The organism is Paenibacillus sp. FSL k6-2145 (genome assembly GCF_037976585.1).
Lineage (GTDB): Bacteria > Bacillota > Bacilli > Paenibacillales > Paenibacillaceae > Paenibacillus.
The window spans coordinates 403,700-461,370 of the sequence record NZ_CP150267.1 but is presented as its reverse complement, the minus strand read 5'-3'; the positions used below and the strand labels follow the sequence as shown (position 1 = coordinate 461,370).

The following is a 57,671-nucleotide window of genomic DNA, read 5'->3' as shown; positions in this document are numbered from 1 at the left end:
TGCATGGCATTAAGCGAGATATTCAGCTTTTGTGATATACTGTACGAGAACAATTGATTTCGTTACATGTATAAAAGCAGGAGGAAAAAAATGTTACATTCTACGCTGGGGCGCTTCCGGCTAATGTTGTGGTTGCAGGGCATTTCGTACGTGTTGCTACTGTTTGTTGCTTTTCCGTTGAGGGATGCCGGGGTTATGCCGCAGGCTGTCACATGGTTTGGGAATCTGTACGGTTTTTTGTTTTTAATGTACTTGTTATTTATGGTGACTATGTACACCTCACAGAAGTGGCGTCTGCGCCGTCCGATTGCTCTGTTCTTTGTTTCTTTCATTCCACTGGGGAATATGATCTACGATGTTGTCGTATTTCGTAAGCTGTGTCGTCAACGAAATAAAGCTTGACTTTATTTAACGTTATGAAATATGATGAGTACAGGTTAAACAACCCGTTCCAACTAAAACTACATATTCCTGTTAAAGGGGAGTAGCTTTTACAGTAAAGTCGTCAATTCGGGATTATATCCCCGGCTTTATTGGCAGCAATTTTGTTGTTAGCGAGACCTTTACCAAGTTTTCATGCTCGGTAAAGGTCTCTTTTTGTGGATATAAAAGGACCTTACCAGTGATGGTAAAGGTCCTTTTTTTTGTACATCATAAGAATATTAAGGAGGAGTCAATGTTGGATGTTTCATTATTATTAGAATATGGGTGGGTGCTTGCTGTCTTAGTGGTCCTTGAAGGATTACTCGCAGCAGATAATGCATTGGTACTCGCAATCATGGTTAAACACTTGCCTGAAGATAAGCGCAAAAAAGCGTTGTTCTATGGTTTGATGGGTGCATTTGTTTTCCGTTTAGGTTCGTTGTTCCTGATCTCTTTCCTCGTCGATGTATGGCAGGTGCAAGCGATCGGTGCCCTGTATCTCCTGTATATTTCCATTAACCACATCGTTAAAAAGATACTGGGTAGTCGCAATAAGACAGATGAAGCAGCTGATTCAACGCCTAAGAAACCGAAAAAACAATCCGGTTTCTGGATGACCGTTTTCAAGGTCGAAGTAGCGGATATCGCATTTGCAGTTGATTCCATTCTGGCTGCTGTTGCTTTGGCCGTGGCGTTGCCACCAAGTGGATTGCCTGCAATTGGCGGACTCGACGGAGGACAGTTTATCGTTATCTTCCTCGGTGGATTCATCGGGCTTGTGATTATGCGTTTTGCAGCCTCATACTTTGTGAAATTGCTTCATTCCCGTCCAGGACTTGAAGTTGCGGCATTTGTAATCGTAGGTTGGGTAGGGGTTAAGCTGGCAGTTATTACACTCGCACACCCTTCATTGGGTGTTCTGGATGAGCATTTCCCGGAAAATAAAATTTGGAAATTCGGATTCTATATTGTACTGATCACCATTGCGGTATGTGGCTGGTTCCTGTCTTCCAAAGTTCCTGAAAAAGAAGACGAAAATCCGGTTGATGAGTTGGAAAAACAAGCAGGACTGTAATAATCATGTTACGCTAACAACATCATTATTATTTGGAAAACAGGAGATTGTCCTAGGACAATCTCCTGTTTTTGTTTACATATGCAATATGCAACATGGTCCAATTTCCAAGAAAAGGGTTGACACATGAATTCTAGTCCCTTTAATATAAGACTAACATTAACGAAGGGAGGCCGAGAGACATGATGCTTGGTTATGATTTGATTCAAACAGGGCGCAACGTAGACACAATAGCATATCCGGCTCATCGTTTCATTGGCCTTATACGGTCGACATAGGGGATAGGCATATCGTTTAGCGGTTTTTATAATCGATATGCGTTCTTCGCTTATATTATAGCGATGGATGACAGACACACAGCATGTTTATGCTGCTCTGTTCTCCGTTATTGTCATTCAGTAGAAGTCATGGGCGATTAGCCTATGGCTTTTTTGGTTTTATTTTACAGATGAATCAGCAAACCGAATTTGCTGAACGTACAGGAAGGAATAATACACTTTTATGAATACAGAATTTAATTTATTTACTAATCCAAATGAAATCGCAGGTGGCTACCGGCATGAAGTAAAATTGCCTGCAGGCGACCTAACCGTATATGCGGCGCAACAGCTCTTCTCCTCGCTCGATTACAAGGTATTCGAGATGGCAAACAATAATCTGCAGATTCCGGGAATCTCTTATATGAGTTACACGCCAGACGTACACGTCGGTGTAGGTACGTGCATTGGAACGACAGCCGTGTGGGATGCACACAGCGGATACGTTTCTCCCTCCATCGTGGGCAGTGACATCGGCTGTGGCATGCGAGTGCATATGACAAACTTGCACAAGGACGAATTGAAAGACATCAAGCTCCGCCGTAAACTCGTCAAGGCCATTGAGAAAGTATTGCCGATGGAGGCAAACCAGCGAGGTCATTACTCGGATATAAGACTGGAGCATATTGTTCGTAAAGGGCTGCATGGTTTACCAAAAAAGTATATTCCGGACAGCTATACACCGAAAAAATCAACCGCGATGACACATGTGGAAAGCAGCAAGTTTAGTTACGATGAGGATGTGTTAAACCACGTTCCTGATATGACGTGGCATCGTTCGCATCGTCAGCTTGGAACACTGGGTGGGGGAAATCATTTTGCCGAGATCCAGGCGATTGAGATCGCTGAAGAGAATCGTGAAATCGCCGAAGCTTGGGGATTGTATGATGGACAGGTCGTGGTCATGATTCATTCCGGCTCTCGTGCATGGGGTGGTTATGTAAGTCAGACGAGTTCGTCAGCGATTGCCAAAGTCATGCAGCGGCTTAACCTGGGTACATCCGATCCCAGACTGGTATTTGCTCCACTTGAGCATGCGGAAGGTCGCCATTATGTGAACATGATGTATTCTGCATTGAATTACGCTGTTGTCAATCGGCACCTGATTGCGTATGCTATTCGCGAAGCATTCCGGGATGTGTTTGGCTCCAAATGTGAATTTCGTACGTTATACGATCTGATGCACAACTATGCCTGGGAGGAATCTCACGCAGACCAAGGTTCCGTTTTTGTGCATCGCAAAGGGGCAACACGTGCGTTGCCAGCAGGTCACCCGGACAATCCAAAGCCTTATCTGGCAACAGGGCATCCGGCACTTATTCCGGGGTCCATGGGAACTGCTTCATATATCATGGTAGGTCAGCCGCAGGGTGCTGATAATTATTATTCAATATGTCACGGTGCGGGTCGCATCCGTTCACGGACGGCAACGAAACGATTGATTAGCGTGGAAGATTTTGCTACGGCACTGGGTGTGGGTACAGAAGATGAGATCGTGGTAAACCAACGCTCACTTGAATCCATTATTGATGAATCACCTCAGGCTTATAAAAATGTAGATGAAATTATAGACAGTGTTACCGGCGCAGGCCTGGCTCAAGTTGTAGCCAAATGCAAACCGCTTGTAGCGGTAAAGGGAGCGAAATAATGACAATAAACGAAAAACAAACAGATCCAACCCAGGCGATCTATACCTATGACGAACAACATGATACCCGAATTCGAGTGGAAGGGTACGCCATCTATTCAAGGCTGATTCGTGGAATCAGTGAGGCGCTCCTCCAGCGCTATGGAGTTGAGTACAAGCTTTATGCCAGTTCTGACCCGAACAATGAATACTGGGAGTTACTCCGGGAAGACTTGCAAAATGGCAGTGACGAAGTGGAATTGGTAGCCCGCATATTCGAGGATCTGGAGCTTCAGACGTTGCATTACGACGATGATGGAGATGTACCCACTTATGGTGTGCATTACTCCATTCGCAATAACGTATTTGCTTATCCGAAATGGGGCGTAGCACTTGTGCGGGTTCCGTTTTTCCGAGAGAACGGGATCTACAGTGAAGACTTTGTCTTTGCCGTCGGTGATGAGGAGATGAAGCAATTTCTGGGAAGTGTCCGGGAACGGGAACGTCAGCAAAATATGAAAAAAGTAACAGTCTACACCGATGCCCGGAATGGCAGCGATCGTCATGTGGAGTCCATCACTCGCTCCGTGGGAAGAGAGGATGTTGTTCTCTCGGCACAGATCAAGCAGGATATTTTCCGCTCGCTGGATCAGTTCTTCGAAGCAGATCGTTCCTTCTACAGAGATTATGATATTCCGTACAAACGGGGCATTCTATTGTATGGGCATCCGGGAAATGGTAAGACCACGTTGGTGAAATCCATTGCGGGAAGTATCCCGGGCCCGGCTGCGTATTGGCAGATTACAGAGTATACCAACAGTGAATCGGTGCGTGAAGTGTTCGAGGCTGCCAAGCGGTTGGCACCCATGGTGTTGATCATTGAGGACATCGATTCGATGCCGGATGAAGTCCGTTCCTTTTTCTTGAATACACTGGATGGAGCTACGTCAAAAGAAGGCATTTTCCTGATCGGGACAACGAATTATCCGGAGAAAATAGATCCGGGCCTCATGAACCGTGCTGGACGGTTTGACCGGGCTTACGAAATTCCGCTGCCAGATGAAGCGCTGCGCCTGCAATATTTGCGGCAGCGGGGCTTCACCATATTTGCTGGTGAAGAAGGAACAATTGAAGCTGCTCGTCTGACCGACACGTTTTCTCTTGCACAGCTGGGTGAGTTGTATGTGAGCGTTGCGCTCGAATGGCATCAGAATGGACAGACAGACATTGTAAAAGTCATTCAGTCGATGCGTGGCGAGCTGGATAAGAGCCATAAACATACTTGGCTGGCGCAGCCAGGTAAGGGCCGTGCAGGCTTTTATTGATCAGACCTAACCCATCCATCCTATAATATGACGCAATTTTATAAATAATCCTACCTCAATTGGTGATACTAACCTTGTCTGCTCTAACATACAATGACTTTCGGGAGGTACATAACGCAGCCCTGAGCTGGTGAGATGCCGGAAAGTAACGCGATCTGTTCCATACCTGACTAAGGCTTGTTTTGCAGAGGAAGATGCATGGGGACAAAAGGTAATATGCAAAAATTTTTATGCCAATTGTTTAAATGCTTCTGTAGCGGTTAATAGTAGACAGACAACAACAAAAACTTTAATTAGAGGTGAATGATATGGGTTGGTTATGGTCATTAATTATCGGTGGTATCATTGGATGGTTGGCAGGTTTGATCGTTGGTCGTGACATTCCAGGTGGTGTTATTGGTAACATCATTGCTGGTTTCATCGGTGGATGGTTAGGTGGAGTAATCTTGGGCGATATGGGTCCTGAGATGGGTGGATTCCACATTGTACCTGCATTGATTGGTGCGATCGTTCTTGTAGCCATCGTAAGCTTGATCTTCCGTTCGATGGGACGTAGTCGTGGGTAACTTTATCAAGATAATTTCTTGAATTAGTTGTCAGCTAAATGCATTATCAATGAAGAGGTTGATTGAGAGCCATAACGATGGCTTTCAATCAACCTCTTGTTGTTTTAAAATATATAAAGATATGCGTATTAGCTATCTATATAAATTGGACTAAACATTTACACGAGAACGTAGAGGACAGAAATAACCTGAAGAAGTGGAGCTAAAAGCTTTCTGCAAGAAAGCTGCTTCGAAAGCATACACTCGCCTTTATCACCAGATTTTCTCCTTGTAAAGCCAGATATAAAAAATCTGGGGATAACAGAGATCAGAAGGTTGTTCTGTCATCGGAGTGGTAAGTGTAAAAGGTAGTTTAGATAAGAGGGGATGAACGGAATGGAAAAAGCTACATTCGCCGGCGGATGTTTCTGGTGTATGGTTACACCGTTTGAAGAACAACCGGGCATTCATGGCATTATATCAGGTTATGCTGGCGGCCACGTCGACAATCCAACATATGAGCAGGTCAAAACCGGGGAGACCGGTCATGTCGAAGTGGTTGAAATTACATTTGATCCAGATGTATTCCCTTATGAACGACTGCTGGAGCTATACTGGCCGCAGATTGATCCCACGGATGACGGAGGTCAGTTCCAGGATCGAGGGACACAGTACCGTACGGCAATCTTTGTGCATAATGAACGTCAACGTGAGCTTGCTGAACAGTCCAAACAGGAACTGGCAGCCAGCGGACGATTCAGTCAACCGATTGTTACGGAAATTCGCGATGCAGCTGTATTCTATCCGGCTGAAGACTATCATCAGGATTACCACAAGAAAAACGAAAAACATTATAAGGAAGACCGTGCGTTATCCGGACGGGACGAATTTATAGACGAGAATTGGAAATAGGATGATTCTATCCTGCCAATGAATAAGCCGGGAGAGCTCCTTATGGAACTCTCCCGGCTTATTATTAGATCGAGTATTTAGTTCGGTTCATTGGTATACGATAAAGAGCCGGAAAGACTCTTTTGTTATTTTGCAGAATTGGACTTCAGTACATATTTGGACAATGTCTCATTGTTCATGGAATAGATGACATCATCGACATAGGTTGAGACACCTTCTAATGAAGGAACTGAGGCACTGGTCGTGTAGATGTGCACGTCTTCCAGCGTCTGAGGATCAAGAATGTATCCTGTTTTGGAAAAATCAAGCTGATACTGACCATCCTGTGTCTGGTCGACATGCATCAATGCAGGCTGTGCGTCCTTGAATGTACGCTCGGTCACTTTACCTTTCATCGTGTACAATTCCAGCTTCTGCCCTGTAAAGACTGTATAACCGTTTCCAGCCGTCTGAATGTAGGCATCACCAGCAATGGCACGTCCCCAAGCAAGCTTGCCATCGATGCCAAAGCCCATCAGTCGGTTACCTGTGTTCTCAAAATTGGCGCGCATAATGATGGAACCATCGTCCAGAATGGCCAGGGATTCACCGCCGCCATCTCCTAATGTATTTGCATTGGCAGGGAATTGGTAGAAGGACAGACGATTCAACGTACGATCATAGATCTCCACTTTGGGATTCGCAGCTTGCTGCCAGAAGTTGCCTACCTTGGTTTGTTTACTGGCATCCACTACAATTCGACCATGATCAGCCTTAAGCACGTTACCGATGATGGTTTTTTCAGTAATCAGCTTGCCCTTTTTGTCATATAACGAGATGGCGGAGCGAACCGAACCATTCGATTGCACGCCCTGACTTGAAGCAACCATCAGCGTATCGTTATCCAATAGGGATATGTTTGCAGGTGAATTCAACGTTTTGACCCAGTTGGTTTTACCAGATGTATTGAATGAGTACAATTTTTTGGTTTTGTCCGAATATTCCATATACACATAAGCTGTACCGTTGCTGGCATATACCGAATCGGAGTAGGTGGTATAAGGACCACTTTTCTCATGGAATATCGTATTCCACTTCAATTGTCCAGTTGTAGCATCGAATGCTTGGAGAGAGTCCAGTTGCCAGTCCAGTGTTGTTTTGCTGCTTGTTTTCGTTACGGGCTGGGAGGCATGTACATATACAAGATTTTTGGATGGCACGGCATGGATTCCCTTGATCAGGACATCTTTTTCCGTATTGGCCTCAGATAACATCAGGGAAGATGACGTCCACGCCGGTTTGGGCATGGATTCGGTAGAGGCAGCGGCGTAACTCGTTGTATTCATGGTGAAGAGGAGCATGCCGCTAAGAATTAGGGCAGCCCATGTTTTGGACTTGTGTTTGGTCAATGTATGCAAGTGATAAACCACCTTTCTTCTTCGGTTCAAAATAGAACCGATTGTTGAATTTTACCATTAAAGTCAAGTTGAATTCAACCGAACACACTGTAACCTTTTATCATTGTTTTGTCGAAATGACCATGTTTGGTGAAGTGTAACGGTTACAGGGAATTCATCTTCTTTCGATGAAGGTGGAAGTCTGATATATTTAGTGCGGTGACAAGCCATATCTGCGTAAGACGTTGGATAGAACATAGGAAATGAACAAGGAGAACAGCTATGAACTGGAGTGAAAATGTGACCCTATGGGTCATAGGAATTATTGTCATATTACTACTGCTGGCCTGGATTATTCGGCGTGTTATCGGGCGCGGACAACGGATACGAAGTGAAGCCAATCCTCGTAAGATCACAATAAAGGACATCGACAAGATGGAGGATGGTTCGGAATTTGAATTATATCTCTATCATTTATTCGAAGAGCTCGGGTACGATGAGGTGCATAAGACAACGAGCAGCCGGGATTTTGGGGCAGATCTGGTGTTTGTTGATAGACTAGGCAGACGAAGTGTGATACAAGCGAAGCGATATGGTGCGAACCATCCCGTAGGATTGAGTGCAGTGCAGGAGATATATACATCCATGCGTTATTATGAAGCCGACCGTTCCATTGTATTAACGTCATCTCGTTACACCGAAGCCTGTCGGACGCTTGCAGCAGTTAATGGAGTGAAGCTGCTGGACCGGGAAGACCTGATGGAATTAATTCTGTTATTCAAAGCCAGAAGAGTGGAAGAAGCACTGGAACTGATCGAAGAAGATGATCACGAACCAATCGAGACGTGGCAGTCCCGGCGAAAGCGGCAATCCCGCTAGGTTGCTTTGTATTACTGTGCTCTAACGTAGATTTTTTTAAATATAATCGAAAGTAGTAATGTAGTTAGGATTAACGTTTTAAACCGTGGAGGCTTCCACAAAAAAACGGATGACTGCGACAGATGCAGATTTTAAAACAATTATAACCAATCGCTAGGTAAATATAGGCGACTGGTTATTTTTCTGGATAGATATTTAGAGCTCCGTTTGTTCATCTGTTAGTTGTAGCATTTCGAATATTTGATTTACCCCTCCCTGGTATCGACAATGTTCACCTCGAGACCGTGACATTTAAAATTGTGGTTAGGATTTTTCCTAACCTCATCTTTTTGAAGTTCATACATAGCTAATTTATAATTTATTTCTTCCATATGTTTCAAACTTTCTTCAATTTTCTTTTGTAATTCAATTTTATGTTTCTTTAACATCTCCTCTCTTTCTGAATAGGTGGAGTTCCCCATCTCATAAGATTCCTTGTAGTCTTTAATTTTAGAAAGTGGCATTCCTGTTTCTTTAAGACAAAGAATAAAAGAAATCCAATCGATTTGTTGTTCGGTATAAACTCTATTCCCTTTTTCGTCGCGCGAAATATTCGGTAATATCCCTTGCTCTTCATAAAATCGAAGTGTCTTTGCAGTTATATTATAATTCTCCACCACATATTTCATTGAAAAAAACATCTGATCGCCTCCGTAGTTACAGTTACTGTAACTGTTATTTTATCACAATAGAAAATTATTAAAAGTAAATCCTTTTGAATTACGTATCAAATTCCTACTTTACTTCCCCTTAGGTTAACCTGATATTCTTGAGTAGAAATTGTGGTTGGGATGGATGAGATAGGGTTACCTTCATCTGTTCCATACATAAGCACTTAGAAATCAAAATACAAAGGAGAACGTACAATGAGTAAATTTAATAACTTGTTTGAACCCTTTATATTCAATAAAGGGATTACCTTAAAGAATAGAGTGGTTATGTCTCCGATGACGACATGGTCAAGTAATGATGATTACACGATTTCCGATGAGGAAGTTGCATATTATAAAAAAAGAGTGAATGGTGTAGGTTTAGTTATCACGGGCTGTACTCATGTCCTACCCAATGGGATTGGATTTACACATGAATTCGCCGCATATAATGATTCATTTATCCCTAGTCTAAAAAAATTGGCAGATGCTGCTAAGAGTGGAGGAGCTCCAGCAATTCTTCAATTGTTCCATGCTGGAGATAAAGCGATTGCTGAATTAGTTCCTAATGGTGAAGTGGTAAGTCCGAGCGGTGTTGCTCTGACTGAAGCAGTATCCCCTAGAGAACTCAAGCATGAAGAAATTCTGGAAATTATACATGCGTTCGGTGAAGCTACAAGACGTGCAATTGAAGCTGGTTTTGATGGTGTTGAACTCCATGGAGCCCACGGTTTTTTACTTCAAAGCTTTTTATCTCCATTCTTCAACAAACGTCAAGACGAATGGGGGGGATCACTAGAAAAACGTCTGAGTTTTCCACTAGCTGTTATTCGAGAGGTGAAAAAAGCTATTGAGAGATATTCGACAAAACCTTTTATTTTAGGTTACCGCATTTCCCCAGAGGAACATCAACAAGATGCCCTTAGAATGAAAGATACTTACGCACTGATTGATAAACTGATTGAAGAAAATGTTGATTATGTTCATGGTTCCTTGGTACAAGCCCTTACGTCAAAACCAAAATATAACCAAGATAACGAAAAAACGTATCTTGAGCTGATTGTTGAACATGCGAATAATCGAATTTCAGTAATTGCAGCGGGTTCTTTGGAAAGCCCAGAGGATGTCTCTGAAAGCTTGGAGAAAGGACTTTCATTAGCGGTAATTGGACGTGTATTAATCTCCGATCCAGAGTGGATTGAAAAAGTTCAACAAGGAAGAGAATCGGAAATTCAAAACGTGATTAAATCATCTAACGTTAGAGATCTTATGTTGCCAGCGAAACTATGGGGTGTCATACAAAATGCAGGTCCATGGTTTAAAGTTGAACAATAAAGAAGATGAAAGATCAAAAAAGGACGCTAATAATAGCGGCCTTTTTTGACTTCAAGAACTTTTGTATTAATTTATCCGCTTCAACAAAAAATGCTTCACCTTCACTTGCGTAGCTGCACATGATATATTGAGTGTATATCAACCAAAGGAGTGTGTGATCCATTATGGCACGTACACAAACACAAAAAGCATTACGCAAAGCAGAGCGGTCAGGTCAATGGTGCTCGGAACAGAGCCGAAGAGTTAACGGAGATTATGGTGCGTTATCCCAGCATGTACGGCTCATGCCTACGAAGCAGGAAAAATTGCAAAAGGTCAAACACAAGAAGCAGATCATCCAGGATGGTGGTGCTTCTTTTTATTTTGTCTATGAGGCGCCGATTGCTGGATAAGTAAGACGATAAAATTCTTTCTTTGGTTGGAAAGTAATCATGTGGACTGTTAAAATCAATGTATCTTAATAAATTGGACTATAAATCCTTGTATATTTAATGAAGGGAAGAACCTATACATATGACAACAGCGCTGCACATGAATAAAAAAATCGTTCGGCGTTTTTTACTGCAAACGCAAGCTTTACTTGGACGTTGGCCCGCAGTTTCCTTACCTTCAGGACCGGACCAAGTTTTGAGTTTGATTCGCTCCCTTGGTTGCGTGCAGATCGATCCTGTGGCTGCTGTAACTGGAAACCAGCATTTGGTGCTGGGGGCTCGTGATCCTGGTTATACTGCTGACAGCTTAAATACGCTGCTGAGTGATCACAAGGTGTTTGAATATTTTGCAAATGCTGCCTGTGTCATTCCAATCGAGGATTATGCTCTCTTTGAACCTGTGCGTGCCCGATTAAGGGAGCGTCTGGCTTCTTCCCTGCAAGGTCTGGAGAAAACAGTGCAGCATGTGTTACAACGTTTGAAGGAAGAAGGACCTTTACCTTCCAGAGCCTTCCGTGCTGTTGAGCGGGTAAGTGGTTATTGGGACAGTGCAGATGTGCCAAAGACAAAGGATACTACACTTGCTCTGAATTTACTGTTAGACTCCGCTGTGATTCGTGTGGTGGCGAGGCAGGGGAATGAACGTTATTTTCATATTACCGAATCCGGATTGCAACAACAGGGACTTACGATAAAAGAAGACATCGATTTATTTGCCCAGAGACAGGCTCTGCTGGATAAATACATTCATGCGTATCGTGTCGTAGATGCCCGTGATCCCCGACTCGGTTGGCTGAAATCTACAGCGGCTGAACGACGCGCCGATATTGCTGCCCGTGTGTCAGATGGGCGAATGATCCCGCTTAAGGTGGAGGACGTGGTGACGCCTTATTATATACGTGCTGAAGATGAAGATTTGCTGCTGCACATGGAAAGGGAAGAGCCACACTATGATCCATCAGGCCCGGTCCGTTTCTTGCCACCGCTGGACAACCTATTATGGAGAAGAGAACGTATTGTTGATTTATTCGATTTTCATTATAAATGGGAGATTTATACCCCAGAGGTGAAAAGAACCTACGGTTATTATGCCATGCCTATTCTGCACGGTGATCGGTTGATTGGACGTATGGACCCACGACTTGATCGCAAAACCGGAGTACTTACCGTTCGTTTGTTATCGATGGAAGAGACTGCTCCACCTGTGGAGGAATGGATCACGGATTTTCGGGAGGGACTTCAATTTTTTGCGTCCATGCATGGAGCACGTTCCATTACTATCGAGAAGACGGTACCAAAAGAGCTGAAAAAGCTGCTTAAATCGATTTGATTAGGAGATATACGAAAGAATGTATGGATACGGAAAATTGGAATTGTTGAGGGGATTTTAAAAAGGACAAAAAAGGGGGAGCCAATTGGCTCCTCCTTCATTGATTTTATAATCATATGTTTAACATGATATCCGCAAGTTAGCTCTAACGAAAACCTAAGCTCACGTCCACGCAAAAACTTCTTTAGTTCACCAGATGAGGCACTTCAACGTTTGGATCAACATCTGCTTCATAATCCACACCATCGGTTTCAAAACCAAACAGCTGGAAGAATTCGCGACGGTAACCTTCCAGATCAGACAGATCGTAGATGTTCTCTGTGGTTAACTCATTCCAGAGTTTCTCCACTTCTTCCTGAACGTCAGCTCTCATCTCCCAATCGTCAATGCGAATGCGACCTTCTGCATCGGTTGGAACTTCCCCTCCTGCATACAGGCGATCAGCGAACAGACGGTGCAATTGCTCGATGCATCCCTCATGCAAGCCTTTTTCTTTCATGACTTTGTACAATGCTGAGATGTACAGCGGCACCACTGGAATCGCGGAGCTGGATTGAGTCACCAGCGCTTTGGCTACAGTTACGTAAGCACGTCCACCTTTGGCACTCAGACGATCATTCAGCTTATGTGCAGTTGCTTCCAAATGATTCTTGGCTTGACCGATGGAACCATCACGATAAATGGCATGCGTAAGTTCAGGACCGATATAGGAGAAAGCGATCGTTGTTGCATCGTCAGCAAGCACACCGCCTTGTTGCAGGGCATCCATCCACAGTTCCCAATCGTCTCCACCCATAACGGTTACCGTTTGACGAATTTCCTCTTCGGTTGCCGGCTCAAGAGTAACAGAGCTGATTTCGCCTGTGTGGAAGTTTACCGTTTTGTTCGTGTAGGATTGTCCGATTGGCTTCAGCACAGAGTTGAATACTTCCCCTGTGTTCGGATCGGTACGGCGTGCGGAGGCTACGCTGTATACAACCAGATCGACTTGACCGAGTTCACTGCGAATCAGTTCAACGGCTTTGTCTCGTGTTTCGTTTGCAAATGCATCACCTGTAATGCTGTACGATTTCAGGCCTGCTTCCTCAGCGGCTTTTTCGAATGCAGCGGAGTTGTACCAACCTGCTGACGCCGTACGTTTTTCTGTAGAACTGCTCGGACGGTAAATGCCGACTGTATTCGCTCCCGCTCCAAAAGCAGAAACGACGCGTGACGCCAGACCGTATCCGGTGGAAGCACCGATCACGAGTACATTACGCGGTCCTTTCAGCTCAGGCTGGGATTTCACATAATCGATCTGTTCCTGCACTTGGGCAGCGCAACCTACAGGATGGGAAGTGGTACAAATAAAACCACGTGTTCTTGGTTTAATAATCATTTATTTGCATCCTTTCATATTCAGCTCATGATTCAGCATTTCGATAAAATGCTCTTACACATACTTTCTTATTGTAAAACAATTACCTCGGAAACGGAAACCGTTTCGTTTGATTTCGCCGGAAGGGTGGCGTTATATCTCTAATTTTGCGATGATGTGAATAGAATGTACTCGCTTGTTAGGATAGAAAGGACAGGGATACCATGCTTAAGGAACGGATTGAACTGCTAAGCAAAAGAAAACAAATCTCCCGTAAAGACCTTGTGGAAGGTCTGGTCACGCAGGCCCACTTTGCCAATATCCTGGCTGATCGTTATCCGCTACCTGAGGACTTGGCAGAAGCCATCGCCGGGCGTCTTGGGGTATCCCCTTCCTATATTCTAAAAGCTGCGGCTCAGGACGAGGAAACACTCGAACGTGCAGAGGTTATTTTCGAACAAATGTCTGTTCCAGCTTCGGCGATATTCGAAGATACGGTGCATGCACTGGCAGATCGGGATGACACGCTGACCGTAGAGTTGACAACGGCCTTGATGAAGGCGGTCTATTATCAACAATTAAACGATGCAACAGCTCATGAGTATATACATACGTCCTACCTCAATTTTTATCTGGAGAAATACGGTCGTCCAGACGATATCGATTTGCCGCGTCCGTTAGTCAAGGCACTTTTATTCTATAAAATACAATATTATCGCTCCAAAATGGCCTTTGTAGATGTATTAACTCATGCAACCAGGCTCAGTGAGTTGGCGCTTCCTGGCAGTGAATTCTGGCTGTCTGTGCAAAATATCAAGATGGAAGCCTACATTCAGGTCAAACAGTATGAAGAGGCAAAACAGGTATTCGAGCTTACGATGCGTCATGTCTATGATCAGCGGATGTTCCATCGGTTGTCCGGGTTATATGTGGCATATAGTGGCTATTGTTTTGCGATGGGGCTGGTTCAGGAGGCACTCTCGGCATTAACCATGGCGGAGGCGAACCTCGTGTATGCGGGCAATCAGGGAGATCTGGTGACGGCGATTGCCAACAATCGGATTGTCATGCTGACAATGACAGGTGAACTGGATCAGGCTCAGGCTGAGATTGAACGATTTGAATCGCTATTGCAGCAGGAAACGGAAGAAACACAGCTCGCGATGCGGCCGCTCGTCAGTGTATATCGATGCGAAGTGGCTCTGGCGCGGAAGAACTGGGGCGTGCTCGCGCAGAGTGTAGATCAACTCTTGAAATGTGCAATAACACAGGACCAGCAGATGAGCGCAACCTTCTACCAGAGCCATCTGGCTCTTGCGCATGGAGATCGCGAAGTTTTCATGGAGCGGGCGCTTGCCTGTCTGCCTTATTTTGAATCCGCGCAGCACGTCATGCGGCTTGAACCGTTATATGAGGGGATGGCCGTAGTATCCGAGGATCAGCGGAAATACAAGGAAGCAGCCATGTATTATCGGAAACTGGTCTATCTGTTACGCAAAAAATAGAGTGGAAATCGGCTTGGAAGAGCCTGATTATGGCATGATTTGGTGCATTGCCAAAGCACTTGGCACAAAATATAGCTGCCAATCGTGAAATGAAGATCGGATTAGCAGATCTTTTTTTGCGAAATTAGCATTATTCCTTACCAAAGAAACGATTATCCCGTAATTCAATTGCCGGATTTTTCGTTTTTTTTGTATGCCGCCAGAAGGGTATTCAAGGACAAGTCACGGTGTTTATAATTTAACTATAATCATAAATAAAAACAAATAAAACAAATGAGGTGCTTGATATGGGATGGTTCGGTAAAAAGAACAAACAGGAAGATGCAATTGCTAAAGCGGATAAAATGATGAATAAAGGACTCACTGGCATGATGATGAAAGGTTTTGTATCAAAGGAACATCGGGAGGCGATCAACCAAAGTCTGGATTCGGCAAAGCAGGCACAGTTGGCGGCAAGTGGTTCTCTGCCTTTAACTGCTACGGCTACGGTGGTGACGATCACCGATACAGGCAAACTGATTAACTTTGATCCGATTGTTGTGCTTGTATTGGATGTGACAGAGACAAGCGGCAACCAGTATCAGCGAACATTGGAGACATTGGTGTCCAAAATGCAGATTCCACGAGTAGGCGATCGGGTGGGACTGGGTCAGAATCCAGCGAATCCGTCCGAACTGATCTACATGGGTCTAGTGTCCATCTAGAAGGTATTTGGTTATAGACAGAGATACTCTATTTAAATAATGCGTATAACAACGATTAATAGATACATTATTAAAGGTGTTGATAGAGATATTAAGAGAAGGATTAAGAGAGGGTGGGTCATATGGTAGGTTTCCTGAGATTGATTGGCGTATTAACGGTGTTCGGAGTGGGGTTCTCCCCATTTCTGGCACAGCAGCTGTGGAACGATCCATTTATGATTATGCAGGCATGGTGGTATACTCCGGCAATCTTTGCCGGGTTTGCACTGATCTTTGTTCCTGCGATTTTGAGCAATATTTTTGGCGTAGGTCGAGTGAAGACAGGTTTACCAGCAGTTGGGGTCATTAAAACTATACAACAGACAGGTACGTATATTAATGAACAGCCTGAGGTTCGATTGGGTCTGACGGTGTCGCGTAAGGGGCGTGAGAAATACGATACGGAGATGAAAACAGTCATTCCATTGACCTCCCTGGCACAGTTCCAACCGGGCAGTTTCATTCCGTTAGTCGTTTCTGTAAAGGATGAGCGCAAGGTAGGACTTGATCTGAAAGGGCGGTTGTCGCAAGAAGATATGCAGCAATTACTGGATGAGAAGATGGTACAGCAGGGGGTATCACCTGAAATGATGGATATTGCGAGAACAGGTGAAAAAGCGATGGCCAAGATTCTCGATGTCACTCCACTTGGGAGTGGAGGTAGTAATAAGATCAAGCTTCAGCTCAAACTCAGCATAACAAAGACGAACGGTGAAACCTTCAATGTGACAACGCAAAAAGAGATTTTGTCGTCCGCGCTGCCTCAGGTGCAGCAAGGTCATATCATTAACGTCATTTATTCAAGACAAGACCCGACCAAATTGGTGTTGGCATTGAATGTACAGGAGCGACAATTAAGTGACCTATTCTCTTCCTGAGGATGTAGACAAAAGGAGATCCTACAGATCATGTGTATGACGTGTAGGACCTCCTTTTTCATTTTGGTATGTATGAGAGATGCAAGCAACGGACTACTTTCAGACAATACCAAGGCGCATGCGATAAGAAAAGAGTACTTTTCTGGATTCTCCGTCAAATACACGATTAGCCAGCGCTCTGAAGTCGTCGGCCGCTGTTAATAGATCATCCGCTCCGAGCTTCAACGCCGTTTGCAAGCCGCCTTGACTCAGGGCCAGGTTCACGTATCGGTCTGCATCAAAGGTCTCGTGGTGATGAAATACGATTTCCCGGACATATCGGAACAGCCCGGACTCTTGAATCTGCTGCAAATGCCCATCCTTGCTCCATTTATGTGCCTGGCTATCCTGGGGAGCCAGACTGGCTGCTCGTTGATCTGCTTCCTTATTCAGCTGCAGATATGCTTGTTCTAACTGCCAGTCTAACATTGGCGGCCAGTCGCAATCGTAGGCAGCAAATATGCCCCCTGTACGAAGTACACGTGCAAACTCGCGTAGTGTGGATTGCGGCTCCATCCAGTGAAATGATTGGGAGCAGGTTAGCACATCCACACTGCCATCTGGTAGTCCGAGGTCATGAGACAAGCCGGACACAAACCGCAGGTTATCCGGCTTCCCGGCAGATTCCCACTTGGATTCTGCTACAGACCTCATGTCATCGCTGGGTTCAAAGCCGATGATACGTTCAGCCTCATTAAGCCAGATCCACGAGGATAAGCCGGTGCCACAGCCAACATCTGCGACCATACGCGGTGTGCTGCCAAGATATGTCGTTAGAATATCCACCACTTCAGTGGGAGCGGCTGGTCGGTTCTGATCGTATAACGTACCAAAACCTTTGAAACGTTCCACATTGTTGCGTCTAATGTCTTGCATGAATAAACCTCCTTCGGTCAGATGGATGACGGAGAGTCAGCTGTGATCAAAAGTTGTATAGGCCTATATTATATCATTCTTTGTTGGGAAGTTTGTTCATGACGTTCTGCAAATGTTCAACGGCTTTGATATGACGTCTGAGCAATTCCTGTCCAACATGAACAGGCTCGATTACGGTCAACTCGGAACCAAACGACAGCAGGAAGGAGTAGAGCCATTCCCCTACATTCAGTTCGAGAGACACACGGAGCCGGCCATCAGGCTCTTTTTTAATGAGGGAAGGTTCGAAAAAATCATACACTCGGTATGCAATGTTGCTGGAGAACGAGAGTGTAAGAGGAGTCAGAACAGGAGCTGCTTCTGATTCAGGGTCATTTGATCCGGCAGTAACAGAGTGATCGTGTTTTCTCGCCAGAAAAGTCAACTGGGTGATCCGTTTCATCTTGAATGTCTCGAATTCTTTACGATCAGGATCATCATGAATATAGCCTTTGAAGTACCATGTACTATTTTTGAAAATAAGCTTCTGTGGCTCCACAGTCGGCCTACTTTTCTCGCCATCCGAATTAACATAATGAAACGTAATTAGTTGATTCGTTAATATGGCATGTTTCACCTGATTGAACAGTTCTCTCTCTTGCAGAGGGATGCTTCCCCATGGTGAGAAATTGAATTCGATCCAATCCAGTTTGTGATCAAACAGGGCGGTCAGCCGTTGCAGCATATGGGCACTATTCAGGTGTGGGATCGCACTGATGCTGTATAGTCCCATCAAAATTTCGTTCTGGTCTTCTTCCGACAACAGGGATTTGTCCATGACATAGTTGTCCATCAGATGGATACCGCCATGCTTGCCGGTCGTCGTATAGACGGGAATGCCCGCGGCACTCAGCCGGTCGATATCGCGATACACCGTGCGTACAGAAATCTCGAACATACGGGCGAGTTCTGGTGCGGTGGCTTTCTTTTTCTCCAATAACAAAAGCAACATTCGAAATAGTCGGTTATTTTCCATGCTCTGATTATACCATGACAATAGGTGTCAGGGTATGGATGGTACACTGGTATAAAAGTCTTACCAAGACATTTTGACTCAGATTTATAATTTGTTCTTCATTTATTGCAAAGTAGTGAAGGGGACGATATCGATTCTGAAGAAACGAAGTGTTCGCATTTATCATCGGATTTTTCCATCTAAAAATGGGAATAAAAGAAATCCGAGGATAACAGCGATCAGAAGAACGATTCGTGACCGGAACGGCTACTCGCATAATATCAGCACTTTATATCGAAATGAGTTAAATATGAAGGAGGAACTGGTCATGACAATGAAAGAAGGATTTTACTGGGGTGGCGCAACGGCTGCCAATCAATTCGAAGGTGGATGGAATCAAGGTGGCAAGGGGCCAAGCACGTCTGACATGATGACAGGGGGAACCCACACGATTCCACGCCGGATTACGCCTGTACTGGAAGAGGGCACGTATTATCCGAGCCATGAAGCGGTTGATTTTTACGGTCATTACAAAGAAGATATTGCCATGATGGCAGAGATGGGCTTCAAAATGTTCCGCATGTCCATCAACTGGTCCCGAATCTATCCGAATGGTTACGATCTGGAGCCAAACGAAGAGGGATTGCAGTTCTACGATAATGTTTTTGCCGAGTTGAAAAAGTACAATATTGAGCCGCTCGTAACGATCTCCCATTATGAAACACCATTCGGTCTGACACAGAAGTATAATGGCTGGGCTTCCCGTGAAGTCATCGACTGTTATATCCGTTATTGTACAACCCTCTTTAATCGATACAAGGATCAGGTCAAATACTGGCTGACGTTCAACGAAATCAACTGTCTGACGATGCCGATGGGTGCTTATATGGCTGCAGGTATTCTGTTTGAAGGTAAAGAGACACTGGTCGACGGAGTGGATGATCCACAGACTCGTTTCCAGGCATTACATCACCAATTCGTTGCGAGTGCCAAAGCGGTGAAGCTGGGACATGAGATTAACCCTGATTTCCAGATCGGCTGTATGGTCGCTTTCATGACCACCTATCCAAACACATGTAACCCGGACGACATGTTGCTTGCACAGAAGAAAGACCAAATCTCCAATATGATCTGCGGTGATGTACAGGTTCGTGGAGCATATCCTGGATTCGCCAAACGTTTCTTCGCCGAAGAAGGTATCCAGATCGAGATGCAACCGGGAGACGAGCAGACCCTGCGCGAAGGCTGCGTAGACTTCTATTCCTTCAGTTATTATATGTCTTTGGTTGAAAGTGCGGACGAGTCCCTCGAGAGAGCAGAAGGTAATCTGCTGGGCGGTATCAAAAATCCATATCTCGAAGCTTCCGACTGGGGTTGGCAGATCGATCCAAAAGGACTGCGTTACACACTGAATCATCTGTATGATCGTTACCAGATTCCACTGATGGTGGTTGAGAACGGTTTGGGTGCTGTCGATGTGGTAGAGGAAGATGGCTCCATTCAAGATGACTATCGCATTGATTATCTGAAAGGTCACATTGAACAAATGAAAGAAGCGGTAGCTGACGGCGTAGATCTGATTGCCTACACCATGTGGGGATGTATCGACCTGGTTAGTGCATCCACTGGAGAGATGAAGAAGCGTTATGGCTTCATTCATGTCAACAAGGACAACGATGGTAATGGTGACTTAAGTAGAACACCGAAGAAGAGTTTCCACTGGTACAAAAAAGTCATCGAATCCAATGGTGAAGAGTTATAATTTGGTGTAAAAAAACTGATCCGTCTGTTCGCTTAAATGGGACAAGCGGATCCATGTATCCTGAACGAGTTCAGGACTACTATATATGAATATAAAAAAACCCGGCTATCCTTCAGTTAAGGAAAGCCGGGTTTTTCTTGGTTTAGTTCAATAGCGGACCGCCTAGGCCAGCCTTCTGCTTTGCAGTTGGGACATGCGCTCCAAATGCCGCCGATAAAACCATATGCATGTGGAGAGCCAGCAACCACTCAAGAAGTATCCGCCTACGATATCACTTGGATAATGGACCCCCAAGTAGATACGACTTATACCAATGGTCAGTATAAATACGGCGCTGGCCACAATCATCAGCACACGTCCGGTGACGGTGGGTACATGTTTCCAGATTAGAAATGCCAGTCCACCGTACAGGCTAAATGCTGCCATGGAATGCCCACTGGGGAAGCTGTAACCACTCACTTCAATGATCCGGTTAATGGTAGGTCTGGCACGCTGGAATACCAGCTTGAGCAATGCATTTAACAGGGTTGAACCTGCGAGCACACAAGCCAGGAAGAGCAGTTCGCGTTTGTGTCGCAGGTAAACGTATAACACAATCATGGCGATGATGGTAATGAAGACCACTGGCATTTCGCTGCCGATCCAGGTAAAAAGGTGCATGAATTGTGTCATACCAGGGGATTCCAACCCCTGAATCCAGCCGATCAGCGTATCATCAAATCGATGAATCTGGTTGTCGCTGATGGACAGGGCGATGCTTATAAAGGCGATCATGCATAACACTGCAACGAGCAGCGGGAATGAGATATTCTTTTTCCAGTTGTGCATCAAATGTTGAGTTCCTCCGTAATAGTTGATTTCGTATGTTGTGTCCTTGCGTATGTCGGACATAACGATATTTGTATTGTGCTATAATTTTACAATAAATATAGCAGCAATAAAAATATGTAACCTTAACAACGGTTGTTCAAGCAGAGAATGTAGGAGGGGAGCGGTCGGAATGAAACGATGGTTGGTGATGTGCATGTTGGTCTTACTGTTGGTTACGTCTGGGTTAGCTCTATTTCCCGGAGAGAAAGTGTATGCTTGCAGTTGTGTCGAGAGTGATGTTCAAGAGAGATTGAAGACAAACACAACTGTATTTACAGGAGAAGTGGTGAAGAAGGGACGTTCTCAACAGTCGAAGCATGATGGCTTATTAAGAGAGTATACCTTTGATGTAGATACTGCATGGAAGGGGGTTAATGCCAAAAAGATGAAAATCCTTTCGAGTGACGGAGGGTCTGAATCCTGTGGCATTCAATTTGAAAAGAATCAGTCCTACCTGATCTATGCTTATCAATATGAAGTGGATCATAAGCTACATACAAATCTGTGCAGTCGCAATGTTCCAATTGAACAAGCCGGAGACGATCTGAAATTGCTTGGCGCGGGCAAGGTTGTAAGTAAAGAAGATTTTGGAGAAACCAATGATGGGCGAAGTGAATATTTCCAACTCGTCTTATATGGTGGAGTCATTTTATTGGCAGCGTTGACAATCGTATGGGTCTGGAGACGAAAGAAAAGAATCTGATTGCAGGTCTAATGAAATTTGAAAGTTGGATTGTATAACATAAGGTTTGTATGACAAAAAAAGAAACTAATCCCCGTACAGAGTGTTAAGGTACATTAACGTTCTATACGGGGATTTTCAGGATTGGCGTCAAAATTGTATCCAATTGGAGCAGGGACTATCGATCTTATGAAACTAGTTTAGCTGCAACATGTATTCATAAGCTGTGACACCAAATACCCGTTTGAAATGACGATTCAGATGGGTCAGATCCACGAATCCGCAATCGGCAACAGCAGCATAAACGTCCTTCTGCATTTCGATGGATTGACGGGCACGCTCCACCTTGCAGTTTAAGAAAAACTGGTAAGGGGATATGCCGGCTTGTGCCTTGAATTCACGGATAAATTGAAACTTGGACATGCCAAATTCGGAACTGAGGTTGTCCAGCTTGAGTACATCTTCGGTACTGCAAAACATGATTTCCTTGGCTTTGCGGACCAGGTTGTCCTGAGGCAACCAGAGCTTGGTATCCATCTCCTTCTGAGCCAGAAGGTGGACGAGATCGAAGACCCGTTCGCTGCACTCGGCTTCGTCCTGTCTGAGTTGAACGGCATCGTTCAGCATCAGAATGCTACGTGCAAGCTCGGGATCATAGACGATGGGACTTCCAAAACGCAATTCCTTTTTGCCTATAATCTCCTCAACCAAATCCGCCTTCAAATACAGCATCACATAATCAATGCCAGCCTTATCGTAGGAGCTTCCATCATGGGACTGTTCACGGTTGAATAACATGACACCATTTTGGTGAGACGCCTGATATTGTCCGTCCAGGTTGTATTGTTGAATGCCGCGCAGGGTTACGCCAACCGCATACTCTTCGTGGCAATGTTTTTTGTATGCAAAATCAGTAAAGCTGGCGGATAGTGCCAGCACGTCTTGCGACTTTTTATAGTTAAACCGTTCCATGCAGCACACCTCCCAAGCTTTAGATCAATCCGGATACTATAATGGCTGAGTATAACAAAAAAAGTGCCATGAGAATACTCAGTAATTTTTGGTGCCGATTCAGCAGCGTTCTGAAAACCGTGCCAAAAACAACCCAACTGGAATAAGCCAGAAAACCAATGAACGTAATGAGCAGCACAAACAGAAACGATGAGAAGGAACTTTGATAAAAGGGCAATACATAGCTTGGAATGACCGTGAAAGTAAACAAGACCACCTTTGGATTCACAAATTGCATGATGAAACCGTTCCAGAATCCGGTAACTTGTTTCGGTGCATCCTCGGTGGTACCCATCTTGTAGATCTGGTACGCCAGATACACCATGTACAGACCGCCGACGATCTGCATCACTTTCAGAATTCCGGGCAACACGCCAGCAAGAAGTTGATTAAGAAAAGCTGATGCGGTAAGCAACAGACCAAATGCCAGTGTAGCTCCCCAGACATAACGCATTGTTTTTCGTGCGCCAACGATTTGTGTAGAAGAAAGAATTACGATATTGCTGGGGCCGGGGGTGAATGTAACAACGATGCAGTAGATTAAAAAAGATGCAAGATTCATAATGATGATGCTCTCCTCTGGTTGTAGTCTAGTTCCATGATCATACGTCCAGAGGGAGAAACCATATAGTACATTATTGCAGCAGATACACCATTAACAGCATGCGCTTGTTTTTAAAAAATAAGGGGTGGTTTTCTTTTTGAATGATTGCGTTTACAATTTAGACGATGTACAAGGTGATCAGACCACTTGAGGAAGTGAACGGAATGAAAAAAATACTGCTGGTATACATTTTACTAATCTCAGCCTTTGCATTGTATGTGTTGAGATTCGAATACACCAGTCAGGTAAACAGTTCATGGGAGGACCGGGGGCTGCGCGGCGATATCGGAGAGACGTATATCATGATTACATTCCAGTCCGGGCTGGAGTATTGGAAGAGCCCGCTCAAAGGTTTCGAGGATGCCGCGGATGCACTTGGTGTGACCGTAGAATATCGCGGAGCTACCCGGTATGACGCGAAGGAGCAGACCATGGTAATTGAGCAGGCCATCGCTCGTAAACCTGCGGGTATTGCCATATCTGCAATCGATCCGCAATCGCTAGTTCCAGCGATTAACAAGGCAATCGACGCAGATATCCCTGTTGTATTATTTGACGCGGATGCACCTGGCAGTCAGGCCTATACTTTTCTTGGGACAGATAATTACAAGTCGGGTGTAATGGCCGCCGATAAAATGGCTGAACTGCTGGGTCGTGAGGGAAAGGTCGCGGTTGTAACCTCGCCAGGACAACAAAATCATGAAGAGCGCACAAAGGGCTTCCGCGATACGATCAAGGAAAGATACCCTTCCATGCAGGTCGTTGAAGTTGCAGACGGACACGGTGATGCGATGGTATCCAGAGACGAAACACTGAGAATGATGAAGGAACATCCGGAGCTGGCGGGTATTTTTGTGACTGAAGCTACCGGAGGAGCAGGAGCGGGGGAAGCCGTTCAGACTGCCGGGGACAGACATCCATTGCAGATTATTTCGTTTGATACGAATAAGGATACATTGGACATGATCAAGAATGGTACGATCTCAGCTACCATTGCACAGGGAACCTGGAATATGGGATATTGGTCACTCCAATATTTGTTCCATCTGCATCACCAGTTAACGGTTCCGGCCCCATCCTCATCCGGTGAAAATGCACCGCTTCCCGTGATGGTGGACACAGGGATCTCTGTGGTGACACGCTCGGATGTGGATGATTACTATGCCAAATAACAAGGGAGATTTCAAGAGTCCAAGGCCTTGGAGCAGGAGAGCAATTCTCTCCACTTTCAGGAACGGGATTCGGCGTTTACGCTTGCGTAATATGCCCCTTCGCTACCAGCTGATGCTGCTTTTTCTATTATTCGCCATTGTACCTTCCGTAGGACTTGGGTTGCTTGTGAACTGGACGGTGGAGCGGGTAGTTGAGCGACAGGTTGAAGGGCATACCATGCAACTGATTGGCAAAGTGAATGAAGCTCTGAACAGCAAAATGGAAAATTTGCAAAACATGACCTATCTGATTGCATTTGACCCGGATATTGATGCTTTTATGGACGACAAAATGCCACTGAATGATGATGCAGGCATCGAACCGATGAACATGGACAACAATGCCGCAACGGAGCAAAATCGGTTATATGGCATCAAACAAACCTTGCAGGGGTTCACAACGTTGTATCCTGAAATCGCCGGGATTGTTCTTGTTAATGAACGTGGTGACTATATTAGCAACGAGATGTATCCCCGGGCGGAACAGAGCCTGATCCAGGAAAAATGGTATCAAAAAGCTTCGGCCAATCCGGGCATTTTCATGGTATTGGGTCAGCCAAAAGAGCGTAATCTCACGACACATGTACGGTACAAGGACGATGAGATTGTATCGGTTGCACGTTCCATAACGGATGAGGCGTCAGGACGTGTGCGGGGCGTTATTATGATTGATCTTAAACTAAGGTCCGTCTCTCAGGCTGCCCGTAATGTAACCTTGGGGAAATCCGGTTATGTGATGGTGACGGATGCAGAGGGTCAAAGTGTATACAAGCCTGAGCATCCGCTAATAGAACACATTCCCACAGACTGGTTCCCCTCCGGTGAGAGTGGAACGTTTACTGCTGATACAGAAGGTGGAACGTTATTATTCATGTACCAGTCGTCTACCTTTACGGGTTGGAGAACGGTAGGGGTATTTCCCACAAGAGACTCGATATCCGAAGTACGCCAAATCCAGTTTTACGTGGTTAGCTTTGTATTTGTGGTGTGTTTGTTTGGCCTGAGCGCCTCTTTATGGTTCTCCCGTTCCATTGCTCAGCCCATTTTCCGGCTCATGTCCTACATGCGCAGGGCGGAGACCGGAAATCTCAGACCAGGCCGCTGGAGCGATCGTGCTGACGAGATTGGCATGCTTGGCAACAGTTATAACCGAATGCTGGCACAGATTAGACAACTGATATCACTAAATGAATTGCGGGAGCGGCAGAAACGCGACGCTGAAATGCGAAGTTTGCAGGAGCATATCAAACCACACTTTTTGTACAATACCTTGGATACGATTCATTGGATGGCACGCAAAGAGGGTGCAGAAGATGTATCCGGCATGGTTGGTGCGTTATCTCGATTATTTCGCATAGGGCTTAGTAAAGGACAGGATTACATTCCGCTGCACTCCGAGATTGAGCATATGACCAGCTATCTGCAAATTCAGCAGACACGATACCGCGATCGTCTTCAGTATACATTGAATATTCCAGAGGAACTGCGGGACCTTTTTGTGTTAAAGCTACTGCTTCAGCCCCTGATAGAGAATGCAATCTATCATGGAATCAAGGGCAGGCGTGGGCCGGGACACATTCGGGTGGAGGCCAGATTGGAACATAACAGACTGCTGCTGACCGTTCAGGATAATGGAGCAGGCATGTCCAACGAACGACTGGCCGAGATGCAGCATCTGCTCGAAGCTCCTCTAGCAAGTTTGGAAGCGTCTTCGCCTGGGATGACAGGCAAAAGTTATGGAATGTTGAATGTGCAGGCCCGTCTCCGGCTGTCCTTTGGTGATGAATACGGTATTATGCTGGAGAGCCAGGAAGGTGAAGGAACTCGTGTGACCATCATTCATCCGTTGATGCGAGAGCTCCCGGCAACCAAGCAAATCAATAACGAAGAGAGGCAGGAGAGTGAATGGGAAAATTCATGAAGTTGACCGTGACAACTTCCACTGAAACAGATGAGACATCCGCATCGACCACAGTAATGGAGATTACGCCGGATAGCCATGTGGCGAAGAAATACCGCGTGCTCATCGCTGATGATGAACCGATCATTCGTGAGGGGATTCGGGATGCCATTGACTGGACAACTCTCGGGATGGAGGTTGTTGGTGAAGCGGAAGATGGCGAGGAAGCGCTGGAACGGGCGGCTGACTTGGGTGTGGATATTGTCCTCGTTGATATGAATATGCCATTCCTGAACGGAATCGAACTAATCCGTGCCCTTCAGCAGAAGTGCCCGGACTGTCGTTACCTGATCATCTCGGGACATGATGAATTTGCATATGCGCAGGAGGCGGTTCGTCTTGGGGTAGAGGATTACATCTTAAAACCTGTGCAAGCAGAACAATTATATGCTGCACTTGAGCGATTACATCAGCGACTTACTGAAGAACACCAGAGGACGGCATATGTACAACAGGCAGCTCATCAGATTGAACGTAATATCCCGCTGCTTCGCCAGCGATTTATGCTGGAGTGGTTGGAGGGGCAGGCTGAAGGGAGGGATCTGACGGAGCAGCTTGTGTTTTTGCGGCTGCCCCCCGTCCCACCTGTGCAGATTGGGGTCGTACGCTGGCCTGCCGCTGAAGCTCGTCAGACGATACTGAGAGAGAATGATCGTCAGTTGTTTCTGTATGCAGTGGAAAATATAATTAGTGAACTACTGGGGGACGTGCCACATGTCCTGTTTCGGGACGTAAGCGGGTTGATCGGCATATGTCTGTGGCAGGAAGCCCCTGAAGAAATAGAGTCCCTTCTGGAACAGCAGATCAGTTCTTGCCTGAATATTGCCATTCATGCTCATGTGGAGACACATGCAGGGACACTGGAAGAAACGCCGGATACGTACCGTCATTGCCGGGAACGGGTATACGGGGAAGTGCAGTTGTCGCCTCTGGTTCGCCGGGCAAGACAACTTATTCACGAAGAATATGCCGAGCGGGAACTGACCCTGGAATCGCTCGCTTCCCGTCTACAAGTATCTGCCGTATATCTTAGTCGTGTGTTGAAGAAAGAGCTGAATGATTCCTTTGTCACGCTTGTCACCCATGCTCGCATTCGCAAGGCTATACAGCTGTTGGACTCAACAACACTTCCGATCCACACCATAGCTGAGCGTGTAGGTTATGACACCCAGCATTATTTCAGCACCGCGTTTAAGAAAACAATGGGCATTTCGCCAGTGCAGTATCGAAAGAACGGGGGAACGGCTTATCATCCTTCTGCGAATTAAATATAATATGTAGCATATGAGGCCAATCAAAAGACTTACCTCAACAGAAATAACCGCAATACTTGATCATTAAGACGTATGATGAAAGAGCTGGATGTGTTCTACTTCGTGTGAAGCGAAGTGGAGCATGTCTTTTTTTTTGACTCTGTTATGGTATCTCATGGGTCACACTTGAACTTTAAGCGTTTCCATCAAAAGTTAAATTTTTATAAAAAAGGTTCAAAACGTGCAAAGACCTTACGGCTTCTCCAATGCTACCATTGGTCTCAGACAGGAACACAAAGCAACAGAATGTACCACATGCATTGTAAGCGTTATCTTAGAACTCATTCAGAACCGTATGACGTGAGGAAAGGGGAACTTCATATGAAAAAAGGAGCAATGCTCATCTGGCTTCTGGTGATGACCTTGATGCTCTCGGCCTGCAATCTGGCAGAGAGTGGCCCAGGCAGTAAAGAAAAGGGATATGTCGGTATATCGATGCCAACTAAATCATCAGAACGATGGGTGGGGGACGGGGAGAACATGGTCCGTCTGTTTCAGGAGCAGGGGTACAAAACCGATCTTCAGTATGCTGAGGATGTGGTCGAGAATCAGATTTCACAGATTGAAAACATGATCACCAAAGGTGTGGATGTGATGGTCATCGCGTCCGTGGATGGCAACACATTAACGGATGTGATCAAGAAGGCACATGACGAAGGGATACAAGTGATCTCGTACGATCGGCTCATTCGCAATACGCCTTACTTGACCTATTACGCCACGTTCGACAATTTTAAGGTGGGTGTGCTTCAAGCCTCCTACATCGAACAAAAGCTTGGGCTCAAGGATGGAAAAGGACCGTATAACATTGAGCTGTTTGGCGGCTCTCCTGATGATAATAACGCCTATTTCTTCTTCGACGGTGCGATGTCTGTGCTGAAGCCGTACATCGATTCCGGCAAACTGGTGGTACGCAGCAAGCAGATGACGATGGCCCAGATTGCTACCTTGCGCTGGGACGGGGCACTTGCCCAGTCACGGATGGATAACCTGCTGAGTGCGTATTACTCGGGTGATAATCTGGATGCAGTATTATCTCCTTATGATGGAATCAGTATTGGTATCATCTCATCCTTGAAAGGGATTGGTTACGGTACTTCGAACAAACCGTTGCCCGTTATTACAGGACAGGATGCCGAACTTGCCTCGATCAAGTCGATTGTGGCCGGGGAACAGACGCAGACCGTGTTCAAGGATACGCGGAAGCTAGCCGAGAAGACGGTAGAGATGGCCAATAGTATTTTGCAAGGAAAACAGGCGGAAGTTAATGATACAACATCGTATAACAACGGAATTAATGTTGTTCCGGCGTATCTCTTGGATCCCATCTCGGTGGACCGTACAAATGTGGAGCAGGATATCGTTGGTACACAGTATTACACAAAGGAAGAAATCGGACTGAAATAATAGATGAAAGGAGCACATCCCATGGCCGGAATCATTCTGGAAATGAAAAACATCACCAAAACCTTTCCTGGCGTCAAAGCGCTGGAAAATGTCAATCTGAAAGTCCGTGAAGGCGAAATTCATTCCATATGTGGTGAAAATGGCGCAGGTAAATCTACGTTGATGAAGGTGCTGAGTGGTGTATATCCACATGGCACGTATGAAGGCGACATTTTATTTCAGGGCAAAAATTGTGAGTTCAAGGATATCAAGCAGAGCGAGGATCTGGGAATCGTTATTATCCATCAGGAGTTGGCCCTGATTCCCTACCTTTCGATCGCGGAAAATATATATCTGGGCAATGAGCGTGCCAGCAGAGGAATTGTCAACTGGAAGGAAACTTTTGTGGGTACAAGGGAGCTACTCTCGAAGGTGGGACTGAGCGAAAATCCAAACACGCTGGTATCCAGCATCGGGGTAGGCAAGCAGCAACTGGTCGAAATTGCTAAAGCGCTCTCCAAAAAGGTTCGGCTGCTTATTCTGGATGAGCCAACCGCTGCGCTGAACGAGGATGACAGTGAAAATCTGCTGCAATTGATGCTGGAATTCAAGAAACAGGGCATCGCCTGTATCCTGATCTCGCACAAGCTGAATGAGGTATCCAAGGTATCCGATTCCGTGACTATTTTACGGGATGGCAAGACAATTGAGACGTTGGATATGAAGAAGGAAAAAGTGACAGAGGACCGGATTATTAGCGGCATGGTAGGACGTGATCTCACCAGTCGTTATCCGGAGCGTCATGCCACCATTGGTGAAGTTATCCTTGAGGTAAAGGACTGGACGGTATATCACGAACATCATGCCGAGCGAAAAGTGCTGGATCAGATCCATATGAATATCAGACGTGGTGAGATTGTAGGTATTGCCGGGCTGATGGGCGCTGGGCGTACCGAACTTGCCATGAGTATCTTTGGCAAATCCTATGGCCGGAATATTTCGGGGCAACTCATCAAGAATGGTAAACCGATCCACAACAATACCGTCACCGAGGCCATTCAGAATGGGTTTGCTTATGTGACAGAAGACCGCAAGGAATACGGACTCATTCTGATGGATGACATCAAGCGCAATATTTCCTTAACGGGTCTCAGCAAGCTGACGCGAAACGCGGTAGTGAACGAGCACGAAGAAGTGCTGGTGGCGGAAGAGATGAAGAAAAGCATGAACATCAAAGCACCAAGTATTTTGCAGAAGACCGGTAATCTGAGTGGAGGCAACCAGCAAAAAGTGGTGCTCAGCAAATGGATTTTTGCCGGACCAGATATTCTTATCCTGGATGAACCTACCCGCGGTATTGATGTGGGAGCGAAATTCGAAATCTATACGATCATTCATCGGCTTGCTGCTGAAGGCAAGGGCGTGCTGGTAATCTCATCTGAGCTTCCGGAGGTTCTTGGCCTGTGTGACCGGATCTATGTGATGAATGCCGGACGAATCACCGGTGAAGTCAGCCGGGAGCAAGCATCGCAGGAAACGTTGATGAGATATATGACCAAGTCTGGAGGCGGCAAGCATGGAAATGATAACAAAACTGTTCAAAAATAATATCCGTCAATACGGCATGATTATTGCCTTGGTAGTGATTATGCTCTTGTTCGAGGTACTTACAGGCGGGCTGTTGCTCAAGCCGATTAATATTACAAATTTAATTTTGCAGAACAGCTACATTTTGGTGCTGGCGATTGGAATGGTGCTGGTCATCATTACCGGGCATATTGACCTGTCTGTTGGTTCCATTGCAGCCTTTGTTGGTGCCGTTGCCGCGATTATGATGGTTGATTGGCAGCTTCCGGCTTGGCTTGCAGTCATCGCTTCCTTGCTGGTTGGCGCTTTGATCGGTGCATGGCAAGGCTTCTGGATCGCATATGTACGGATTCCGGCATTTATCGTGACGCTGGCAGGTATGCTGCTGTTCCGCGGCTTGACGATGATCGTGCTGGAGGGGCAATCGATCTCTCCTTTCCCGGGTGGTTTCCAGAAAATAAGTTCGGGCTTCCTGGCAGACATTCAATTCTCAGGCTTTGGTCTGGTATCGATCATTGTAGGTCTTGTGCTCACCGTCTGGTACATTGTCAATGAGCTGCGTGAACGCCGTTCCCAGCGAAAATATGGATTCGAGGTTGTGTCACAGGGACTGTTCTTGCTCAAGTTGATTGTGGTGGCTGTTGTGACGAATCTATTTACGTTTGTACTCGCAAGTTATGCAGGTATTCCGAATATTCTGGTCCTGCTCTTTGTCCTGATCGTTGTGTATTCCTTCGTTATGAATCGTACTGTCATGGGACGACATGTGTATGCGCTTGGAGGTAATGAGAAGGCCGCAGGTCTGTCCGGTGTCAAAACAAAAAAGGTAACCTTCTGGGTTTTTGTGAACATGGGTACGCTTGCCGCGGTATCCGGGTTAATCTTCGCCGCACGTCTGAATGCGGCTACGCCAAGAGCGGGCACCAACTTTGAGCTGGATGCCATTGCGGCCTGTTTCATCGGTGGTGCTTCCGCTTCAGGGGGCATAGGTACGGTATTTGGTGCCATCATCGGTGGTTTGGTTATGGGTGTGCTGAATAACGGGATGTCCCTGATTGGTCTCGGTATTGACTGGCAACAGGGGATTAAGGGATTGGTACTACTGCTCGCTGTAGCGTTTGATATCTATAATAAAAATAAAAGATCAGCGTAACACTGGATAAAATGAAAAAACAGACCTTGATCTCAGGATCAGGTCTGTTTTGCTGTATGCCCAACTTAGTTACATCAAGGCATCGAGGAAACGTGTGGCGATTCCAAAATAGATAAACAGGGACAAGATATCATTTAATGTGGTGATTAACGGGCCAGAGGCAACAGCCGGGTCGACTTTGAAACGACTAAGCAGAAGCGGGATGCAGGTACCGGTCAGTGTACCAATGACAAGAGTGAGGAACAGAGACACCCCAATAATGGCGCCTAGCAGCCAGTCCCCTTGCCAGAAATAAGCGATGACAGTAATCAGCAATCCACAGACCAAGCCAATCATTATGCCTACCTTGATCTCCCGACCAATCAGTGCGAGTACAGTGGCTTTGTCGAGTTTGCGTCCGATCAGTCCGCGTACCACAACAGCCAGAGACTGCGTTCCTGTGTTACCGGTCATACCTGCGATCATCGGCATGAAAAATGCCAATGCCACAACCTGATTGAGTGTATCCTCGAAGAAATCCACAATACTTCCCGAGATTAGACCAATTAATAGAAGCAAGATGAGCCAGGGAAGCCTGCGTCTGACGGCCACGAGTGGTTTGGTATCAAAGTCGATATCCTTGCTGCCGCCCCCCATCTTGGCCAAATCTTCACTGGCTTCATCCATAATAATATCGATGACATCATCCATCTGAATGATACCGCATAACCTGTGATTTTCATCTACCACCGGAAGTGCAATGAACTCATAACGCTGTAGAAGCTGTGCTGCTTCTTCCTGGTCCATATCAACCGTTGCATGGATCACCCGCCGGGTCATCAGTTCTTCAACCTGGGTCTTATCGTCAGCCAAGGCAAGGGATCGATAACTCACGACACCGACCAGTTTGCCTTCATTATCGGTTACATAGAGATAACTAGAGGCTGAGATATGCATGGTACCTTGCGATTGTCGTAAGGCTTCCTTGGCTGTCTCATGAGCGAGCAGGGTCCGATATTGATCTGTCATGATGCGTCCTGCCGTTTCCGGCGGATAATTAAGCACGGATCGGATAATGGCAGAGTGGTCCAGATTCATATTGGACAGCAATTCTTCTCTGCGTTTGGCAGGCAAATCGTGCATGAACCGGATCAGGTCACTTTTGTCCATCTGCTGCATGACTTCAAGTGTTCGTTCCGGCCCAAGTCGTTCAAACAGTTGAATCTGTTCGTGCAGCTTCAAGGTCTCGGCGAGATCCGCCAGAGCATCAGGTTTGAACAGGAGCAGAAACCGATTGGTTTCTTCTTCAGGGAACTTTTTATATACAAGTGAGAGGTCGTAGGGATGCAGTTCTTTCACCAATTTATAGAAGTCGGGAAGGTTCCGGGATTGTACATGTTGTACGAGTTGTTCGGTGATCTCCTCCACGGAGAAATCTTTCTTGGTATGAGGTCCGTTCATATCGACACTCCTTTCTATTCGGTCAGCTTCATATTTTTAAACGAAATAGGTTGGCGGTTAAACAAATGGAGAAAAAAAGAGAATATCCAAAATGATATTGTAATCTTGCTCAAACATTCGATATGGGCTTACAAACAGCCGCTGCAAGGATATACTTGTTGTACAGCAACAGACGAGGAGGACATGCGCTAGTGGAAGCAGATATCAGAACACAATTGCTCAGCATGGTTGAGCCGGAGTATCAGAAATTCTCGGCTGCGCTTATTCCCAACATCACGAATGTACTTGGTGTAAGGTTGCCGGCCTTACGAAAAATTGCCAAGCAGCTTGCCGCCGGCGACTGGCGCACGTATCTGGAAACGGCAGAGGATGAATATTTTGAAGAAGTGATGTTGCAAGCGATGGTCATTGGACATGTACAGGCTGATCTGGACGAACTGTTAAAGGCTATTGAAACATTTGTACCGAAGATTGACAACTGGTCGGTGTGTGACAGCTTCTGTGCCGGACTGAAATATACGAAGCTCCATTCGGAGCCGATGTGGGCGTTCTTGCAGCCGTATCTGAGATCAGATCAGGAATATGAAATCCGGTTTGGTGTGGTAATGCTGTTGAATTTTTATCTGAATGAGAGATATATCGATCAGGTTCTAACCGCATTGGATCAGATTAGACACGAGGCGTATTATGTGAAAATGGCAGTTGCTTGGGCCATCTCAATGGCTTATGTGAAACAACCTGAGGTGACTCTGCGGTATCTAAAGGATAATACCTTGGACGATTTTACGTATAATAAGGCACTTCAGAAAATCACGGAATCTTATCGCGTTGATCCAGAGAGCAAGCAGATAATCCGCAGTATGAAACGTAAGGTGAAGAAGCAGATTACCTCCTAGTTCTAGCATTAAGCATTCCACCGGGGAGAGGGCGATAAACGGATGAGAAAAAAGTTGATGTACACTACGATGCAGTTGGACGGTCGTCCATGGGTGCTGCTCGCTACGGAACAAGGATTGTGCCGAGTGGTCATGCCCAACGAAACACTGGAGGACTGGAACGGCTGGATACAGAAAGTTGCACCTGGCGTGGAACTGGAAGAGAACGAGGATGCTCTGAAACAAACAGGTATGATGGACTGGTTACAGTCCTATTTTGCAGGGGAACCGATGGCTTATACAGATGCGATCCCACTGGACTTGATCGGAACGAACTTCCAGCAGGAGGTATGGAGAGAGCTAGGGCGTGTGCCTTATGGTGAAATTCGGACCTATGGTGATATAGCTGCTGCGATTGGAAGACCTTCGGCTGTGCGAGCGGTTGGGGCTGCAAATGGAGCCAATCCAATTCCAGTATTGTTACCCTGCCACCGTATTATTGGGGCTAATCGCAAGCTGACAGGGTTCCGCGGAGGTTTGGAGATGAAGCGCAGACTGCTGGATATCGAACAGATTGAAGGTGTGACCGATGGAGGGCATGCGCGGTTTCATTTTTAATGGAAGAGGGAACATAGAAGATTAAGGTGATATGGACAGGGCAGGCACTTCAGTGTGTCTGTTTTTTTGCATGTATTAAGGTAGAGTAATGCAAACGTTCCGCATATGGAACACCAACGTTTTACGTATTTTTGCCCGGTGAAACCGTATGGTACCATGGATCATAGATCAATCTGTATCCGGGGGACGTAATGCCGGGTAAGAAAAGAGGGATGATATGATGAAACAAGCTTATTGGTTAACAAACGTGACTGTGGAGCGGGGTTATGTTCGGGAGGGAGAACAGGTGACGGGGACACGGACAAGCCCAGCTCATCTTCGGATTGAAGATGGAGTGATCGCGGAGATTGTGGAAGGAAACAACCGTCTGTCTAGCGATCTACCACAAGTAGATGGCAAGGGACTTCTGCTGTTGCCTTCGTTCGAGGAGGCGCATATTCATCTGGATAAAACCTATTACGATGGGCCGTGGACAGCCGTTAAACGTATCTCCAGTATTTTCGAACGTATTGAAGAAGAAAAGGTTCTGTTGCCCAAGTTGCTACCAGATGCCAAGCGTCAAGCTGAGAGTATTCTGACCTTGATCCAGGGGTACGGCTCCACTCATGTACGTAGCCATTGCAATATTGAACCCGTCAGTGGCTTGAAAAGACTGGAAGCTACACGGCAGGCTCTGGAATCATTTTTGGGCAAAATCTCTTCGGAGATCGTGGCTTTCCCGCAGCATGGACTGCTTCGCTCCCATTCAGTGGAGCTTATGGGCCAAGCGATGAAGGAAGGTGCAACACATGTGGGCGGACTTGATCCTCATACGGTGGACGAACAGATCGAGAAATCACTGAACGCCATGGTTGAACTTGCTGTTCAGCACCAGGCGGGCATCGATATTCATCTGCATGATGGTGGGCAGGCCGGCAAACAAACGCTGCTGGAACTAGCGAATCTGACCGAAGCAGCAGGGCTCCAGGGCAAAGTTACGGTGAGTCATGCGTTCTGGTTTGCCCGCGCAGAGCAGCAGGAAGCGGAAGATATGGCGCAGCGAATGGCCTCGCTCGGGATGAGCATTGCTTCCACGGTGCCCATTGGCAGAACGATGATGCCTCTTCCCATGCTCCACCGAATGGGCGTGAACGTGAAGCTGGCCACAGACAGCCTGACGGATCATTGGTCTCCTTTTGGCAATGGGGATATGCTTGAGAAAGCGGGGCGATTTGCAGAACTGTACGGATATAGTGACGAACTGTCCTTGTCTCAATCTTTGGCATTCGTTACAGGGGGGATCACACCGCTGGATTCACAAGGGGAACAGGTATGGCCGAAGGTAGGCGACACCGCGAGTTTTGTATTGGTGCATGCGAGTTGTTCGGCGGAAGCCGTTGCGCGGCGATCTGCGCGGCAGGCCGTATGGTGCAAGGGGCAATTGGTCAGCGGATCAACAGCGGATTGAGGAAAATAGAGCGGGTGAAGCCACGGGAAACCGTGGTTTTTTGGCATGGGAGAAAAAGAGGAAAGAACTGTTCGCAACTACCACATTTTGGGTTATGATGGACGTAGTTAATGAAGGGAGTAATTCAAATGAAGATTGAGTATGCAACGGAAGCTGACTATGACTATATCATTGAAAGAGATCGGCATATCCATCAGCCACTTGTGAAAACGAAGATTCGTGAGAAAGAAATATTCATCCTATGGGACGAGGACGAGGGATCCAGAGTTGGATGGATGAGGTACGGATACTTTTGGGACAACCTTCCCTTCATGAATATGATCTGGATTGATGAACCCTATCGAAACGGCGGGTATGGTAAAAAAGTCGTGCATCACTGGGAAAGTTTAATGAAGCAACAAGGCTTTGATACGGTGATGACTTCAACGCAATCAGACGAACATGCCCAACATTTCTATCGAAAGCTGGGGTATGTTGATGCAGGGGCTCTGTTGCTGGATACACAACCCTTGGAGATTATATTGATCAAGAAAATCTAGTGAATAAGCCTGCAAGGAGAGAGGATTGTGGGTATGGAACAAGTGACGTTACGACCTATAACCACAGAAAATGAACTTGAGTGCATCCACCTTAAGCCACGGGAAGATCAGCTAGATTTGGTAGCTAGCAATGCGGATTCATTGATTCATGCAACGAAGGAGATTACGTCCAAACCATACGGCATTTTGGCAGAGGATCAGATGGTCGGTTTTATTTTATTTGATAACGAGATCTACAATGACGGGTATTACTGGATTCTGCGCTTCATGATTGATGAGAAGTACCAGGGGAAGGGTTACGGGAAACTTGCTATTCAAGAAGTGGTTCGTATGTTGCAAGAGAGAAGTGACTGCCAGCAAATCAGGGTATCCCATGTTCCGCATAACATTGCGGCAAATGCGCTGTATAAGCGTATCGGGTTTCAAGAAACGGGAGAGTTTGAAGACAACGGTGATATCATTTTAAGTTATCAAGTGAGGTAACAGGGAGGGGAAGCTTGATGATAAGAGAGGCAGAAGCTAGGGATGCAGCGGTTATCGAAAGGCTGTATACAGAATTATTGCCGAACAACTTAAACACAAAGGTGCTGGCAGAACGGATTGAAGAGGTTCGGAATAACCCAAACAGTTTCTTGTTTGTGTATGAACTGGGTGATCAGGTGATCGGAACGGCTCATTTACATATATGTCTGGATGCTTTGGTGGAAAATAGACCATTCGGCGTAGTTGAGCGGGTTATCATTACGGAACATGTGCAGAGCAAGGGATATGGATCTGAATTGATGAAATATGTAGAGCAAGTGTGTGTGCAGAAAAATTGTGTAAAGGTGTTTCTTACGAGCGGATCTTCCAGAAACGAAGCACATCACTTTTATACGAAATTGGGGTACAACGGAGAATCCAGCAAGGCATTTAAAAAGTATTTATAACGTATAACATTCATCAAGGAAAAGGAAGTAGAAGCAAAGAAATGAAAGATAACAAATATCCGGTCCAAGATCTCCGACTCTTCTTTACCTTGCTCGTGGCTACTCTTTGTTGTCTAGGTGTTGTGATGTATTTACGTGCCCAAACAGATACGAATATGTATCGATTTTTAAGTTGGGATATGTTCCTGGCATGGGTACCATTCATCATCTCATCCTGCATTAGATACATATTCAATAAGAAATTAACCACAACGAGCATGATATGTATGGGGCTGATGTGTGGAGTATGGCTCTTTTTCCTGCCCAATGCGGCCTATCTTTTTACGGAGATTCTGCATTCATTCAGATATTTTGATGCTCAAGGGGAGGTTAGATTTTGGGTTAATATTGATTTTTGGTATGGACTCACTCTGACGTTTGCCGTAGCGATCATCGGATTGCTGCTCTCAACTTGTTCGATCATTCAAATCCACGGCATGTTAAACAAATTAGTAAATAAGTACATTAGTATGATGGTTGTCGGTGTTATTTTGCTATTGAGCAGTATAGGGGTCTACATTGGTAGATTTAATCGGTGGAATTCGTGGGATGTATTATCCCGACCTGGGAAGATCTTCGTGGATCTTGTGAATGATTTTAATGCAGCGAACAGCATCATGGTTGAGTTTGTCGCCATTGTATTTACGGTTCAACTTTTTGGATACGTTATTTTATCTTTGCTAACCGCAAGGTCTGGCAGTTAATCTTCGTTTGAAAGGGCAAAGGATCTGAAATGATGAAGGCGATAACGCAGGAAATTACGGAAGAATTGTTGGCTGTGATGGATATGTACCAAAGAATCGCGCGGCAATTAATAGACCAATTGATATTGGAAACCGACCAGCCTGATCGGACAGCAATTCTCGAAGGTGCGTACCATTTGCTGTCCAATGCGGATGTAATCCATGGAGAAGAAGAATTAACGGGAAACTGGTATTTTGATGTTCACGGTGAGCACTGTATGTTCAAGAATACAAAAACAGGGCAGACATTAGAGGTTTTCCTTGGTAGTCCAGAAGATGTGGGTAACATGGACCCCTACTTTTTTTACAATTTTATAAAAACAACGCCAGAGCTTGCATACCTGACTTCGTATTTCGAGAATCCGTTTAAGGACATGTTGGATTTCTTTGAACATTTGGAAGCAGAGCATGTGTTAATTCATGTTCACGGGGTGGCGTATAGAAAGGTTCTTTAATTGCTGTACATGTAATTAGAATTGAGGAGGAATGACGTATGAGTTTAACGGAATGGTCTACAGATATTCTTCAATATGATCTGTCGGATGAATATTCGATTCGCAAAGCTGATTTTGCCGAATGGGGATTATATTGCACGGTTTATTATGATATGCGTTATGTCGGATTTTTCAGGGAAGAAGAGTTCAGTTCTTCCAAGATCAGTGCGTACTGGATTTACAAGGGGGAAAGCAAAATAGGTGGCGTGAGAATGGAGCCTAACCGGATGTATCATTTGTTTTTTATCCCGCCATTCCAGCAGTGCTTTGAGGTATTGAAACTTCTGAAGGATAAATTAATGCAGTGGTCCGATCGCACCAAACGCATTCTGACCTTTGAGATTCTTCCAGACCAAGTTGATCTATACGCAAGAGCTGGATTCTGGCCAGTGGAGTTCAGATGTCGCTGGATGCAGCGGCCTACAGATCATTTTGAGATCGAGTGGGACAGCAGGGTAACCGTGAAGAGTCCAGAGATTATTGAAAGTGAAACCGGTACCAGAAAATATGTGAATGAAGATGAAATTGCTCAATGTGACCTGGAAAGTTTTGCAGGAAGTCTTGAAGCTACACGAAGAAAACATACCACGCTTGCAGATTTTATTCCAAGTGATGATCCTAATTATACGAATGAGATTCTGACTCAAGCCTCCACGCTTGTGTACGATAAGGAAACGGGACAGCTTATTGCCAACTGTCGTCTTTGTCTGCAGGATAATCAGGCTGCTGTATATAGCATAGGGGTTCGGCCGGCCTATAGAGGAAGAGGGCTTGCTACACTGATGTTACAGAGAGCTTTGAATGCGCTTAAGGGTCAGTATCCTGTGCTACGATTGTATGTGATGCAAGGAAATGATGCCGAGTCCGTATATCTGAATCTGGGATTTATTCCGGGTGTACAGGAGATTCAGACGATGTATATTCCTGAGGAGGAGTCACAATGAAGGTTGCCATCTTAACCGATATTCATGGGAATTTCCCTGCTCTTCAAGCGGTATTAGCTGATATTGATTTCAGAGGGGAGGTTGAGCATACATTTTGCTTGGGGGATATGATCGGTATTGGCCCTTACTCCAATGAAGTGATTGAGATGCTGTACAACCGTGAAAATATGATAGCGATCTCAGGGAATCACGAAGAGGCCGTATTGAGTTTGCTCCAAAATAAGGGGCCATTAGAAGGTCATAAAGGCATAGCTGAGCACCATGAATGGATTGGTCAACATCTAAGTGCAGAATCGATCAAGAAAATACAAGCTCTACCGAAATTCGTTGAAAAAGAGGTAGAAGGACGTCAGTTCCTTTTGACTCACTATCATATGAGCAACGACAAGTTGGATGTCATCGATAAAGAACCATCTGGAACCAAATTAGACGCGAAGTATCAGGGGACGGCCCATGATTTGGTTTGTTTTGGTCATCATCATATTCTTCATTATTATAGGACAGATCAAAGAGTATATCTGAATCCGGGAGCTTTAGGCTGTAACGATCTTGCCATTGCCAGATATGGCATCGTGGATCTCCAAGAGGGCAAACTGGACGTGAAATTCATTGGTGTTCCATATGACAATAGGGAGTATCTGAAATCGTATGAACGGTTGAACATTCCGGATCGGGCTTTTATTTTGAAGGCATTCCATGGGAATCAGTTGGAAAGAGAGCATATAGACGGCAGTAAACGTTCGTAGCAATGTGCTGCTACTTTGGAAAGGAGAGATGTACATGGGAATGATCATTATGTTGGTGGTGTATCTCTTCCTCGGTATTTATGTTGTGAAAGTTGGAATAGATAACTCAAAAAATAGCCAGCACACCAAAGAAATATTATCAGAGTTAAGGGAAATTAAGGACCTGTTGAAAGAGCGAAGGTAAAGAGGAGGGATGTACCTGTGTCTCGAGCACCATTTCAAATATTAGTTTTTCCTTATACCAGGTTGAAAGATTCAAATGACTATGCATACGCTATCTTTCGAAGATCAAGAGAAGGTTACTGGCAGGGCATAGCTGGGGGAGGGGAAAATGAAGAAAAACCATTAGAAGCAGCCATGAGAGAAGCATTTGAAGAAGCGGGAATCCCCTTAAATAGTCGATACAGGAGTCTTAATTCAAGCTCGACTCACTCCGTGGTAGATGTGGTTGGTTATTTTATGTGGGGACCTGATACATTTGTTATTCCTGAGTATTGCTTTGGAGTAGAACTGGATGAAATGGATCTGTCTATATCCAATGAGCACTCAGAATATAAATGGGTGGCTTATGAAGAAGCTCGTAAAATACTTAATTGGGATAGTAATAGAGTAGCAATCTGGGAATTGAATCAAAGACTGATCAGAGAGTCATCGAAATAGATATGTACTCAAGCGAGGAGGGATGACTTTGATTTACGATTTACAATGTGAAGCCAATATGGAGCCTATTGTTGGAATGTTATTTTCCGCAGTAAGAGAGAATAGTGAGCGACTTAAATCGATTACTGAGGGGATGTCGCAAGAAGAGGTAGATTACAAAGGGGAACAGAACCAGTTTAATAGTACAGCTCAATTAATACGACATATTACGTTTGTTGATATGAATTGGGTTTATAGAATAAAGGGGGTTGTTCTTCCGCAGCCATTAATAGAGCAATATGGCCCCATGATTGATGAAAATAATAGACTTCCACTGGTTCAAGGTGTCTCACGTGACACACTTATCTCTCAATATGAGGGTGTATTAACCCTTCTGAAAGAAACATGCACACAAGTAGCAGATGCTGACCTAGACCGAGTAGTTACTTTTGGACATCAGAATGAAAAGCAAGCTACGGTACGTTGGGGATTATGGCACATGGCTGACCATAACCGTTATCATCAAGCTCATATTAATCAGTTAAGAAGATGGTTCCAAACACAAACTGATTGCTAATACAAAAAAAGGGGTTGAGACTAAGCGCTTGGAAAACAAAATGGTGAATGTCGTTAAAGGACTAATCGAGAATGAAGGTAGAGTGTTGCTTGTCAAGCGCTCATTAGTGGATGAGGTGGGCGCAGGAAGTTGGGAAACCGTAGGGGGAAAAGTTCACTTTGGAGAAGAGTTGGAAGTGGCCTTGGTCCGTGAAATTAGAGAGGAAGTTGGCATTAAAGTTCAAATAGATGAATTACTGTTTGCCAATACGTTCTTTACCGATCCGCATAGACAGGTCATTCTTCTAATGTATCTGTGCAGAACCAAAGATCATCAAGTGAATCTTTCAGAAGAACATAGCGAGTACATGTGGGCAACCAGATCTGGATTAAATCATTACCTACCCTTTGCGATCACTTCAGATCTGGAGAAATATAATGTTTTTGACAAAATTGAGTTAACCGATTAGATGAGAAAGTTAACCTAATACACGAATAACAATATCTTGATCATGATTACCAAAACCGGCACCATAGATCGTTAATCCCCCAACGTTGGGGCTTTCCTCGTCAACTGTGAAGCGTAGCGTCCAGAACGGTTCGATAAGCTTAATATCCGCGAGAGTAATGTCTGACATCCGCTCACCATCCATATAGGTACCGGAGGCATCAATGCGAATGGTCTTCAATAATCCATACTGATTCACATTACGATGCCACCATTCTGGTGTATATTTGCCGCGTGCTGCTCTGCCAAAGTCGGCAGGGCTTGTCCACGTTCCGAGAGAAACGCCATTGAAGGTGAAACGAATATCGGAAGGCCAATGATCTCGCAATCCCGGAGCTTCAGATGCCAGTTCCATCGAAATTTCAATAGCATCGGTTGTCTGGTCAGGTAGTAGAAAGTTCGGTGTTTTATACTCTACATAACCTTTCCCAAACCACAGGATAGCGGCGTGTACCCGCTCAGGATCAAGGAAGTAACGTGGATCGTCCCATACGCCGATTTCTTTCTCAAGTGTTCCTAGCCCACAGGTAGGATGGATATCAAAAGCAGTATAGTGTCCGACGGATATCGTCTGCTCTCTGGTTCGTGAAGTTTGGCTTGGGGATGGCAGCTCGATCTCAATCTGATTTTGCTTAAGGTAACATAATTTGTGCGTCCCTCCGTTGATCCGAACTCGTCTGCTCCCAATTAGACCCGCATCCTCCAGTTTGCGAATATGCATCGTGACAATAGAGGGGCTAAGCTCTAATACTGTCGCAATATCCTTCACATTCATTTCGCGATCTGCAATCATATCCATGATTCTCCATCTGACTTCACTTGCAAGTGCCTCATATAAAGGAAGGAACCGGGGCTCCCCATTTGCTTTGATCATCTGCACAACTCCCTACCCTCAATCTTCTAAAATCACATATGTATTAATTCAATAAAATTAGTTCCAAGATACAATCCAGATTCATTGCAAGTTTATAGCCAATGGTGTTTAATTTTTTTTAGTAGCTACAAAGTTGGATTCTTATATTTATGAATTTTAGCATAAGAGGTGGAGTATAGTGAAATACAATAATCCTGTTGTTAAAGGTTTCTATCCAGATCCTAGTGTAATCAAAGTCAACGATACGTACTATATGGTGTGTAGTTCTTTTCAGTACTTTCCGGGCGTACCGCTCTTTGAGAGCAAGGATTTGCTGAATTGGAAGCAGATTGGTCACTGCCTGACTCGTAAAAGCCAGATTCAGCTCGAGACGGTGAACAGCTCCGGGGGTGTATTTGCCCCAACCATCAGGCATAATAACGGGCGTTTTTATATGGTTACAACGAATGATACGACACATCAGAATTTCTATGTCTGGACGGACGATATTTACGGAGAATGGTCTGAGCCTATTTATGTGGATCAAGGCGGGATTGATCCCGATTTGTATTTTGAAGATGGAAAAACCTTGTTTATGAGTAATGGGGTGGATGATGAAGGCGTTGGCGGAATTGTTCAGTGCGAGCTTGAAATTGAAACTGGCCGCAAACTGACCCCGAGTCGTTCGATATGGAATGGGACAGGTGGACGATATCTGGAAAGCCCGCATCTCTATAAAATGAACGGTTACTATTACCTGCTTGCAGCCGAAGGCGGCACCGAGTATGGTCACATGGTAACGTATGCCCGGGGAACTTCATCCTCAGGACCGTTCGAAGCCTATGCGCACAATCCAGTTCTGACCAACCGCAATCTGGGAGGTTATGAGTTGCAGGGAGTAGGGCATGGTGATCTGGTTCAGGATGATCGGGGAAACTGGTGGCTCTTTCACTTGGGATTTCGACAGATCGGCAGATGGGCTACGTACCATCATTTGGGCCGAGAAGTATTTCTTACTCCAATTACGTTTGGTGAAGATGGATGGTTTACAGCCGGGCATGAAGGTACAACGCTGACGAGTTTTGAGACTAATCGTATCCCGGACACGGTGATCCAGCAGGACAAGAAGCATTATACGTTTGAAAATACAGACTGGAACCTCGACTGGTGTTACCTTCGTCATCCAAATACAGAGCACTATCAGCTTGAATCAGACAAGCTTACGCTAACAGGAACCGATGTAACGCTGGACGTTCCGGCATCCCCGACGTTCATTGGGTTACGTCAAAAAGACTTTAATGCCACAATTTCAGTCGATGTCAGTCTGACGACTGGAGAAGCTGGGATCACGATCTACATGGATGAGAATCATCATTATGAAGTGGCTATTCGTGGGCAGCAGGACGGCTATAAGGTGATCGAGCGTCTGAATATCGGTGATGTCAAATCGATAGAACATGAAGTGAATCTGGGAAATAAACAGCATGCAACGCTGGTAATCCGTTCAAGCCAGGAACGCTACAGCTTCCTGTTTCAAGTAGATGGTGAAGAGATTCTGCTGGGCACGGCACAGACGAGATACCTATCCTCGGAGGTGGCAGGAGGTTTTACAGGCGTACTTATTGGGTTATACACGAGCGGGCAAGATGCTTCAGCTGAGTTTACAAATTTCAAGTGTGATTATCATTAAGAAGTTAAGGGGAGGGCCTAAGGGTCCTTCTCTTATTTTTATTTTGTGTCAAAATATAGATCTATTAAATGCTAACAGAAGAGAGGTATTTAAACTTGGGAGTACATTATAAAATGCCAGCATCCTTAGAAGGCATCGTTCGAATAGATAAGGAATTACGTAAACAACATGATGGAACCCTCCAAGATTATATGGGTTTTTATATTAGTTTTAACAATGATGAGGATAGATACTACTGTACGCCAGACGATGCCATCATATTTGGAAGAACAGGAGCAGATGGTGATCATTTTGCTTTTTTCACGTTTAACAGATCCATTAGTGATTTGGAAGAAGCTCCGGTTATCTTTATCCAACCTACGGCGTTTGGTAATCAAGTAACTTTAGTGGCCAGAAACTTTAAGGATTTTGTAGCATTATTTATTAATCTTAAGGAAGTATATGTTTTGGAGAGATTTCGATTTTATAAGAATAAATTAGATTTTATGAATGACTATAACGATAACTATTTGAAAGATATAAGGATGAGAGAGAGTGATTATAATTTAATTATTGAACTGTTAAAAAAGAATATTAAAGGGATAACTGAAATTGATGATGTGTACGAATACATGATTGAATCCCAAAAACAAATAGAACTAGGGATAAACAATGATGATTTTGCATGATATCTATATGGCATCACTAAATAATCTACATGTAACAAAAGGTTAAAAGAACGTGTTATTTAATTATATAGCTTGATTGAATAACCAAGGAGGAGTTGTATGGAGGATCAATGGAGAATTGCAAAGTATGATCCGGCATGGCGTGATTTGTTTCTCGAAACGGGTTCGAAATTAAGAGAAGCCTTAGGAGAAAAGGCTCTGCGGATCGATCATGTTGGGTCCACTTCAATTGTTGGAATAGATGCCAAACCCATAATAGATATACAATTATCTGTTTCTAATCATGAGAATCTGTTGGACTACAAACGTGAGATCGAAACAGTCGGATTTGTATTCAGAGCAGAAAATCCGGATAAGACTAAACGTTACTTTCGTGAAGAACCCGGAAGCAGAAGGATACATATACACGTTAGACAGGTAGGCAGTTTCTCCGAGCAGATGACCTTGCTGTTTAGAGACTATTTAAGGGAGCATCCAGAAGATTGTTTGAAATATGCAGAAGAAAAGCACAGACTCATGTCATTGTATAAAGATGAGCGTCCCAAATATGTTGAAGGAAAAGGACCAATGGTGTGGAGCATTTTACAGAGAGCACATCGTTGGTCTCAAGAAATCGGATGGCAACCGGCAAAATCTGACGCATGAGCACATCCAATGAATAGAGATGTATTGGAGTGATGAGATGAACATGGGAAGAAAGCTGATGACAACCGTTCTAACCATCATTTGTTTTACTTTGGCTGCAAGTCTCATATCGATGAATGAATCCTACAGTTTTGATTTTTACATTCTTATTTATCCGATATACGCGACTCCCTTGATCCTGTTGATCGGGCTACCTTTATCGATATTGCTAGACTATCTGCTCAGCCAAATACAATTCGTTAATCATGTTTTGTATCTAAGTACGAGGATATTGAGTTATGCCTGTGCTGGAGTTTTGGGCATGTATATTTATTATCTGGTCATGGGCGCAGGAGAAGCAATCTTGGATTTCAAAGAGACGTTAGTTCTGACCTTATTTGGTGTTCTTGCTGCTATTCTATTTGTTCTTATTGATATGGGATTGGAAGTTTTGTTAAAGATGCGAAGAAGAAAGAGTTAAATTATATTGATTCGTCAGGAGGAAAGCAAGATGACAACGCATTGTGCACTTCTAATCATTGACGTACAGGTAGCGATGTTTGATGAAGGAGATCCCGTTTATCAAGGGGAACGATTGCTTCAGAAGATCCAGGTGTTAATTGCCAGGGCCCGTGAAGCAGGGCATTCCATCATATATATCCAACACTGCGAAGGGGCAGGCAGTCCACTGGAACGAGGAACTCCGGGGTGGGCCATTCATCCGTCCATTGCACCTATAGCTGGTGACCTCGTTATCGAAAAAGAGACACCGGATTCGTTTCACAAAACCGATCTGCATCTGAAATTGCAAGATAATGGCGTGAAGGAGTTAGTCCTTACGGGAATGCAGACCGAGGTATGTGTAGACACGACTTGCCGCAGAGCGTACAGTCTGGGATACACGGTCAATCTGGTTCAAGATGCACACAGCACATGGAATTCAAAGACGCTTCAAGCAGAGCAGATTATTGCACATCACAATACGGTACTGAGACTGTTTGCCAACGTGGTGGATACGGAGAATGCGCTGTAATGCTAGGAAAACGTAGGCGATTCTGGTTTTTCATAGGTGCGGCAATCATGTTTCTGTATTTTCTAATCACGAGTAACCCTGATCCAAATAAGCCGATTTCGAGAAATCAAGTGATAAGCACAGAGATGAGCATAGTCGTGTACACCAGGACAGGCGACGGTGGAGCACACACTAGGATTGACAATGTTACGTTAAGTAAAGAAGACATTAGCCGTATAGTCGGCTGGCTGAATGCCGCCCCGGAATCAGCCAAAATACCAGTAGATGATGTCACAGGAAGCATTAGTGCAGGAATTGCTTTGAGATTAAAGCATAACGCTGAAATTAAAATTCAATACAATCGGAAACAGATTATTGTATCCACAAAAAGCAGATTTAATAGAGATTCGAAATATATACTTGATCAAAAGGACTTAAGAGACTTTATGGATCAAAAGTTGAAAGGAACGTATTTTGGTAAAGATACCGTTAGTGTTGAATAAGGGGGAGATGTATTGACGATTAACAAAAGAATAATGAATCTATCAGCCTGGCTTGCTGTATTAGCCATCCTATGTATTCCTGGAACTTTACATACTGAAGATGGACCGCTCCGAACAGAGTATGGTTTCCCGCTCCGATTCTTTACGGATTATCATTATGCTAACTCTGAGGGAACAATCTGGTTTATATCTGGCATCTATTTAAATGTACTTCTATATTTGTTCAATGTCCTGTTTATTTATGCAGGTATTCATGTAATCTTATATATAAAAAAGAAATTAACTAAATAAATTTGAACTGAATAGTTGCACGAAACGGAGAGGACAGAAAGGACCTGAAGAAGCGGAGCGTTCGCCTTTATCCCCGGAGTTTCCCATTATAAAATGAATCAAAAAACTCTGGGGATAACAGCGATCGGAAGGTTGTTCTGTCATCGTAGTGGCCAGTGTAAATATTCAATAGTTTAACTTATATAGAATATAAAGATGGAGTGATTACGATGAAACAACTTCCAGTAGAATGGAAGTCAGACAGGCTCATTATTTCGGACGTGAAGGAGTCCGATATTCCTGAACTCGAGTCCATATATGAGACCAGTCGGTACTTGCATCAATGGGATGGACAAGAGCATGATCGGAACTATGTGAAAGAATGTTTTGAAGAAGGCCACCTTCCGCCGGGAGGCAGGCTGGAGAATTATCGAATTCAATCCATTCGCACGAATGAGGGTGACCGCTATATTGGTTTGTTAAGTGTATACCATGGGTATCCCTTGGAAGATTCAATTTATCTTGAATTTCTATATATCCAGAGCGAGATCCAGAAGCAGGGATATGGACAAGAATTAATTCAGGCACTAACTCTGCACTGTTCTGAGCTTGGTTACAAGGAAATTCGAATTAACGTGGCGCTCAAAAATTGGCCTGCATTACGCTTCTGGATTAAATCCGGATTTAATCAGATTAGCGGAATTTATGGTGATCTTGAACATTCGGAGGGTACCTTTGCCAATACAGAATTGATCAAATCTCTCTGAAAAATATAGCCGATAAAGGGGAATATACCAATGGAAACATTCTTTCGTTATAACTGGATGGTGCGTGAGCAATGGTATGTGTGGTGTGAAGATGTACCGCTTGAAGAATTGCTTCGGCCTCGCACGGGCGGAGTAGGCAACATATTACAAACGTTATTTCATATCATTGATGTAGAGTGGAGCTGGCTTCAGTTGCTTCAGGGCAAACCGGATGATGCGGAAGATTTTGCAAACTACCAGAATCTTGAGGCGGTAAGGCAATTGGATCGCAAGTTACGTCCTGATGTGGAGGCATTTGTTACAGCCTGGGATTCGAGTATGGAAAAAAGAGCTTTTATCGATCATCGCTCAGCTGGCAAGGCCAGTACAGATTCATGGGGAGAAGTTATGCGACATGTGATCGCCCATGAAATTCACCATATGGGACAGCTGTCGGTATGGGGCAGAGAATTGGGCAAGCAGCCAGTATCCGCCAATGTGATTGGCAAAGGCCTGATTATACCTGAATAACAGGGGAGGCGGTCATAACATGGAAGGAGGAGAACGATGACGATTCAACTTAGCCAGATGAGTTGGATAGAACTGGATGAGCGTGTTCAGCAGATGATTGAACAGCAGTATCAGATCACTCCCTTGTCACCTGGACTGGAAGCGAGTGTGATGAGAATCGAAATGGGTGATCAGCGGTACGTATTGAAAGTCTGGGACAAGGATTCCAAACCGGATATCGCCAAACAATATCGATTATTGTCCAAGCTTTATCAAAGTGGAATTCGTGTTTCCAAACCCTACGGTTGGGGATTAGACGAGCAAGAGAATCAATTGCTGTTAACGAGCTATGATGGGAAGCCGGTTACCCAATTAACACAAACCAAACTGACACATTTGGCTGAGCGATTAATGGAGGTCCATCGTTATTCGGTGAATGAAGTGGGGACTGGAGAAGATGAAGAATACATATTCAGGTACGATTTTGTTCAATACTTTTTTCCTCAAATTGAATTACATGACGATATAAATGATCTTCTGGAAAACTTGATCCAGCAGGTTCAGATCAGACAGGACCGCTTGATTCATGGCGATTATAATCTGGGAAACATTCTTGAGATGGACAACCATTACACCATCATCGATTGGACTAATGGGCAGTACGGTGATCCAAGGTACGATATGGCATGGTCTGTGTTTCTGATCACCATCTATAATGGGGAAAGTTACGGCGAGATGTATCACGCTCAATTTGCACGTTCTGCAAGTTATACGTACACGCTGGAAGAGGAGCAGGTTTTTGGAGCAATAGCTTGCCTGCGCTGGATTCTGTTAAGGCGCGTTGGGGATGTACCCATGGGGCCAGATGTAATGGAAAGGGTTCACAGCATGGTTTTCCATAATCCATATTTGAATGAACACCTGCTGTAATCATAATACGGGGATATAAAATGACGTCAGTATACGATTAAGTAATAGAAAGACCACTTTTTAAATAAAATAAACAGCCAGTCCTAAACTAGCGATCCTCGCATACCTATGATAGTAGAGGAGCGTGATCGATATGGAGCAGAAAGTGCAAACTTACTTTGACCTGAAGCAGCAGCAAAAAAATATTGAGCAGCAGTTGTCTGTACTACGAGATGAGATTGTTGCGTATTGTGCAGAACAAGGGGTGTATGAGACGCAGGTTGGTGGTTACACCGTGAAAACAGTGCTTCAGAACCGGAAGGAATACGATGATCAGAAGCTGTATGCTTCTCTTCCAGACCCGGACATCTGGCGATTGTTGTCCAAGGTAGACAGCCATAAGCTGAAAAGCCTGATTAAGCTAAACATTCTGTCCGAGGAGCAAATTAACCCGGCATGCACCGTGAAACAGGTGACGTTGTTACAGGTGGACAAGCTGTAACGCTTCATATCCTCTTCGTATATGAGTTGAATTAAACGGAACATCGCGATCACATAACACCTTCCAAGAAATCGTTCTGTTGCGATGAGCAGTGGAACAAACGTGGAGGTGTTTTTGTTTTGCGCACAGGGCCCAGGATCATAATTAGTTAAATATGAGGGGGAAGAAGTATAATTTGTTCATTGTAAGCGCATTCAACAAACGATATGATGAATAAAAATGGGCAGGGAGGAATTGTAAATGCCAATAGAAATTCCATCACTACATGCTGCGTACGCTAATACGTTTAAAATAGGTGCTGCTGTACATACCAGAATGTTGCAGTCCGAAGGGGAATTTATCGCCAAACACTTCAATAGCATCACGGCTGAAAATCAGATGAAATTCGAAGAAATTCACCCGGAAGAGGATCGTTATACATTTGAGGCGGCGGATCAAATTGTTGATTTTGCCGTTGCCCAAGGAATTGCGGTTCGCGGACATACTTTGGTCTGGCATAATCAAACATCGAAATGGGTTTTTGAAGATACCTCAGGTGCTCCTGCTTCCAGAGAGCTGTTATTATCTCGCTTGAAGCAACATATCGATACGGTAGTAGGTCGGTATAAGGGGCAAATATATGCATGGGATGTCGTCAATGAAGCTATTGAAGATAAGACCGACCTGTTCATGCGGGACACGAAGTGGTTAGAACTGGTGGGGGAAGATTATTTGCTGCAAGCGTTCAGTATGGCTCATGAAGCTGATCCAAATGCGCTTCTTTTCTATAATGACTACAATGAGACGGATCCGGTCAAACGGGAGAAGATCTACAATCTGGTTCGGTCTTTGCTGGACAAGGGAGCGCCTGTACACGGGATTGGGTTGCAGGGGCATTGGAATATTCATGGTCCTTCGATTGAGGAGATCCGAATGGCTATTGAGCGTTATGCTTCACTGGATGTACAGTTGCATGTTACCGAGCTGGATATGTCCGTGTTTCGTTATGAGGATCGTCGAACGGACCTCATCGCGCCAACTTCGGAGATGGCTGAGCTACAGGAGCGTCGATATGAAGAAATCTTCAATTTGTTCCGTGAGTATAAATCATCCATTACCTCTGTGACGTTCTGGGGAGTAGCGGACAATTACACCTGGCTGGACCATTTCCCGGTTCGTGGGCGCAAAAATTGGCCCTTTGTTTTTGATCAGCAGTTGCAGCCTAAGGAATCATTTTGGCGTATCATTAACCCTATGTCCTGAACATCAGGGAAGTGGAGAGAATCGGTCACGATGTGGCCGATTTTTTGCTTTACTCAATATAGATTATACAGTACGGCTATCTCGTGCATGATTAGTGACGTTGATTTGTGTGGATCATAAAAATATGGTTTTAAATGGAAGTATGTGATAGGGTAGAATAAATGGTGAACCAAATTCTTTCCTGAAATGAGATGAGAAGATGGATTACATCCGAAACTATTTAATTACTTTTGCCGGAAATTTTACATTTAGTTATTATATTTTTGAAGAAGGTACTTTTGCCAAACCGCTGATGTTTGCTACATTCATGCTGTTGCTGATCATGACAATCGATTACATGAAAAGTAGAAACAAATATACATTGGATTAGGGGATGTCCATGTTTTTAAACGATTCTGGAGCATAGGGTCGTTTTTTTATTGTATATAGAACAGCTTCCATTTACATCAAGACCATTGTTCATTACACTTGATGAGTAGCACCTCATTACCTCAGTTTTTGTTAACTCAATTCAGATCATCAGGAGGATATCATTATGCATCAATCCGCACATATTCAGGAAGCAAGAGATTACATATTAAACCGAATCCATACCAAACCAGCCGTAGGCATGATTCTGGGTTCGGGACTGGGAGCGCTCGCGGACGAGATTGAAAATGCGACCGTTATCCCGTATACAGATATTCCGTATTTCGCGCAATCGGAGGCTATCGGTCATGCCAATGAATTGGTTATTGGTGAACTGATGGGCAAAACGGTTGTAGCGATGAAAGGCCGTCTTCATTATTATGAAGGTTTTACATTGGACGAAGTGACTTTCCCTGTCCGCATCATGAAGGCGCTGGGTGTCGAGCAATTGCTTATCACCAATGCCTGCGGAGCCATAAACACAAGCTTTGAGCCGGGTCAACTGATGCTCATTACAGATCATATTAACCTGGTAGGCAATAATCCGTTGATGGGGCCGAATAACGCCGAACTGGGGGTTCGTTTCCCAGACGTATCACAGGTATACAACCGCGAACTGCGCAGTATTGCCCTTAAGGTTGCAGAAGAGCAGAATGTTGGCTTGCAGCAAGGTGTCTATGCATGGTGGAGTGGCCCGGCATATGAGACACCAGCGGAGATTCGCATGATTCGTACGATGGGTGCGGATGCAGTGGGGATGTCTACAGTACCTGAAGCCATTGTTGCCATCCATGGCGGTATGAAGGTACTAGGCATTTCCTGCTTGACCAACATGGCCTGTGGTATTCTGGATCAGCCGTTAAGTCATGATGAAGTTATTGAAGTGGCTGCGCAAGTGAAAACAACCTTTATTGGTTTGGTAAAAGGCATCTTGAAAGAGATCTAATCGCGAGATGATTTCTATCTAGGCCACGATGGATAGGATAGAGTTTTCATCCAACCAAATCGAAAACACAAAAAAACGTATGCTTCACGAGCTGTTACTCGTGAGACATACGTTTTTTTTATTTTGCAGAACTATGAACCATCTGAGAATGATCGGCCATGATTGCTGGCGTGGACTCCCTGATAATGGGTTTGGTCACAATGTGCGAGACCTGATAAGGTTGTGAGGGGCTATTAATCCGGGATAACAGCATCTCCGCAGCCTTAATGCCCATCTCATTGCTGTAAATATGAACCGTTGTTAATGCTGGCTCAATAATTCGAGATTGGGGTGCATTATCGAATCCGCATATCACAATATCCTGTGGCACAGCGACATTTCTGTCTTTTAACGCCCTGATCAGATCAACTGCTATAAAGTCATTAGCGCATACGTAAGCGGAAGGTAGGGAGGTCAGCTCTGCCACTCGCTGGTTCAACCATCCTGGCTTGGAGAAACACAGGCGATCATTATCTACGATGCAATGGGAGAGGTCGACCTGCAACCCCGCCTCCAGCATAGCACGCTGATATCCAACCCATCGTTCATTAAAGCTCTTGCAGTGATTGTAATCCCCGACGAATCCGATACTTGTGTAGCCGCTCTCAATTAATTTTTTGGTTAACTGGTAGATGCTATGTTCATTCTCCATGAGTAGCAAATCTGCTTGGAATTCGGGATAACATATGTTGGAAGCGCAATCGATAAAGATGGTGGGAATGCCCAGATCGGTAATCAGCTTTGTATATTCCAGATCAAATAATTCAATGCAAATAATGCCGTCTACTTTGGCTATATCAAAATTGTTGGGAAGTGTAAGTGTATCTTGATCGTCTTCACGCACGATATGAATCGAGAGATTGTATCCCTCCGCACTGATTCTTTTCTCCAAACCGCTGATTAACAATGAACCAAAGTGAGATGTATTAGGCAGGTTTTCAGTTAACAGGGCGATATTGCCCGGAGGCTTGGTTAGAACATGCTCATTGTCCATATAGGCAAACTGTTTATATTTAAGTTCAATTGCTTTTTTAATTACACGATTTCGGGTCTCATCCGGGATGTTTCCGCTATCATTTAATGCTTTGGAAGCCGTATTCCTGGAGATCCCCAAAGCATCAGCGATGTCTTGTATCGTGACTTTTTCCTTTGCCATCTAATGCTTCACCTCTAATCATCAATAGTCATCCATATTCTTCTCTAAGTCAAATGTATAATAGAACGGGACAAATAGCAATCTCTGTTTTACAAATGCACAATTGTGTTTACATTTAGATAAGCGAATTCTATTTTCATAATTGTTCCAGAAGTTTCGTTAATTAGTGTAACAATGATGATCTATTACAGTAATGATATAGAAATATCTATGCTGGTATTAACGATTCAGTGCTATATATATGCAAATTTAATCCTCTTTAGTTACATTAATGCAAAGATAAAATGATCAAATGCACAAATATTTTTTTACAAAACGTATTGACTAAATCCGTTGAAACCTGATAAATTGTAAATTATTAAATAGGCAATTGTAAATATTGAAAGCCCTTACTGAAAACAATTGTCAACTTCTAGAATGAACGGGGGTATCGTGATGGATAACATAGCCGACAGCAAAAAGGGCGAAGGAAGGGTACTGAAAGTGAGGACGACAAGCGGTCATAGGTTGCAGCAGCTCAAAAAAAATTACTTTTTATATATGTTGCTTGCACCAGCCTTAATTTTGACTCTTATCTTCAAGTACATTCCGATGTACGGAGCCATCATTGCGTTTAAGGATTTCAGTCCGATCAAAGGCATCATGGGTAGTGATTGGGTAGGACTGAAGCATTTTGAGAAATTTATAGCTTCACCCAATTTCGATATCATTTTAATGAATACGCTTAAACTCAGCTTTTTGGGATTGATATTCAGTTTCCCGGTGCCCATTTTACTGGCACTCATGCTGAATCAGGTACGCAGAGCTGGCATCAAAAAAAATATTCAATTGTTTCTGTACGCACCCAATTTCATCTCGGTTGTTGTGGTTGTGGGTATGCTGTTCATCTTCCTCTCACCGACAGGGCCAATTAATCAATTAGCCACATGGATTACAGGTCAGCCAATCATGTTCATGTCTGAACCGGAATATTTCCGCTGGATCTACATTTTGTCCGATATCTGGACCGGAGCCGGCTGGGCTTCCATCATATACGTTGCGGCTTTGGCCAATGTTGATCCGGAGCTTCATAATGCGGCTAATCTGGATGGAGCCAATCTCCTTCAGCGTATTCGCCACATTGACCTTCCAACGATTCGTCCGATTATGGCCATCGTCTTTATCCTTGCAGCTGGCGGGATTATGTCCATTGGATTTGAAAAGGCCTATCTGATGCAGACGTCCATGAACCTGCCTTCCTCCGAGATTATTGCCACGTATGTCTACAAGGTGGGGTTACAGTCTGGAGATTACGCTTATTCTGCGGCAGTTGGATTGTTCAACTCGGTTATCAATGTGATTTTGCTGGTGACGGTGAATCTGATTGTGAAGAAATTGAATGAAGGCGAAGGCCTCTATTAGGAAAGGAGTATTATCCATGGTTGTTAAACACACGGGAATGGATCGATTGATCCTCACACTCAATGCCATCTTTCTCACCTGTGCTGTACTGGTTGTGGTTGTTCCCCTGATTTATATTGTTATCGCCTCATTCATGGATCCCACGGTGCTACTGAATCGTGGACTGTCCTTTAATGTATCGGACTGGAGTTTGGACGGATATCAGATGATTTTGTCCAATCCAGCCATGATCCGAGGGTTTGCAAATGCGGTATTGTACTCGGTTTCTTTTGCACTGATCACCGTGACCGTATCCATATTTGCAGGTTATGCATTGTCGGATGATAGGCTCGCGGGACGTGGATTTTTCATGATTATCTTTATCATTACCATGTTCTTCGGCGGGGGATTGATCCCTACCTATCTACTCATACGTAATCTCGGCATGCTCGATACGGTGTGGGCAATCATCATCCCTGGAGCCGTTAACGTCTGGAACATCATCCTTTCCAGAACCTTTTTCAAAGGAGTCCCTCGGGAACTGAAAGAAGCTGCAAACGTGGATGGTGCCTCCGAGATGAAGATTTTCTTCCAGATCGTCATTCCTTTATCAAAGCCCATCATTTTTGTACTTGCACTTTATGCGTTCGTTGGGCAATGGAATTCCTATTTTGATGCAATGATCTATCTCGATAATCCGAACCTGCATCCGTTACAGCTCGTTCTGCGTTCCATTCTGATTCAGAATCAGGCTGCACCGGGCATGATCAGTGATCAGCTTGCGATGGCAGAACTGAAACGGCTCTCCGAGATGATTAAATACTCAGCGATTGTCATTTCGAGTCTGCCACTCATCATCATGTACCCGTTCTTCCAGAAGTATTTCGAAAAAGGTGTCATGGTCGGTTCCCTCAAATAGTCAACAGCCTGCGATACAGTAAGTTGATCCAATCCAACTCATGGAGGTCATTATTATGAAAAAAGTGAACAAGTCCAGAAAAGCCGTTACAACGGCATCCATTTCCATGTTATCTGCAATGCTCTTTCTAACCGCCTGTGGCGGGGGTGGAGGCGGCGCGGCTAGTGAGGCGCAATCCCCTGATGGCAAGGTGACATTGAATTTTATAACACAGAGCTCTCCGCTGGCTCCCGCTGATCCAAACGACAAGCTGATTAACAAGCGACTCGAAGAGAAAACCAATGTGCATATCAACTGGAAGAACTATACGAGTGATGTGTTTGCAGAAAAAAGAAATCTGGCGGTGGCCAGCGGTGATTTGCCGGATGCCATTTTTGATGCAGGTTACGGGGACTATGATCTCCTGAAACTGGCGAAGGACGGGGCAATCATTCCACTTGAGGACATGATTGAACAATATATGCCCAATCTGCAAAAGGTGCTGGAGGAAGCTCCCGAATACAAGAGCATGATCACGGCTCCAGACGGACATATCTATTCATTCCCATGGATTGAAGAACTCGGAAGTGGCAAACAACGGATT

The 57,671-nt window shown here is 44.7% G+C and carries 62 protein-coding genes (1 of these 62 cut by a window edge); 51 read left to right on the top strand and 11 right to left on the bottom strand.

Annotated elements, in window-relative coordinates:
- Positions 1–90 precede the first annotated feature (90 nt).
- The 6 genes from NZ043_RS02065 to msrA all read left to right on the top strand — a co-directional run bounded on the left by NZ043_RS02065 (position 91) and on the right by msrA (position 6,224).
- A complete protein-coding gene (locus tag NZ043_RS02065; RefSeq protein WP_339310449.1) occupies positions 91–402 on the top strand; it encodes a DUF3817 domain-containing protein in 312 nt (103 codons plus the stop codon).
- 277 nt (positions 403–679) lie between these two features.
- Entirely contained in the window at positions 680–1,498 is an 819-nt protein-coding gene (locus NZ043_RS02060) for a TerC family protein (RefSeq protein ID WP_133385850.1), read from the top strand.
- Positions 1,499–1,999: 501 nt separating this feature from the next.
- Positions 2,000–3,463 carry an RtcB family protein gene (locus NZ043_RS02055; protein ID WP_339310447.1) on the top strand — a complete coding sequence of 488 codons (1,464 nt, stop codon included), beginning with the start codon at positions 2,000–2,002 and terminating at the stop codon, positions 3,461–3,463.
- Positions 3,463–4,767, top strand: coding sequence for an AAA family ATPase (locus NZ043_RS02050; RefSeq protein WP_339310446.1), 1,305 nt, complete (start codon positions 3,463–3,465; stop codon positions 4,765–4,767). Before NZ043_RS02055 ends, NZ043_RS02050 begins: the two co-directional genes overlap by 1 nt.
- Before the next feature lie 308 nt (positions 4,768–5,075).
- A complete protein-coding gene (locus NZ043_RS02045) occupies positions 5,076–5,333 on the top strand; it encodes a GlsB/YeaQ/YmgE family stress response membrane protein (RefSeq protein ID WP_062835823.1) in 258 nt (85 codons plus the stop codon).
- Between the two features lie 375 nt (positions 5,334–5,708).
- Entirely contained in the window at positions 5,709–6,224 is a 516-nt protein-coding gene (gene msrA / locus NZ043_RS02040; protein WP_133385848.1) for a peptide-methionine (S)-S-oxide reductase MsrA, read from the top strand.
- 125 nt (positions 6,225–6,349) lie between these two features.
- Here the strand turns inward: msrA and NZ043_RS02035 are convergent, their stop codons facing one another.
- Complete coding sequence (locus NZ043_RS02035; protein WP_339310444.1) at positions 6,350–7,621, bottom strand: hypothetical protein; 1,272 nt, start codon at positions 7,619–7,621, stop codon at positions 6,350–6,352.
- A 261-nt stretch (positions 7,622–7,882) separates the two neighbouring features.
- On the opposite strand from NZ043_RS02035, the gene NZ043_RS02030 reads away from it, so the two are divergent.
- Positions 7,883–8,479: a restriction endonuclease gene (locus tag NZ043_RS02030; RefSeq protein ID WP_249911922.1), complete on the top strand. Its 597-nt coding sequence runs from the start codon at positions 7,883–7,885 to the stop codon at positions 8,477–8,479.
- Positions 8,480–8,724: 245 nt separating this feature from the next.
- Here NZ043_RS02030 and NZ043_RS02025 read toward each other — a convergent pair whose 3' ends face one another.
- Positions 8,725–9,159, bottom strand: coding sequence for a MerR family transcriptional regulator (locus tag NZ043_RS02025; protein WP_339310441.1), 435 nt, complete (start codon positions 9,157–9,159; stop codon positions 8,725–8,727).
- Positions 9,160–9,384: 225 nt separating this feature from the next.
- Between NZ043_RS02025 and NZ043_RS02020 the strand changes: the two genes are divergently transcribed.
- The 3 genes from NZ043_RS02020 to NZ043_RS02010 all read left to right on the top strand — a co-directional run bounded on the left by NZ043_RS02020 (position 9,385) and on the right by NZ043_RS02010 (position 12,264).
- On the top strand, positions 9,385–10,503 hold the full coding sequence (locus NZ043_RS02020) for an NADH-dependent flavin oxidoreductase (RefSeq protein ID WP_339310439.1): 1,119 nt from the start codon (positions 9,385–9,387) through the stop codon (positions 10,501–10,503).
- Positions 10,504–10,667: 164 nt separating this feature from the next.
- Positions 10,668–10,895, top strand: a complete 228-nt coding sequence (locus NZ043_RS02015; RefSeq protein WP_091027777.1) for a hypothetical protein — start codon at positions 10,668–10,670, stop codon at positions 10,893–10,895.
- A 121-nt stretch (positions 10,896–11,016) separates the two neighbouring features.
- On the top strand, positions 11,017–12,264 hold the full coding sequence (locus tag NZ043_RS02010; protein ID WP_339310437.1) for a crosslink repair DNA glycosylase YcaQ family protein: 1,248 nt from the start codon (positions 11,017–11,019) through the stop codon (positions 12,262–12,264).
- A 184-nt stretch (positions 12,265–12,448) separates the two neighbouring features.
- On the opposite strand, the gene fabV is transcribed toward NZ043_RS02010, so the two are convergent.
- Positions 12,449–13,642 (bottom strand): enoyl-ACP reductase FabV, encoded by a 1,194-nt coding sequence (gene fabV, locus NZ043_RS02005; protein ID WP_339310435.1) that lies wholly within the window; start codon positions 13,640–13,642, stop codon positions 12,449–12,451.
- 203 nt (positions 13,643–13,845) lie between these two features.
- On the opposite strand from fabV, the gene NZ043_RS02000 reads away from it, so the two are divergent.
- The 3 genes from NZ043_RS02000 (at position 13,846) to NZ043_RS01990 (ending at position 16,747) form a co-directional block, all read left to right on the top strand.
- On the top strand, positions 13,846–15,126 hold the full coding sequence (locus NZ043_RS02000; RefSeq protein ID WP_339310433.1) for an XRE family transcriptional regulator: 1,281 nt from the start codon (positions 13,846–13,848) through the stop codon (positions 15,124–15,126).
- Between the two features lie 287 nt (positions 15,127–15,413).
- Positions 15,414–15,830 (top strand): hypothetical protein, encoded by a 417-nt coding sequence (locus NZ043_RS01995; protein WP_339310431.1) that lies wholly within the window; start codon positions 15,414–15,416, stop codon positions 15,828–15,830.
- A gap of 122 nt (positions 15,831–15,952) precedes the next feature.
- A complete protein-coding gene (locus tag NZ043_RS01990; protein WP_091027784.1) occupies positions 15,953–16,747 on the top strand; it encodes a hypothetical protein in 795 nt (264 codons plus the stop codon).
- A 99-nt stretch (positions 16,748–16,846) separates the two neighbouring features.
- Here the strand turns inward: NZ043_RS01990 and NZ043_RS01985 are convergent, their stop codons facing one another.
- The gene (locus tag NZ043_RS01985; protein WP_339310429.1) at positions 16,847–17,662 is read right to left on the bottom strand and encodes a class I SAM-dependent methyltransferase; all 816 of its coding nucleotides are present in this window, start codon (positions 17,660–17,662) and stop codon (positions 16,847–16,849) included.
- Between the two features lie 73 nt (positions 17,663–17,735).
- The gene (locus NZ043_RS01980) at positions 17,736–18,677 is read right to left on the bottom strand and encodes a YafY family protein (RefSeq protein WP_339310427.1); all 942 of its coding nucleotides are present in this window, start codon (positions 18,675–18,677) and stop codon (positions 17,736–17,738) included.
- Positions 18,678–18,984: 307 nt separating this feature from the next.
- On the opposite strand from NZ043_RS01980, the gene NZ043_RS01975 reads away from it, so the two are divergent.
- Positions 18,985–20,418 carry a glycoside hydrolase family 1 protein gene (locus NZ043_RS01975; RefSeq protein WP_036617092.1) on the top strand — a complete coding sequence of 478 codons (1,434 nt, stop codon included), beginning with the start codon at positions 18,985–18,987 and terminating at the stop codon, positions 20,416–20,418.
- Between the two features lie 162 nt (positions 20,419–20,580).
- Here the strand turns inward: NZ043_RS01975 and NZ043_RS01970 are convergent, their stop codons facing one another.
- Positions 20,581–21,246, bottom strand: a complete 666-nt coding sequence (locus tag NZ043_RS01970) for a phosphatase PAP2 family protein (protein ID WP_339312630.1) — start codon at positions 21,244–21,246, stop codon at positions 20,581–20,583.
- A 172-nt stretch (positions 21,247–21,418) separates the two neighbouring features.
- On the opposite strand from NZ043_RS01970, the gene NZ043_RS01965 reads away from it, so the two are divergent.
- Entirely contained in the window at positions 21,419–21,991 is a 573-nt protein-coding gene (locus NZ043_RS01965) for a hypothetical protein (RefSeq protein WP_339310425.1), read from the top strand.
- A 174-nt stretch (positions 21,992–22,165) separates the two neighbouring features.
- Here NZ043_RS01965 and NZ043_RS01960 read toward each other — a convergent pair whose 3' ends face one another.
- Positions 22,166–22,942 carry an AraC family transcriptional regulator gene (locus tag NZ043_RS01960; protein ID WP_339310423.1) on the bottom strand — a complete coding sequence of 259 codons (777 nt, stop codon included), beginning with the start codon at positions 22,940–22,942 and terminating at the stop codon, positions 22,166–22,168.
- A 19-nt stretch (positions 22,943–22,961) separates the two neighbouring features.
- Positions 22,962–23,543, bottom strand: coding sequence for a LysE family transporter (locus NZ043_RS01955; protein WP_091020334.1), 582 nt, complete (start codon positions 23,541–23,543; stop codon positions 22,962–22,964).
- 206 nt (positions 23,544–23,749) lie between these two features.
- Between NZ043_RS01955 and NZ043_RS01950 the strand changes: the two genes are divergently transcribed.
- The 6 genes from NZ043_RS01950 (at position 23,750) to mmsB (ending at position 32,195) form a co-directional block, all read left to right on the top strand.
- Positions 23,750–24,757 (top strand): substrate-binding domain-containing protein, encoded by a 1,008-nt coding sequence (locus NZ043_RS01950; RefSeq protein ID WP_133385835.1) that lies wholly within the window; start codon positions 23,750–23,752, stop codon positions 24,755–24,757.
- A 91-nt stretch (positions 24,758–24,848) separates the two neighbouring features.
- Positions 24,849–26,717: a sensor histidine kinase gene (locus NZ043_RS01945; RefSeq protein ID WP_339312628.1), complete on the top strand. Its 1,869-nt coding sequence runs from the start codon at positions 24,849–24,851 to the stop codon at positions 26,715–26,717.
- A gap of 56 nt (positions 26,718–26,773) precedes the next feature.
- Positions 26,774–28,024: a response regulator gene (locus tag NZ043_RS01940; protein ID WP_339312626.1), complete on the top strand. Its 1,251-nt coding sequence runs from the start codon at positions 26,774–26,776 to the stop codon at positions 28,022–28,024.
- Positions 28,025–28,390: 366 nt separating this feature from the next.
- Complete coding sequence (chvE, locus tag NZ043_RS01935) at positions 28,391–29,476, top strand: multiple monosaccharide ABC transporter substrate-binding protein (RefSeq protein ID WP_301291288.1); 1,086 nt, start codon at positions 28,391–28,393, stop codon at positions 29,474–29,476.
- A gap of 21 nt (positions 29,477–29,497) precedes the next feature.
- Positions 29,498–31,063: a multiple monosaccharide ABC transporter ATP-binding protein gene (gene mmsA, locus NZ043_RS01930; RefSeq protein WP_253509267.1), complete on the top strand. Its 1,566-nt coding sequence runs from the start codon at positions 29,498–29,500 to the stop codon at positions 31,061–31,063.
- The gene (gene mmsB / locus NZ043_RS01925) at positions 31,032–32,195 is read left to right on the top strand and encodes a multiple monosaccharide ABC transporter permease (protein ID WP_036674453.1); all 1,164 of its coding nucleotides are present in this window, start codon (positions 31,032–31,034) and stop codon (positions 32,193–32,195) included. The genes mmsA and mmsB overlap by 32 nt, the downstream gene beginning before the upstream one ends.
- 69 nt (positions 32,196–32,264) lie before the next feature.
- On the opposite strand, the gene mgtE is transcribed toward mmsB, so the two are convergent.
- Complete coding sequence (gene mgtE / locus NZ043_RS01920) at positions 32,265–33,635, bottom strand: magnesium transporter (RefSeq protein WP_051447459.1); 1,371 nt, start codon at positions 33,633–33,635, stop codon at positions 32,265–32,267.
- Positions 33,636–33,826: 191 nt separating this feature from the next.
- Between mgtE and NZ043_RS01915 the strand changes: the two genes are divergently transcribed.
- From NZ043_RS01915 to NZ043_RS01850, 14 genes are all read left to right on the top strand, one after another.
- Positions 33,827–34,531, top strand: coding sequence for a DNA alkylation repair protein (locus tag NZ043_RS01915; RefSeq protein WP_339310419.1), 705 nt, complete (start codon positions 33,827–33,829; stop codon positions 34,529–34,531).
- A gap of 42 nt (positions 34,532–34,573) precedes the next feature.
- Complete coding sequence (locus NZ043_RS01910; protein WP_036617114.1) at positions 34,574–35,128, top strand: methylated-DNA--[protein]-cysteine S-methyltransferase; 555 nt, start codon at positions 34,574–34,576, stop codon at positions 35,126–35,128.
- A gap of 220 nt (positions 35,129–35,348) precedes the next feature.
- The gene (locus NZ043_RS01905) at positions 35,349–36,575 is read left to right on the top strand and encodes an amidohydrolase (protein WP_339312625.1); all 1,227 of its coding nucleotides are present in this window, start codon (positions 35,349–35,351) and stop codon (positions 36,573–36,575) included.
- A 128-nt stretch (positions 36,576–36,703) separates the two neighbouring features.
- Entirely contained in the window at positions 36,704–37,114 is a 411-nt protein-coding gene (locus NZ043_RS01900; RefSeq protein ID WP_289390143.1) for a GNAT family N-acetyltransferase, read from the top strand.
- A gap of 33 nt (positions 37,115–37,147) precedes the next feature.
- On the top strand, positions 37,148–37,597 hold the full coding sequence (locus tag NZ043_RS01895; RefSeq protein ID WP_289392861.1) for a GNAT family N-acetyltransferase: 450 nt from the start codon (positions 37,148–37,150) through the stop codon (positions 37,595–37,597).
- A 17-nt stretch (positions 37,598–37,614) separates the two neighbouring features.
- Positions 37,615–38,043, top strand: a complete 429-nt coding sequence (locus NZ043_RS01890; RefSeq protein ID WP_249911940.1) for a GNAT family N-acetyltransferase — start codon at positions 37,615–37,617, stop codon at positions 38,041–38,043.
- A gap of 41 nt (positions 38,044–38,084) precedes the next feature.
- Positions 38,085–38,786 (top strand): DUF1361 domain-containing protein, encoded by a 702-nt coding sequence (locus NZ043_RS01885; protein ID WP_339310416.1) that lies wholly within the window; start codon positions 38,085–38,087, stop codon positions 38,784–38,786.
- Positions 38,787–38,815: 29 nt separating this feature from the next.
- Complete coding sequence (locus NZ043_RS01880; protein ID WP_339310414.1) at positions 38,816–39,280, top strand: hypothetical protein; 465 nt, start codon at positions 38,816–38,818, stop codon at positions 39,278–39,280.
- 38 nt (positions 39,281–39,318) lie between these two features.
- A complete protein-coding gene (locus tag NZ043_RS01875; protein ID WP_339310413.1) occupies positions 39,319–40,263 on the top strand; it encodes a GNAT family N-acetyltransferase in 945 nt (314 codons plus the stop codon).
- On the top strand, positions 40,260–41,009 hold the full coding sequence (locus tag NZ043_RS01870; protein WP_339310411.1) for a metallophosphoesterase family protein: 750 nt from the start codon (positions 40,260–40,262) through the stop codon (positions 41,007–41,009). Before NZ043_RS01875 ends, NZ043_RS01870 begins: the two co-directional genes overlap by 4 nt.
- A 34-nt stretch (positions 41,010–41,043) precedes the next feature.
- The gene (locus tag NZ043_RS01865; protein ID WP_167483655.1) at positions 41,044–41,193 is read left to right on the top strand and encodes a hypothetical protein; all 150 of its coding nucleotides are present in this window, start codon (positions 41,044–41,046) and stop codon (positions 41,191–41,193) included.
- A 17-nt stretch (positions 41,194–41,210) separates the two neighbouring features.
- Positions 41,211–41,669, top strand: coding sequence for an NUDIX pyrophosphatase (locus NZ043_RS01860; protein WP_339310408.1), 459 nt, complete (start codon positions 41,211–41,213; stop codon positions 41,667–41,669).
- A 28-nt stretch (positions 41,670–41,697) separates the two neighbouring features.
- The gene (locus NZ043_RS01855) at positions 41,698–42,225 is read left to right on the top strand and encodes a DinB family protein (protein ID WP_339310406.1); all 528 of its coding nucleotides are present in this window, start codon (positions 41,698–41,700) and stop codon (positions 42,223–42,225) included.
- 28 nt (positions 42,226–42,253) lie between these two features.
- Positions 42,254–42,673 carry an NUDIX domain-containing protein gene (locus NZ043_RS01850; RefSeq protein WP_339310404.1) on the top strand — a complete coding sequence of 140 codons (420 nt, stop codon included), beginning with the start codon at positions 42,254–42,256 and terminating at the stop codon, positions 42,671–42,673.
- 9 nt (positions 42,674–42,682) lie between these two features.
- Here the strand turns inward: NZ043_RS01850 and NZ043_RS01845 are convergent, their stop codons facing one another.
- Entirely contained in the window at positions 42,683–43,585 is a 903-nt protein-coding gene (locus tag NZ043_RS01845) for an ArsR family transcriptional regulator (protein WP_339310402.1), read from the bottom strand.
- Between the two features lie 178 nt (positions 43,586–43,763).
- On the opposite strand from NZ043_RS01845, the gene NZ043_RS01840 reads away from it, so the two are divergent.
- From NZ043_RS01840 to NZ043_RS01780, 13 genes are all read left to right on the top strand, one after another.
- A complete protein-coding gene (locus tag NZ043_RS01840) occupies positions 43,764–45,254 on the top strand; it encodes a glycoside hydrolase family 43 protein (RefSeq protein ID WP_339310400.1) in 1,491 nt (496 codons plus the stop codon).
- Between the two features lie 113 nt (positions 45,255–45,367).
- The gene (locus tag NZ043_RS01835; RefSeq protein ID WP_339310398.1) at positions 45,368–45,922 is read left to right on the top strand and encodes a hypothetical protein; all 555 of its coding nucleotides are present in this window, start codon (positions 45,368–45,370) and stop codon (positions 45,920–45,922) included.
- A 99-nt stretch (positions 45,923–46,021) separates the two neighbouring features.
- Positions 46,022–46,567 (top strand): GrpB family protein, encoded by a 546-nt coding sequence (locus NZ043_RS01830; RefSeq protein ID WP_339310396.1) that lies wholly within the window; start codon positions 46,022–46,024, stop codon positions 46,565–46,567.
- Positions 46,568–46,604: 37 nt separating this feature from the next.
- Positions 46,605–47,027 (top strand): hypothetical protein, encoded by a 423-nt coding sequence (locus tag NZ043_RS01825; protein WP_091027847.1) that lies wholly within the window; start codon positions 46,605–46,607, stop codon positions 47,025–47,027.
- Between the two features lie 30 nt (positions 47,028–47,057).
- Positions 47,058–47,579 (top strand): cysteine hydrolase family protein, encoded by a 522-nt coding sequence (locus NZ043_RS01820; protein ID WP_339310394.1) that lies wholly within the window; start codon positions 47,058–47,060, stop codon positions 47,577–47,579.
- On the top strand, positions 47,579–48,061 hold the full coding sequence (locus tag NZ043_RS01815) for a hypothetical protein (RefSeq protein WP_339310393.1): 483 nt from the start codon (positions 47,579–47,581) through the stop codon (positions 48,059–48,061). Before NZ043_RS01820 ends, NZ043_RS01815 begins: the two co-directional genes overlap by 1 nt.
- 500 nt (positions 48,062–48,561) lie before the next feature.
- A complete protein-coding gene (locus NZ043_RS01810) occupies positions 48,562–49,098 on the top strand; it encodes a GNAT family N-acetyltransferase (RefSeq protein WP_339310391.1) in 537 nt (178 codons plus the stop codon).
- Positions 49,099–49,128: 30 nt separating this feature from the next.
- Complete coding sequence (locus tag NZ043_RS01805) at positions 49,129–49,608, top strand: DinB family protein (protein WP_339310389.1); 480 nt, start codon at positions 49,129–49,131, stop codon at positions 49,606–49,608.
- 36 nt (positions 49,609–49,644) lie between these two features.
- Positions 49,645–50,517, top strand: a complete 873-nt coding sequence (locus NZ043_RS01800; protein ID WP_339310388.1) for an aminoglycoside phosphotransferase family protein — start codon at positions 49,645–49,647, stop codon at positions 50,515–50,517.
- A gap of 133 nt (positions 50,518–50,650) precedes the next feature.
- Positions 50,651–50,998: a hypothetical protein gene (locus NZ043_RS01795; RefSeq protein ID WP_339310386.1), complete on the top strand. Its 348-nt coding sequence runs from the start codon at positions 50,651–50,653 to the stop codon at positions 50,996–50,998.
- Between the two features lie 240 nt (positions 50,999–51,238).
- A complete protein-coding gene (locus NZ043_RS01790) occupies positions 51,239–52,240 on the top strand; it encodes an endo-1,4-beta-xylanase (RefSeq protein WP_339310384.1) in 1,002 nt (333 codons plus the stop codon).
- Between the two features lie 199 nt (positions 52,241–52,439).
- Positions 52,440–52,610, top strand: coding sequence for a hypothetical protein (locus NZ043_RS01785; RefSeq protein ID WP_289390115.1), 171 nt, complete (start codon positions 52,440–52,442; stop codon positions 52,608–52,610).
- Positions 52,611–52,775: 165 nt separating this feature from the next.
- Positions 52,776–53,594, top strand: coding sequence for a purine-nucleoside phosphorylase (locus NZ043_RS01780; protein ID WP_036617166.1), 819 nt, complete (start codon positions 52,776–52,778; stop codon positions 53,592–53,594).
- A 118-nt stretch (positions 53,595–53,712) separates the two neighbouring features.
- Here the strand turns inward: NZ043_RS01780 and NZ043_RS01775 are convergent, their stop codons facing one another.
- A complete protein-coding gene (locus NZ043_RS01775) occupies positions 53,713–54,789 on the bottom strand; it encodes a LacI family DNA-binding transcriptional regulator (RefSeq protein ID WP_339310381.1) in 1,077 nt (358 codons plus the stop codon).
- 435 nt (positions 54,790–55,224) lie between these two features.
- Between NZ043_RS01775 and NZ043_RS01770 the strand changes: the two genes are divergently transcribed.
- The 3 genes in view from NZ043_RS01770 to NZ043_RS01760 are tightly spaced (at most 55 nt apart) and all read left to right on the top strand, a layout consistent with a single transcriptional unit that may run on beyond the window.
- Entirely contained in the window at positions 55,225–56,190 is a 966-nt protein-coding gene (locus tag NZ043_RS01770) for an ABC transporter permease subunit (RefSeq protein WP_339310379.1), read from the top strand.
- Positions 56,191–56,206: 16 nt separating this feature from the next.
- Positions 56,207–57,088: a carbohydrate ABC transporter permease gene (locus tag NZ043_RS01765; protein WP_036617174.1), complete on the top strand. Its 882-nt coding sequence runs from the start codon at positions 56,207–56,209 to the stop codon at positions 57,086–57,088.
- A gap of 55 nt (positions 57,089–57,143) precedes the next feature.
- Positions 57,144–57,671: the 5' portion of an ABC transporter substrate-binding protein gene (locus NZ043_RS01760; protein WP_339310377.1), read on the top strand. Its footprint extends 1,080 nt past the window's final position; the window shows 528 of its 1,608 coding nt (coding positions 1–528); its start codon is at positions 57,144–57,146; its stop codon lies beyond the right edge, outside the window.

Coding starts and splice junctions, on each gene's coding strand:
- NZ043_RS01795 (WP_339310386.1), top strand. CDS start 50,651: ATGGAGCAGAAAGTGCAAACTTACTTTGACCTGAAGCAGCAGCAAAAA.
- NZ043_RS01845 (WP_339310402.1), bottom strand. CDS start 43,585: ATGATCAAAGCAAATGGGGAGCCCCGGTTCCTTCCTTTATATGAGGCA.
- NZ043_RS01895 (WP_289392861.1), top strand. CDS start 37,148: ATGGAACAAGTGACGTTACGACCTATAACCACAGAAAATGAACTTGAG.
- NZ043_RS01825 (WP_091027847.1), top strand. CDS start 46,605: ATGAACATGGGAAGAAAGCTGATGACAACCGTTCTAACCATCATTTGT.
- NZ043_RS02025 (WP_339310441.1), bottom strand. CDS start 9,159: ATGTTTTTTTCAATGAAATATGTGGTGGAGAATTATAATATAACTGCA.
- NZ043_RS01975 (WP_036617092.1), top strand. CDS start 18,985: ATGACAATGAAAGAAGGATTTTACTGGGGTGGCGCAACGGCTGCCAAT.
- NZ043_RS01800 (WP_339310388.1), top strand. CDS start 49,645: ATGACGATTCAACTTAGCCAGATGAGTTGGATAGAACTGGATGAGCGT.
- NZ043_RS01885 (WP_339310416.1), top strand. CDS start 38,085: ATGAAAGATAACAAATATCCGGTCCAAGATCTCCGACTCTTCTTTACC.
- NZ043_RS01765 (WP_036617174.1), top strand. CDS start 56,207: ATGGTTGTTAAACACACGGGAATGGATCGATTGATCCTCACACTCAAT.
- msrA (WP_133385848.1), top strand. CDS start 5,709: ATGGAAAAAGCTACATTCGCCGGCGGATGTTTCTGGTGTATGGTTACA.
- NZ043_RS01770 (WP_339310379.1), top strand. CDS start 55,225: ATGGATAACATAGCCGACAGCAAAAAGGGCGAAGGAAGGGTACTGAAA.
- NZ043_RS02065 (WP_339310449.1), top strand. CDS start 91: ATGTTACATTCTACGCTGGGGCGCTTCCGGCTAATGTTGTGGTTGCAG.
- NZ043_RS01965 (WP_339310425.1), top strand. CDS start 21,419: ATGAAACGATGGTTGGTGATGTGCATGTTGGTCTTACTGTTGGTTACG.
- NZ043_RS01820 (WP_339310394.1), top strand. CDS start 47,058: ATGACAACGCATTGTGCACTTCTAATCATTGACGTACAGGTAGCGATG.
- NZ043_RS01785 (WP_289390115.1), top strand. CDS start 52,440: ATGGATTACATCCGAAACTATTTAATTACTTTTGCCGGAAATTTTACA.
- mgtE (WP_051447459.1), bottom strand. CDS start 33,635: ATGAACGGACCTCATACCAAGAAAGATTTCTCCGTGGAGGAGATCACC.
- NZ043_RS01990 (WP_091027784.1), top strand. CDS start 15,953: ATGGTAGGTTTCCTGAGATTGATTGGCGTATTAACGGTGTTCGGAGTG.
- NZ043_RS01890 (WP_249911940.1), top strand. CDS start 37,615: ATGATAAGAGAGGCAGAAGCTAGGGATGCAGCGGTTATCGAAAGGCTG.
- NZ043_RS01985 (WP_339310429.1), bottom strand. CDS start 17,662: ATGCAAGACATTAGACGCAACAATGTGGAACGTTTCAAAGGTTTTGGT.
- NZ043_RS01955 (WP_091020334.1), bottom strand. CDS start 23,543: ATGAATCTTGCATCTTTTTTAATCTACTGCATCGTTGTTACATTCACC.
- NZ043_RS01790 (WP_339310384.1), top strand. CDS start 51,239: ATGCCAATAGAAATTCCATCACTACATGCTGCGTACGCTAATACGTTT.
- NZ043_RS01815 (WP_339310393.1), top strand. CDS start 47,579: ATGCTAGGAAAACGTAGGCGATTCTGGTTTTTCATAGGTGCGGCAATC.
- chvE (WP_301291288.1), top strand. CDS start 28,391: ATGAAAAAAGGAGCAATGCTCATCTGGCTTCTGGTGATGACCTTGATG.
- NZ043_RS01835 (WP_339310398.1), top strand. CDS start 45,368: ATGCCAGCATCCTTAGAAGGCATCGTTCGAATAGATAAGGAATTACGT.
- NZ043_RS01970 (WP_339312630.1), bottom strand. CDS start 21,246: ATGCACAACTGGAAAAAGAATATCTCATTCCCGCTGCTCGTTGCAGTG.
- NZ043_RS01980 (WP_339310427.1), bottom strand. CDS start 18,677: ATGGAAAATAACCGACTATTTCGAATGTTGCTTTTGTTATTGGAGAAA.
- NZ043_RS02050 (WP_339310446.1), top strand. CDS start 3,463: ATGACAATAAACGAAAAACAAACAGATCCAACCCAGGCGATCTATACC.
- NZ043_RS01945 (WP_339312628.1), top strand. CDS start 24,849: ATGCCCCTTCGCTACCAGCTGATGCTGCTTTTTCTATTATTCGCCATT.
- NZ043_RS01780 (WP_036617166.1), top strand. CDS start 52,776: ATGCATCAATCCGCACATATTCAGGAAGCAAGAGATTACATATTAAAC.
- NZ043_RS01905 (WP_339312625.1), top strand. CDS start 35,349: ATGAAACAAGCTTATTGGTTAACAAACGTGACTGTGGAGCGGGGTTAT.
- NZ043_RS01810 (WP_339310391.1), top strand. CDS start 48,562: ATGAAACAACTTCCAGTAGAATGGAAGTCAGACAGGCTCATTATTTCG.
- NZ043_RS01960 (WP_339310423.1), bottom strand. CDS start 22,942: ATGGAACGGTTTAACTATAAAAAGTCGCAAGACGTGCTGGCACTATCC.
- NZ043_RS02055 (WP_339310447.1), top strand. CDS start 2,000: ATGAATACAGAATTTAATTTATTTACTAATCCAAATGAAATCGCAGGT.
- NZ043_RS02015 (WP_091027777.1), top strand. CDS start 10,668: ATGGCACGTACACAAACACAAAAAGCATTACGCAAAGCAGAGCGGTCA.
- NZ043_RS02045 (WP_062835823.1), top strand. CDS start 5,076: ATGGGTTGGTTATGGTCATTAATTATCGGTGGTATCATTGGATGGTTG.
- NZ043_RS01995 (WP_339310431.1), top strand. CDS start 15,414: ATGGGATGGTTCGGTAAAAAGAACAAACAGGAAGATGCAATTGCTAAA.
- NZ043_RS01950 (WP_133385835.1), top strand. CDS start 23,750: ATGAAAAAAATACTGCTGGTATACATTTTACTAATCTCAGCCTTTGCA.
- NZ043_RS02020 (WP_339310439.1), top strand. CDS start 9,385: ATGAGTAAATTTAATAACTTGTTTGAACCCTTTATATTCAATAAAGGG.
- fabV (WP_339310435.1), bottom strand. CDS start 13,642: ATGATTATTAAACCAAGAACACGTGGTTTTATTTGTACCACTTCCCAT.
- NZ043_RS01900 (WP_289390143.1), top strand. CDS start 36,704: ATGAAGATTGAGTATGCAACGGAAGCTGACTATGACTATATCATTGAA.
- NZ043_RS01910 (WP_036617114.1), top strand. CDS start 34,574: ATGAGAAAAAAGTTGATGTACACTACGATGCAGTTGGACGGTCGTCCA.
- mmsB (WP_036674453.1), top strand. CDS start 31,032: ATGGAAATGATAACAAAACTGTTCAAAAATAATATCCGTCAATACGGC.
- NZ043_RS01775 (WP_339310381.1), bottom strand. CDS start 54,789: ATGGCAAAGGAAAAAGTCACGATACAAGACATCGCTGATGCTTTGGGG.
- NZ043_RS02010 (WP_339310437.1), top strand. CDS start 11,017: ATGACAACAGCGCTGCACATGAATAAAAAAATCGTTCGGCGTTTTTTA.
- NZ043_RS01880 (WP_339310414.1), top strand. CDS start 38,816: ATGATGAAGGCGATAACGCAGGAAATTACGGAAGAATTGTTGGCTGTG.
- NZ043_RS01940 (WP_339312626.1), top strand. CDS start 26,774: ATGGAGATTACGCCGGATAGCCATGTGGCGAAGAAATACCGCGTGCTC.
- NZ043_RS02000 (WP_339310433.1), top strand. CDS start 13,846: ATGCTTAAGGAACGGATTGAACTGCTAAGCAAAAGAAAACAAATCTCC.
- NZ043_RS01870 (WP_339310411.1), top strand. CDS start 40,260: ATGAAGGTTGCCATCTTAACCGATATTCATGGGAATTTCCCTGCTCTT.
- NZ043_RS02030 (WP_249911922.1), top strand. CDS start 7,883: ATGAACTGGAGTGAAAATGTGACCCTATGGGTCATAGGAATTATTGTC.
- NZ043_RS01865 (WP_167483655.1), top strand. CDS start 41,044: ATGGGAATGATCATTATGTTGGTGGTGTATCTCTTCCTCGGTATTTAT.
- NZ043_RS01875 (WP_339310413.1), top strand. CDS start 39,319: ATGAGTTTAACGGAATGGTCTACAGATATTCTTCAATATGATCTGTCG.
- mmsA (WP_253509267.1), top strand. CDS start 29,498: ATGGCCGGAATCATTCTGGAAATGAAAAACATCACCAAAACCTTTCCT.
- NZ043_RS01830 (WP_339310396.1), top strand. CDS start 46,022: ATGGAGGATCAATGGAGAATTGCAAAGTATGATCCGGCATGGCGTGAT.
- NZ043_RS01805 (WP_339310389.1), top strand. CDS start 49,129: ATGGAAACATTCTTTCGTTATAACTGGATGGTGCGTGAGCAATGGTAT.